Origin of the sequence: Micromonospora sp. NPDC050417 (assembly GCF_044458865.1) — a bacterium.
Lineage (GTDB): Bacteria > Actinomycetota > Actinomycetes > Mycobacteriales > Micromonosporaceae > Micromonospora_G.
Window position 1 is genome coordinate 57,378 of sequence record NZ_JBITIH010000009.1, and the last position, 56,041, is coordinate 113,418.

56 protein-coding genes and 1 pseudogene (1 of these 57 running past the window's edge) are annotated in these 56,041 nt (G+C 70.8%); 29 read left to right on the plus strand and 28 right to left on the minus strand.

The features are described from left to right. Positions 1 to 106 precede the first annotated feature (106 nt). Positions 107 to 1,000, minus strand: coding sequence for a biotin--[acetyl-CoA-carboxylase] ligase (locus ACIBF5_RS13785; protein ID WP_396811395.1), 894 nt, complete (start codon positions 998 to 1,000; stop codon positions 107 to 109). A 245-nt stretch (positions 1,001 to 1,245) separates the two neighbouring features. On the opposite strand from ACIBF5_RS13785, the gene ACIBF5_RS13790 reads away from it, so the two are divergent. After that, positions 1,246 to 2,835 (plus strand): acyl-CoA carboxylase subunit beta, encoded by a 1,590-nt coding sequence (locus ACIBF5_RS13790; protein ID WP_396811396.1) that lies wholly within the window; start codon positions 1,246 to 1,248, stop codon positions 2,833 to 2,835. A 29-nt stretch (positions 2,836 to 2,864) separates the two neighbouring features. Here ACIBF5_RS13790 and ACIBF5_RS13795 read toward each other — a convergent pair whose 3' ends face one another. From ACIBF5_RS13795 to ACIBF5_RS13810, 4 genes are all read right to left on the minus strand, one after another. Beyond that, entirely contained in the window at positions 2,865 to 4,181 is a 1,317-nt protein-coding gene (locus ACIBF5_RS13795) for a hypothetical protein (RefSeq protein WP_396811398.1), read from the minus strand. Next, positions 4,174 to 4,677, minus strand: a complete 504-nt coding sequence (locus tag ACIBF5_RS13800; protein WP_396811400.1) for a SigE family RNA polymerase sigma factor — start codon at positions 4,675 to 4,677, stop codon at positions 4,174 to 4,176. Before ACIBF5_RS13800 ends, ACIBF5_RS13795 begins: the two co-directional genes overlap by 8 nt. Positions 4,678 to 4,791: 114 nt before the next feature. Next, complete coding sequence (locus tag ACIBF5_RS13805; protein ID WP_396811402.1) at positions 4,792 to 5,766, minus strand: ketopantoate reductase family protein; 975 nt, start codon at positions 5,764 to 5,766, stop codon at positions 4,792 to 4,794. A 44-nt stretch (positions 5,767 to 5,810) separates the two neighbouring features. After that, complete coding sequence (locus ACIBF5_RS13810; RefSeq protein ID WP_396811404.1) at positions 5,811 to 6,551, minus strand: M50 family metallopeptidase; 741 nt, start codon at positions 6,549 to 6,551, stop codon at positions 5,811 to 5,813. A 192-nt stretch (positions 6,552 to 6,743) separates the two neighbouring features. On the opposite strand from ACIBF5_RS13810, the gene ACIBF5_RS13815 reads away from it, so the two are divergent. Further along, positions 6,744 to 7,391, plus strand: a complete 648-nt coding sequence (locus ACIBF5_RS13815; RefSeq protein WP_396811407.1) for a hypothetical protein — start codon at positions 6,744 to 6,746, stop codon at positions 7,389 to 7,391. A 130-nt stretch (positions 7,392 to 7,521) separates the two neighbouring features. Here ACIBF5_RS13815 and ACIBF5_RS13820 read toward each other — a convergent pair whose 3' ends face one another. Then, the gene (locus ACIBF5_RS13820; protein ID WP_396811409.1) at positions 7,522 to 7,749 is read right to left on the minus strand and encodes a hypothetical protein; all 228 of its coding nucleotides are present in this window, start codon (positions 7,747 to 7,749) and stop codon (positions 7,522 to 7,524) included. Positions 7,750 to 7,808: 59 nt separating this feature from the next. Then, the gene (locus tag ACIBF5_RS13825; RefSeq protein ID WP_396811411.1) at positions 7,809 to 9,995 is read right to left on the minus strand and encodes a protein kinase; all 2,187 of its coding nucleotides are present in this window, start codon (positions 9,993 to 9,995) and stop codon (positions 7,809 to 7,811) included. A gap of 194 nt (positions 9,996 to 10,189) precedes the next feature. Between ACIBF5_RS13825 and ACIBF5_RS13830 the strand changes: the two genes are divergently transcribed. The 7 genes and pseudogenes from ACIBF5_RS13830 (at position 10,190) to ACIBF5_RS13860 (ending at position 14,810) form a co-directional block, all read left to right on the plus strand. Next, positions 10,190 to 10,417 carry an acyl-CoA carboxylase subunit epsilon gene (locus ACIBF5_RS13830; RefSeq protein ID WP_396811682.1) on the plus strand — a complete coding sequence of 76 codons (228 nt, stop codon included), beginning with the start codon at positions 10,190 to 10,192 and terminating at the stop codon, positions 10,415 to 10,417. An 82-nt stretch (positions 10,418 to 10,499) separates the two neighbouring features. Then, complete coding sequence (locus tag ACIBF5_RS13835) at positions 10,500 to 10,949, plus strand: hypothetical protein (RefSeq protein WP_396811413.1); 450 nt, start codon at positions 10,500 to 10,502, stop codon at positions 10,947 to 10,949. Continuing rightward, positions 10,949 to 12,289 (plus strand): hypothetical protein, encoded by a 1,341-nt coding sequence (locus ACIBF5_RS13840; protein ID WP_396811414.1) that lies wholly within the window; start codon positions 10,949 to 10,951, stop codon positions 12,287 to 12,289. Before ACIBF5_RS13835 ends, ACIBF5_RS13840 begins: the two co-directional genes overlap by 1 nt. 53 nt (positions 12,290 to 12,342) lie before the next feature. Further along, positions 12,343 to 13,119 (plus strand): annotated as a pseudogene (locus tag ACIBF5_RS13845) (S8 family serine peptidase); the annotation flags it as partial. Next, positions 13,120 to 13,449, plus strand: coding sequence for a hypothetical protein (locus ACIBF5_RS13850; protein WP_396811704.1), 330 nt, complete (start codon positions 13,120 to 13,122; stop codon positions 13,447 to 13,449). 37 nt (positions 13,450 to 13,486) lie between these two features. Beyond that, positions 13,487 to 14,107 (plus strand): Maf family protein, encoded by a 621-nt coding sequence (locus ACIBF5_RS13855; RefSeq protein WP_396811416.1) that lies wholly within the window; start codon positions 13,487 to 13,489, stop codon positions 14,105 to 14,107. A 49-nt stretch (positions 14,108 to 14,156) separates the two neighbouring features. Further along, entirely contained in the window at positions 14,157 to 14,810 is a 654-nt protein-coding gene (locus ACIBF5_RS13860; protein WP_396811418.1) for an O-methyltransferase, read from the plus strand. A 95-nt stretch (positions 14,811 to 14,905) separates the two neighbouring features. On the opposite strand, the gene ACIBF5_RS13865 is transcribed toward ACIBF5_RS13860, so the two are convergent. From ACIBF5_RS13865 to ACIBF5_RS13875, 3 genes are all read right to left on the minus strand, one after another. Continuing rightward, positions 14,906 to 15,661 (minus strand): ABC transporter permease, encoded by a 756-nt coding sequence (locus tag ACIBF5_RS13865; protein ID WP_396811420.1) that lies wholly within the window; start codon positions 15,659 to 15,661, stop codon positions 14,906 to 14,908. A 26-nt stretch (positions 15,662 to 15,687) separates the two neighbouring features. After that, complete coding sequence (locus ACIBF5_RS13870) at positions 15,688 to 16,647, minus strand: ATP-binding cassette domain-containing protein (RefSeq protein ID WP_396811422.1); 960 nt, start codon at positions 16,645 to 16,647, stop codon at positions 15,688 to 15,690. Between the two features lie 129 nt (positions 16,648 to 16,776). Beyond that, a complete protein-coding gene (locus ACIBF5_RS13875; RefSeq protein WP_396811683.1) occupies positions 16,777 to 17,415 on the minus strand; it encodes a PadR family transcriptional regulator in 639 nt (212 codons plus the stop codon). Positions 17,416 to 17,680: 265 nt separating this feature from the next. Here ACIBF5_RS13875 and ACIBF5_RS13880 point away from each other — a divergent pair, with 265 nt between their 5' ends. Both ACIBF5_RS13880 and ACIBF5_RS13885 read left to right on the plus strand, forming a co-directional pair. After that, positions 17,681 to 19,447 carry an acetyl/propionyl/methylcrotonyl-CoA carboxylase subunit alpha gene (locus ACIBF5_RS13880; protein WP_396811424.1) on the plus strand — a complete coding sequence of 589 codons (1,767 nt, stop codon included), beginning with the start codon at positions 17,681 to 17,683 and terminating at the stop codon, positions 19,445 to 19,447. 128 nt (positions 19,448 to 19,575) lie between these two features. Next, positions 19,576 to 21,015, plus strand: coding sequence for a GuaB1 family IMP dehydrogenase-related protein (locus tag ACIBF5_RS13885; RefSeq protein ID WP_396811426.1), 1,440 nt, complete (start codon positions 19,576 to 19,578; stop codon positions 21,013 to 21,015). Between the two features lie 107 nt (positions 21,016 to 21,122). Here ACIBF5_RS13885 and ACIBF5_RS13890 read toward each other — a convergent pair whose 3' ends face one another. From ACIBF5_RS13890 to ACIBF5_RS13915, 6 genes are all read right to left on the minus strand, one after another. Continuing rightward, the gene (locus ACIBF5_RS13890; RefSeq protein ID WP_396811684.1) at positions 21,123 to 21,701 is read right to left on the minus strand and encodes a TetR/AcrR family transcriptional regulator; all 579 of its coding nucleotides are present in this window, start codon (positions 21,699 to 21,701) and stop codon (positions 21,123 to 21,125) included. 140 nt (positions 21,702 to 21,841) lie between these two features. Next, complete coding sequence (thrS, locus tag ACIBF5_RS13895; protein WP_396811427.1) at positions 21,842 to 23,065, minus strand: threonine--tRNA ligase; 1,224 nt, start codon at positions 23,063 to 23,065, stop codon at positions 21,842 to 21,844. A gap of 47 nt (positions 23,066 to 23,112) precedes the next feature. Further along, complete coding sequence (locus tag ACIBF5_RS13900; RefSeq protein ID WP_396811429.1) at positions 23,113 to 23,259, minus strand: hypothetical protein; 147 nt, start codon at positions 23,257 to 23,259, stop codon at positions 23,113 to 23,115. Positions 23,260 to 23,384: 125 nt separating this feature from the next. Next, entirely contained in the window at positions 23,385 to 24,248 is an 864-nt protein-coding gene (locus tag ACIBF5_RS13905) for a transglutaminase domain-containing protein (protein WP_396811431.1), read from the minus strand. 46 nt (positions 24,249 to 24,294) lie between these two features. Next, the gene (locus ACIBF5_RS13910) at positions 24,295 to 25,248 is read right to left on the minus strand and encodes an alpha-E domain-containing protein (protein WP_396811433.1); all 954 of its coding nucleotides are present in this window, start codon (positions 25,246 to 25,248) and stop codon (positions 24,295 to 24,297) included. Next, positions 25,242 to 26,885: a circularly permuted type 2 ATP-grasp protein gene (locus tag ACIBF5_RS13915; RefSeq protein ID WP_396811435.1), complete on the minus strand. Its 1,644-nt coding sequence runs from the start codon at positions 26,883 to 26,885 to the stop codon at positions 25,242 to 25,244. The genes ACIBF5_RS13910 and ACIBF5_RS13915 overlap by 7 nt, the downstream gene beginning before the upstream one ends. 215 nt (positions 26,886 to 27,100) lie before the next feature. Here ACIBF5_RS13915 and ACIBF5_RS13920 point away from each other — a divergent pair, with 215 nt between their 5' ends. After that, complete coding sequence (locus tag ACIBF5_RS13920; RefSeq protein WP_396811437.1) at positions 27,101 to 27,364, plus strand: hypothetical protein; 264 nt, start codon at positions 27,101 to 27,103, stop codon at positions 27,362 to 27,364. A 339-nt stretch (positions 27,365 to 27,703) separates the two neighbouring features. After that, positions 27,704 to 28,492, plus strand: coding sequence for a DedA family protein (locus ACIBF5_RS13925; RefSeq protein WP_396811438.1), 789 nt, complete (start codon positions 27,704 to 27,706; stop codon positions 28,490 to 28,492). Here the strand turns inward: ACIBF5_RS13925 and ACIBF5_RS13930 are convergent. Further along, the gene (locus ACIBF5_RS13930) at positions 28,449 to 29,852 is read right to left on the minus strand and encodes an NAD(P)H-quinone dehydrogenase (protein WP_396811440.1); all 1,404 of its coding nucleotides are present in this window, start codon (positions 29,850 to 29,852) and stop codon (positions 28,449 to 28,451) included. The genes ACIBF5_RS13925 and ACIBF5_RS13930 overlap by 44 nt on opposite strands. 106 nt (positions 29,853 to 29,958) lie before the next feature. Between ACIBF5_RS13930 and ACIBF5_RS13935 the strand changes: the two genes are divergently transcribed. Next, a complete protein-coding gene (locus ACIBF5_RS13935; protein ID WP_396811442.1) occupies positions 29,959 to 30,414 on the plus strand; it encodes a gamma-glutamylcyclotransferase in 456 nt (151 codons plus the stop codon). A 69-nt stretch (positions 30,415 to 30,483) separates the two neighbouring features. Here ACIBF5_RS13935 and ACIBF5_RS13940 read toward each other — a convergent pair whose 3' ends face one another. Next, positions 30,484 to 31,218, minus strand: a complete 735-nt coding sequence (locus ACIBF5_RS13940; RefSeq protein WP_396811444.1) for a hypothetical protein — start codon at positions 31,216 to 31,218, stop codon at positions 30,484 to 30,486. Between the two features lie 82 nt (positions 31,219 to 31,300). After that, entirely contained in the window at positions 31,301 to 32,257 is a 957-nt protein-coding gene (locus tag ACIBF5_RS13945) for a hypothetical protein (RefSeq protein WP_396811446.1), read from the minus strand. Positions 32,258 to 32,528: 271 nt separating this feature from the next. Here ACIBF5_RS13945 and ACIBF5_RS13950 point away from each other — a divergent pair, with 271 nt between their 5' ends. Continuing rightward, positions 32,529 to 33,566 carry a DUF4349 domain-containing protein gene (locus ACIBF5_RS13950; RefSeq protein WP_396811448.1) on the plus strand — a complete coding sequence of 346 codons (1,038 nt, stop codon included), beginning with the start codon at positions 32,529 to 32,531 and terminating at the stop codon, positions 33,564 to 33,566. A gap of 30 nt (positions 33,567 to 33,596) precedes the next feature. Here ACIBF5_RS13950 and ACIBF5_RS13955 read toward each other — a convergent pair whose 3' ends face one another. The 3 genes from ACIBF5_RS13955 to ACIBF5_RS13965 all read right to left on the minus strand — a co-directional run bounded on the left by ACIBF5_RS13955 (position 33,597) and on the right by ACIBF5_RS13965 (position 37,073). Next, positions 33,597 to 34,478 carry a hypothetical protein gene (locus tag ACIBF5_RS13955; protein WP_396811450.1) on the minus strand — a complete coding sequence of 294 codons (882 nt, stop codon included), beginning with the start codon at positions 34,476 to 34,478 and terminating at the stop codon, positions 33,597 to 33,599. A gap of 280 nt (positions 34,479 to 34,758) precedes the next feature. After that, entirely contained in the window at positions 34,759 to 35,607 is an 849-nt protein-coding gene (locus ACIBF5_RS13960) for a histone deacetylase (protein ID WP_396811452.1), read from the minus strand. A gap of 14 nt (positions 35,608 to 35,621) precedes the next feature. Further along, entirely contained in the window at positions 35,622 to 37,073 is a 1,452-nt protein-coding gene (locus ACIBF5_RS13965) for an amidohydrolase (RefSeq protein WP_396811453.1), read from the minus strand. A 381-nt stretch (positions 37,074 to 37,454) separates the two neighbouring features. On the opposite strand from ACIBF5_RS13965, the gene ACIBF5_RS13970 reads away from it, so the two are divergent. Genes ACIBF5_RS13970 through ACIBF5_RS13980 form a run of 3 tightly spaced genes read left to right on the plus strand, consistent with a single transcriptional unit; the run spans position 37,455 to position 43,011 of the window. Beyond that, positions 37,455 to 39,368: a protein kinase gene (locus ACIBF5_RS13970; protein WP_396811455.1), complete on the plus strand. Its 1,914-nt coding sequence runs from the start codon at positions 37,455 to 37,457 to the stop codon at positions 39,366 to 39,368. A gap of 55 nt (positions 39,369 to 39,423) precedes the next feature. After that, entirely contained in the window at positions 39,424 to 41,127 is a 1,704-nt protein-coding gene (locus ACIBF5_RS13975; RefSeq protein ID WP_396811457.1) for a phospho-sugar mutase, read from the plus strand. Between the two features lie 51 nt (positions 41,128 to 41,178). Further along, a complete protein-coding gene (locus ACIBF5_RS13980; RefSeq protein WP_396811459.1) occupies positions 41,179 to 43,011 on the plus strand; it encodes a stealth conserved region 3 domain-containing protein in 1,833 nt (610 codons plus the stop codon). 125 nt (positions 43,012 to 43,136) lie between these two features. Here ACIBF5_RS13980 and ACIBF5_RS13985 read toward each other — a convergent pair whose 3' ends face one another. After that, a complete protein-coding gene (locus ACIBF5_RS13985) occupies positions 43,137 to 43,814 on the minus strand; it encodes a GPP34 family phosphoprotein (RefSeq protein WP_396811461.1) in 678 nt (225 codons plus the stop codon). Between the two features lie 119 nt (positions 43,815 to 43,933). Here ACIBF5_RS13985 and ACIBF5_RS13990 point away from each other — a divergent pair, with 119 nt between their 5' ends. Beyond that, positions 43,934 to 44,419 carry an NUDIX hydrolase gene (locus tag ACIBF5_RS13990; protein WP_396811463.1) on the plus strand — a complete coding sequence of 162 codons (486 nt, stop codon included), beginning with the start codon at positions 43,934 to 43,936 and terminating at the stop codon, positions 44,417 to 44,419. 325 nt (positions 44,420 to 44,744) lie between these two features. Here the strand turns inward: ACIBF5_RS13990 and upp are convergent, their stop codons facing one another. Both upp and ACIBF5_RS14000 read right to left on the minus strand, forming a co-directional pair. Further along, entirely contained in the window at positions 44,745 to 45,377 is a 633-nt protein-coding gene (gene upp, locus ACIBF5_RS13995; RefSeq protein ID WP_121157186.1) for a uracil phosphoribosyltransferase, read from the minus strand. Beyond that, positions 45,358 to 46,731, minus strand: coding sequence for a glycosyltransferase (locus ACIBF5_RS14000; RefSeq protein WP_396811465.1), 1,374 nt, complete (start codon positions 46,729 to 46,731; stop codon positions 45,358 to 45,360). Before ACIBF5_RS14000 ends, upp begins: the two co-directional genes overlap by 20 nt. Positions 46,732 to 46,858: 127 nt before the next feature. Between ACIBF5_RS14000 and deoC the strand changes: the two genes are divergently transcribed. Genes deoC through ACIBF5_RS14015 form a run of 3 tightly spaced genes read left to right on the plus strand, consistent with a single transcriptional unit; the run spans position 46,859 to position 50,092 of the window. Then, complete coding sequence (gene deoC / locus ACIBF5_RS14005) at positions 46,859 to 47,818, plus strand: deoxyribose-phosphate aldolase (protein ID WP_396811467.1); 960 nt, start codon at positions 46,859 to 46,861, stop codon at positions 47,816 to 47,818. Positions 47,819 to 47,820: 2 nt separating this feature from the next. Next, entirely contained in the window at positions 47,821 to 49,257 is a 1,437-nt protein-coding gene (locus ACIBF5_RS14010; protein WP_396811469.1) for an aldehyde dehydrogenase family protein, read from the plus strand. Beyond that, positions 49,250 to 50,092, plus strand: coding sequence for an aldehyde dehydrogenase family protein (locus ACIBF5_RS14015; RefSeq protein ID WP_396811471.1), 843 nt, complete (start codon positions 49,250 to 49,252; stop codon positions 50,090 to 50,092). Before ACIBF5_RS14010 ends, ACIBF5_RS14015 begins: the two co-directional genes overlap by 8 nt. 162 nt (positions 50,093 to 50,254) lie before the next feature. On the opposite strand, the gene ACIBF5_RS14020 is transcribed toward ACIBF5_RS14015, so the two are convergent. Further along, complete coding sequence (locus ACIBF5_RS14020; protein WP_396811472.1) at positions 50,255 to 50,635, minus strand: hypothetical protein; 381 nt, start codon at positions 50,633 to 50,635, stop codon at positions 50,255 to 50,257. Between the two features lie 155 nt (positions 50,636 to 50,790). Between ACIBF5_RS14020 and ACIBF5_RS14025 the strand changes: the two genes are divergently transcribed. Beyond that, positions 50,791 to 51,639, plus strand: a complete 849-nt coding sequence (locus tag ACIBF5_RS14025) for a helix-turn-helix domain-containing protein (protein ID WP_396811474.1) — start codon at positions 50,791 to 50,793, stop codon at positions 51,637 to 51,639. Between the two features lie 9 nt (positions 51,640 to 51,648). Next, positions 51,649 to 51,849: a DUF397 domain-containing protein gene (locus ACIBF5_RS14030; RefSeq protein WP_396811476.1), complete on the plus strand. Its 201-nt coding sequence runs from the start codon at positions 51,649 to 51,651 to the stop codon at positions 51,847 to 51,849. Positions 51,850 to 51,862: 13 nt separating this feature from the next. On the opposite strand, the gene ACIBF5_RS14035 is transcribed toward ACIBF5_RS14030, so the two are convergent. After that, entirely contained in the window at positions 51,863 to 52,345 is a 483-nt protein-coding gene (locus ACIBF5_RS14035; protein ID WP_396811686.1) for an FBP domain-containing protein, read from the minus strand. Between the two features lie 59 nt (positions 52,346 to 52,404). Here ACIBF5_RS14035 and ACIBF5_RS14040 point away from each other — a divergent pair, with 59 nt between their 5' ends. From ACIBF5_RS14040 to ACIBF5_RS14050, 3 genes are read left to right on the plus strand one after another with little or no spacing between them, the layout of a single operon-like run. Continuing rightward, positions 52,405 to 52,980, plus strand: a complete 576-nt coding sequence (locus ACIBF5_RS14040; protein ID WP_396811478.1) for a TetR/AcrR family transcriptional regulator — start codon at positions 52,405 to 52,407, stop codon at positions 52,978 to 52,980. Between the two features lie 54 nt (positions 52,981 to 53,034). Then, positions 53,035 to 53,430: a BlaI/MecI/CopY family transcriptional regulator gene (locus ACIBF5_RS14045; protein ID WP_396811480.1), complete on the plus strand. Its 396-nt coding sequence runs from the start codon at positions 53,035 to 53,037 to the stop codon at positions 53,428 to 53,430. 4 nt (positions 53,431 to 53,434) lie between these two features. Further along, entirely contained in the window at positions 53,435 to 54,340 is a 906-nt protein-coding gene (locus ACIBF5_RS14050; protein ID WP_396811482.1) for a M56 family metallopeptidase, read from the plus strand. Between the two features lie 6 nt (positions 54,341 to 54,346). Here the strand turns inward: ACIBF5_RS14050 and ACIBF5_RS14055 are convergent, their stop codons facing one another. After that, entirely contained in the window at positions 54,347 to 55,252 is a 906-nt protein-coding gene (locus tag ACIBF5_RS14055; protein ID WP_396811484.1) for an alpha/beta fold hydrolase, read from the minus strand. Between the two features lie 109 nt (positions 55,253 to 55,361). On the opposite strand from ACIBF5_RS14055, the gene ACIBF5_RS14060 reads away from it, so the two are divergent. Both ACIBF5_RS14060 and cydD read left to right on the plus strand, forming a co-directional pair. Then, entirely contained in the window at positions 55,362 to 55,580 is a 219-nt protein-coding gene (locus ACIBF5_RS14060) for a hypothetical protein (protein WP_396811486.1), read from the plus strand. Continuing rightward, positions 55,577 to 56,041, plus strand: the 5' portion of a protein-coding gene (cydD, locus tag ACIBF5_RS14065; RefSeq protein WP_396811487.1) for a thiol reductant ABC exporter subunit CydD. Its footprint extends 1,212 nt past the window's final position; the window shows 465 of its 1,677 coding nt (coding positions 1-465); its start codon is at positions 55,577 to 55,579; its stop codon lies off the right edge, out of view. Before ACIBF5_RS14060 ends, cydD begins: the two co-directional genes overlap by 4 nt.

A 56,041-nucleotide genomic window follows, 5' to 3' on the forward strand; every position in this document is an offset into this window, starting at 1 on the left:
CGCGCTGACCGTAGCGGCTGATGGTTACCGAGCGGGTCACCTGATGGTCGACACTCCCCGGAAGTGACGATGTACCGGTTCGGCATTCCGTGCCGGATTTTCGCGGTCACTCTCCGCGTAGGTGCAGTACGTCGCCCGCAGCTACCCGATGCTCACCGTCGGCTGCCGAAACCACCAACCGGCCCTCCGGGTCCACCGTTACCGCCGAGCCGACCAGGTCGTCACCAGCGGGCAGCAGCACCCGTACCGACTGGCCGACCGTCGCGCTGTGCCGCAGATAGGCCGCCCGCAGGCCAGAGGTCTCGACGTCGCCACCGGCGGCACGCCAACGCCCGTACCAGTCGGCGAGTGCGCGCAGCAGGGCCCGCAGCAGCGGATCTCGGTCGACCACGGCCGCGCCGGCCAGCCGCAACGAGGTGGCGGCCAGCCCGGTCGGATTGGTCGGCAACTCGTCGGCGCGCAGGGTCACGTTCAGCCCGATCCCGAGCACGATCGCCGGCGGGCCACCGACAACCGCCGCCGGCACCGCCTCGGCCAGGATGCCGGCACCCTTCGCCGCGCCAAGCAACAGGTCGTTCGGCCACTTCAACCCCGCCGCCACCGAGTCCGGCAACTCCGCCACCCGGGTCACCGCCTCGACCAGAGCCACCCCGGCCAGCAGCGGCAGCCAGCCGTACGTCGCCGGAGGCGCACCGGCCCAGTCGCGCTCGACGACCGGCACCCCCGGCCGCAGCAGGACGCTGGTCGCGATACCGGCCCTGGCCGGCGACTGCCAGCTCCGGCCCCGGCGGCCCCGCCCGGCGGTCTGCCGCTCGGCGACCACCACCAACCCTTCCGGTTCACCCGCCGAAGCCGCCGCGACCACGTCGGCGTTGGTCGAGCCGGTCTCGGCGCGCACGTCCAACCGGGTCCAGAGCCCGCCCGGGACAACCAGCGAGCGCCGCAGCCCACGGACGTCGAGCGGGGGGCGGTCAAGATCGGTGTACGGCGAGCCCGGCATCAGGCCAGCCTACGGCGCCCGTCTCCGCCCGTCGGCGACAGCGGGCGATACCCCCGGACGGGCCGGTGAGGCCAAGCCCACGTCGGCGGGCGGCGACGGCGGGCGGGCACATCGTTACGATCCAGGACTGGGCACGCGCGCGGAGCGGATGCCGTACGCGCCCGACCCGTCGGAACACGGACACCGCGAGCGCGAGCAGGAGCGAGGCGGGCCCCCGCGGTCGCGAGGAAAGGCAGACTACTGACGTGAGCGCCAGCAGCGAGGTCGAGATCGACATCCACAGCACCGCCGGCAAGCTGGCGGACCTGCAGCGGCGGGTGGACGAGGCGGTGCACGCCGGCTCCGCCCGTGCGGTGGAGAAGCAGCACGCCCGGGGCAAGAAGACCGCCCGCGAGCGGATCGAGATGCTGCTCGACCCCGGTTCCTTCGTCGAACTGGACGAACTGGCCCGGCACCGCTCCACCAACTTCGGGCTGGAACGCACCCGCCCGTACGGGGACGGCGTGGTCACCGGCTACGGCACGGTCGACGGCCGGCAGGTCTGCGTCTTCGCCCAGGACTTCACCGTCTTCGGCGGCTCGCTCGGCGAGGTCTTCGGTCAGAAGATCGTCAAGTTGATGGACCTGGCGATGAAGACCGGCTGCCCGGTGGTGGGGATCAACGACTCCGGCGGCGCCCGGATCCAGGAGGGCGTGGTCAGCCTCGGCCTCTACGGCGAGATCTTCTTCCGTAACGTCCGCGCCTCCGGAGTGATCCCACAGATCTCACTGGTGATGGGCCCGTGCGCCGGCGGCGCGGTCTACTCCCCCGCCGTCACCGACTTCACCGTGATGGTCGACCAGACCTCGCACATGTTCATCACCGGACCGGACGTGATCAAGACGGTGACCGGCGAGGACGTGGGGATGGAGGAACTGGGCGGGGCCCGCACGCACAACACCCGCAGCGGCAACGCGCACTACCTCGCCACCGACGAGGACGACGCGATCGACTACGTCAAGGCGCTGCTGTCGTACCTGCCCGCGAACAACATGGACGAGCCGCCGACGTACGCCGCCGAGGCGGAACTGGAAATCACCGACGCGGACCGGGAACTCGACACCCTGATCCCGGACTCGGCGAACCAGCCGTACGACATCCACCAGGTGATCGAGCACGTCCTCGACGACGGCGAGTTCCTTGAGGTGCACCCGCTCTTCGCCCAGAACATCGTGGTCGGCTTCGGTCGGGTCGAGGGTCGCCCGGTCGGTGTGGTCGCGAACCAGCCCATGCACTTCGCCGGCACCCTGGACATCGCCGCCTCGGAAAAGGCGGCTCGCTTCGTCCGCACCTGCGACGCGTTCAACATCCCCGTACTGACCTTTGTGGACGTACCCGGGTTCCTCCCCGGGACCGGTCAGGAGTGGGACGGCATCATCCGACGCGGCGCGAAACTCATCTACGCGTACGCCGAGGCGACCGTACCGAAGGTCACGGTGATCACCCGCAAGGCGTACGGCGGCGCGTACGACGTGATGGGTTCCAAGCACCTCGGCGCGGACCTGAACTTCGCCTGGCCGACCGCCCAGATCGCGGTGATGGGCGCGCAGGGGGCGGTGAACATCCTCTACCGCGCCGAACTCGGCGCCGCCGAGGACCCGGCCGCGTTCCGCGCCGCGAAGGTCTCCGAGTACGAGGAGACCCTGGCGAACCCGTACGTGGCCGCCGAGCGCGGTTACGTCGACTCGGTGATCGCGCCGGCCGAGACCCGCAGCCAGATCGTCCGCGCGCTACGGATGCTCCGTACGAAGCGGGAGACGCTGCCGCCGAAGAAGCACGGCAACATCCCGCTGTAACCGCGTTCCGAACGGGTCGCGGCCGGCGCTCAGCAACGCGGGTTCGCGAACGGGCAGAGCCAGGCCGCGGCCCGGGTGGCGAGCTGGCGCATGCGGGCGTCGTCGTAGTCGTACGACTCCAGCACGGCGACCAGGTCGCCGACCCGTACCACGGCGTAGAGGGTGACCGTGCCGACGTCGCCGACGCCCGTTGCCGGCGTGCCGGCGGGCGCGGTCACCTCCTGGCGTACCAGCAGTGACTGGGATCCGGCGAACCCGTCACCGAGCACCCGCAACGTGTGCCGCCCTCCGGTCCTGGCACCGGGATCGACCATGGAGACGGTGGCCCCCGGCTCGGCCGGGGACGACGGCTGTGACGGGTCGGCCGACGAGGGCGATGCCGGGGACGACGGGGCGGCCAAGGCCGACGGCGTGACCGAGGACGGCGGGGCAGAGGGGTCGGCGTTCGGTCGCGGGCCGCCGGAGGGGTCTGCGTTCGGTCGCGGGCCGGCGGAGGCGGCGCGACCGGTCAGCACCGCTGGCGGAACCTCGTACGAGGCGCAGGCGGTCACGACCCGGCGCGCCTCGTCGACCACCGTCCGGGCGGCAGGGTCGTCGGCGTACCGGGTCACCTGCTGGCTGAGCATCCGCACCCGCCCGTCCGATCCGTCCCCGCCGACGCTGTTGCCCCTGCTGAACAGGTAGTCGCGGTACGTCGCGACGCGCAGCCGGGCGTACTCCGGGCAGTAGTCGGCGAGGTGGAACGGCCAGAGGTCGGCACCAACCGAACCGCTGGTGTCGTAGCTGATCCGGAAGTTGAGCCCCAGGTCCGCCGGCTGGAGCAGCGCGACCGCCGGGATCCAGCCCTCGCCGCCCGGCGACACCGGCTCGCGGGAGGGGTCCGGCAGGTTCCGCTCCACGACCGGGCCTGAACCCGGCGCAACGGGCGGTCCGGCGACCGTCACCGGTCCCGTACCGGATCCGGCTGAACCGCCGACCAGGCCCCAGATCGCCGCGAAAACCAGCACGACGGCCGCCGGCGCGGCCACCGCGACCCGCTGGCGCCGACGTCGGCCCAGCGACCGGATCCGCTCCGGCGCCGGCCAGGTCACGCCGCCGAGCTCGGCGGCGAGTTGCTCGGCGAGCATCCGGGACTGCTCGGTCAGCAGTTCCGGCGGAACCGGGTCGTCGTCGGGCGGTGCCGTCGGCTCCGGCATCAACGCCGCCAGGGACTCCGGCAGTTCGTCCCGGGGCGGCTCTGCCGCCAGGTCCACCACCGGGTCGCCCGGCTGACCGGCACTCGGGCCGACCGTCAGCTCCATCGCCAGTTCCGGGTCCGGCACCCGCTCCACCCGACGCTCAGGCATCAGCGGCCTCCCCCAGCTCCACGACGGCCAACAAACCCGCCAGGGCCACCCGTCCCCGGGACAGCCGGGCCTTGACGGTGCCGACCGGGGCGCCGGTCTCCCGGGCCACCTCGGCCACCGGTAGACCGACCAGGTAGTAGAGGGCAAGAGCGGTGCGCTGTTCCTCCGGCAGGCGGCGCAGCGCCGCCACCACGTCGACCGTCTCGGTGCCCGGTCCCGGCGTGATGTTCTCCACGGCGCCGTGGCGCAGGTACGCGCGGGCGCGGCTGCGCAGGCTACGCCACCGGCTGACCGCGATCCGGGCCGCGACCACCCGTACCCACGACTCCGGGTCCTCGTACCCGCTCACCGTGGACCAGCGCTGCCAGGCCCGGATGTACGCCTCCTGTACCGCGTCCTGTGCCTCCGACAGATCACCGGTGAGCAGGTACACGTAGCCGAGCAGCCGTTGCCGGCTTCCCCGGTAGAACTCGTCGAACCCGCCGACGTCGGGCACCAGTTACCTCCCCTGGGCGTCGGAGGCTATACGCGCGGGACCAGCCGGTCGGTTGCCTGACGAGGCCGACTTTCGCTCGGGTTGGTGTGAGCGGGCCTCACGGTGGTGGTTCGCTCAGCCGAGGAGCTGGTCCGGCGGGAAACCGCCCGCCGGGATCCGCTCGCGCACCGCGCGGCGTACCGCGCGCTGCACCGCCGCGTTCACCGGAGTCGGCACCCCGTGCAGGCGTCCCAACAGGACGATCTCCCCGTTGAGATAGTCGGTCTCGGTCGAACCCGCGCCCCGGGCCAGGCTCTGCCAGGTCGAGCTTCCCGCCCGGGTACGGCCGGCAACCGGGCGTGCCTGTACGTTGTCCGCCCGGTCGGCCGCCTCCTCTTCGCGGGAGGTGTGTGCGATACCGGCCGCCGCGAGTGCGGCGACCCCCTCGGCGCGCAGCAGGTCACCCAGCCCCGGGTCGGCGTCGCGGCCGAGGAGGGCGTCCACCCCGTTACCGAGGTTGGCCAGCAGCTTGCCGTACTTCCAGCGCATCACGTCGTCCCGGACCCGGGTGACGAACCCGCTCTTGGTGAGTTCGTCCGCGATCTGCCGTACGCCTTCGTCGGCCCCGCCCGGGTAGGCGCCGAGCTGCAACATGCCGGAATGCGGGTGCCCCTCGGCGGTGATCACGCCCGGTTCGAGGAAGGTGGCCGGCAACCACAGACAGACCCCGTAGACCCGGTCGAAGCGACGCAGCGCGGCGCGCTCGTTCGCCACCCCGTTCTGGGCGGTCAGCAGCGGTAGCCGTTCGGCCGCCGTACCGCCGCCGGTCACCGGCGCTCCCGCCCACTCGCCGAGCGCCGCCTGGGTGTCCTGGGACTTGACCGTGAGCACCAGCGCCGTGTCCGGCGTCAGCTCCAACTCGTCCGCACCGGCCACCGCCGGCAGGGGGACGTTCCACTCGTTCTCCGGGGTGGCGAGGGTCAGCCCTCGGGCACGGATCGCCTCCAACTGGGCGCCACGGGCCACCATGGTCACGTCATGGCCGGCCAGGGCCAGCCGCGCGCCGATGGTGCCGCCGACCGCCCCCGCACCGATGATCACATACCGCACGTCCCCATTGTGCCCCTGACCAGCCGGGGTGGTGACGGGCGGGCTCAGAACGGCAGGTCGAGGGCGGCCAGGTGGGCGCCGGCCAGCAGGCTCGTACCGACGCCCAACGCGAGCAGGTTGACCAGGCCGAACAGGCCGACCCAGAAGATCGCCGGCAGGAAGGTCACCCCGGCGAGCTGGTCAGCGTCCGAGGCGGGCATCCGTCCCCGACGGCGCAGCGTCTGCAACTCGCCCACCGGCCGGATCCCGCCGATCAACAGGAACCAGACCCCGGTGTACGCGAACACGGCCTGCACCTGTGGGCCGGCGAACCAGGAGACGCCGAAGACCACGGCGGTGGTGACCACGATCGAGACGACGCCGAAGGCGTTGCGGATCATGACGAGCATGGCGAGCAGCAGCACCACCGCGACCCAGAGCAGCAGGGTGATCCGGTTGCCGCCGAGCAGCCAGGCTCCGGCGAGTCCGATCAGGGACGGTGCGACGTAGCCGGCGAGCAGGGTGAAGACCATGCCGGGACCGGAGGGGCGTCCGGCCGACAGGGTCAGCCCGGAGGTGTCCGAGTGCAGCCTGATCCCGTGCAGCCGTCGGCCGGTCAACAGCGCGGCCAGCGCGTGACCGCCCTCGTGGGCGATCGTGATGGCGTTGCGTCCGATCCGCCAGGGCAGCCGGGTCAGCACCACGACGAGCGCGACCAGCCCGGTCAGCAGTACGAGTAGCGGTGGTGGATCCGGTTGGGCGTCGAACAGCCGGTTCCAGACGTCGGTAAAGCCGTCGATCGACACAGCCGGGGAGCCTAGCCCACCTGGGCCAGGACATTGTCGGGCGACGGAACGACCCAACCCTCGGTTGACATGCGTTCACTGAGCGCTACGGCACATGAAGAACATTCAAGCGAAACGATCTGATCCGTCCGGCCGTGACATCCGTACCCAACGATGCTGCAACCGGGCAGCCGACGATCAAGGGAGCGGTGCATGCACAGGAGAAGCGGGACCACCGGCCGGGCGCGGAAGCTGCTCATCGGGGCAGCCGCGACGGCCCTGCTCGGCACCGCCCTGGCGGTCGGTACGGGAATGGGCAACGCGGGCGAGAACTGCAACGGCCTGGACACCGCGTTGCGCAACAACCTGAACTTCATCGCCGACCAGCGGGCCAACCCGGACGCGCTCGCCGAGGCCCGGATCGCGAACCGGCAGGCCGTTGTCGACCTCATCCAGCAGCGCCGCGTCACCGCTGGCTGCACCGCGCAGGTACACGCGGACCGGCCGGCCGCACCCGCACCCGCGAACCCGCCCGCCGACCCACCCGCGAACCCGCCGGCCGCGCCCGCCGACCCCGGTGGCGGCGATGTTCCCGCCGGCGCCCCCGGCAACGGTGAGGTCGTCTGCAAGGGATCGACGGTGACCCTGTTCAACGAAGAGGCCGCACCCGCCGCGTCCAGCGGTACGTTCCCGATCGGCACCACCCTGCGGGTCACGAACCTGGACAACAACAAGAGCACCACGGTCAAGGTGACCAGCCCGTCCGGCAGCTGTGTACTGCTCAACAACGCGGCGTTCGAGCAGGTCCGCGAGCCGGGCAAGTTCGTGGTCCGGCGGGCGGTGATCGAACGGGTCGGCTGAGCCGTCCGGATCCGACCACGAACAGCGGCAGCCGGAGCGGTCATCCCCTGCTCGGGGATCACCGGTCCGGCTGCCGTTGCGCTCCGCGACACCGCCGTGGGGCTGGTACGGGAGCCCAGCGGGGGCGCTCTCAGGCCCTCCGCCGGGCAGTCATCGGGGACCGTGCCACTTCCCTGGCTGGCACCGTGGGACGCATCAGTCGCCAGACGCCAACCACCCCGACGGCCATGGTCACGACGCTCGCGAGCGCGATCAGCGTCACCACGCCGAAACTCGCCAGGATCAGTGCGATGTCACCCACCGCGATCAGCATCCAGAGGGCCACGCTCGGCTTTGTCGTGCGTTGTCGGAAACTCATGTCGTACCTCCTTCCGTCGTCGGGTCAGCAGTACCCAGTCGGGAAGGAGGTCATGCGGATCAGTTCGGGGCGGGCAGGAATCCGTCCGAGATGAGCTTCAGTTCGTCCAGGTTGTCCTGCCAGGCCCCGGCCGGTGTCGACCAGTAGATCGCGTACCCGTGCTTCGGTCCGGTGACGAAACCCCGGTTGACCACGTGCAACGGATTGCCGGAGTCCGAGGTGTACGTCCACTCCCAGTCGGCGGCTTCGAGGAAGTAGTCGATCTTCTCAATCCGGACCCGCTTGTAGTCCCGGTAGCGACCGGCACGGGTCCGCGCCTCCTCCTGCCGGGTCCAGTCCGCGACCGCGTCCTTCTGCGGGCTGGGCGTCTGGTCGATCATGAGCAGGCGGGCGTTGTTCGGCTCGATGAACCTGACCGCGGTCGAGGTACGTTCCACCTTCCAACCGGTCGGCACCGGCACCGTGAACCCGGTCGGGTCCTTGTGCCAACTCCACCCGGCAGGCAGCGGACCCTGCCCACGCGTCATCGCCGGCTCCGACGCCGGCACGTCGGACGGCTCCGACACCGGGCTCGACGGTGCACCGGCCGGTGGCGCGGCGGGTGCGGTGGTGGGCGCCGGAGCGCCCGTGCCGGTCGGCGACGCCTGGGCGGACGACTGACCGCCCGGCTGGTCGGAGGACTTCGTGTCCGGATCCCGCAGGGCCAGTGGCACCACCACCGCCAGCGCGAGCAGGAGCAGCACGACCAGGCCACCGAGCAGCCACGCCTGTCGTCCCGTGAAGAAGGAACCCTTGTTCTCTGCTCCGGCGACAACCGGGCGCCCGAACGTACGGCCACGGTTCGGCGAGGAGCCGATCCCGGTCGGTCCGGCGGCGACCGGGGCCGGCGAGGTCGGTGCCGGTGCCGGTGCCGGTGCCGGTGCCGGCGTACCGTCGTCGACCGAGGCGGCGCCGATCGCGTACGAGGTCGGGGCCGGGGAGATCGGCGCACTGAGCTTCGTCGTCTTCTCCACCGACGCGGTCGGTGTCTCGGTCCGGTCCGCCTCCGTCGACTCAGCACCCGTCGACTCGGCACCCGTCGACTCGGCAGCCGCGGCGGGGGGCTGACCAGCGTCCTCGACCGTGGCACCGGGCCCATCCTGCGTATCGGGCGCGCCCGGGGCAGTGGGCTCACCGGTGGTCCCCGGCGTCTCCGTGGCGGCCCGGTCCGGCGCGCTCCCGGCGGCGCCGACCGCACCGGCGCCGGCTGCCGCCGTACCGATGAAGTCGGCGAACATGGAGGAAGAGGCCGAGTCCGCCGCAGTGGCCGGCTGGTCCGGTGCCGGCCGCGGCGCCGGCAGCGGCACCACCCTGGTCCGCGCCTCACGCGGCCCGAAGGGACTCGGACGGCGTACGCCGTCGAGCAGCGAAATGGCGCTACGCGCCCGCTTGTCCGTGGCCCGCCGCAACAACCGCTCCGCCACGTCGGCGGTGATGCGCTGCGCAGGATCCTTACGCAGCAACCCGTTGAGCACCGCCTTCAGCGGGCCGGCCCGCTTCGCCGGTGGCGGCGGTTCCGTCGCCAGCGCGGCCAGCGTCGCGATCGCCGAAGAACGGGCGTACGGCGACTGCCCCTCCACGGCGGCGTACAGCGTCGCGCCCAGCGACCAGAGATCCGCCTCCGGACCGGCCGTGCCGTCGCGCGCCCGTTCCGGCGCGATGTACGCCGGTGAGCCGAGCACCAACCCGGTACGCGTCACGTTCGGGTCGCCCGGCACGGTCGCGAGACCGAAGTCGGTCAGCACCACCCGACCGTCCTCGCCGAGCAGCACGTTGCCCGGCTTGATGTCCCGGTGCATCACACCGGCCTTGTGAGCGGCCTTCAACGCGCCGAGCACGCCCAGGCCGATCTCGGCGGCCCGACCCGGTGACACCGGACCATCGGAGGCGAGCGTGTCCTGCAACGAGCGGGACCGGACGTATTCCATCACGATCCACGGGTCGGCGTCGGTACGCAGCACATCGAAGATGCGGACCACGTTGATGTTGTTCAGCCGGGCGATGGCACGGGCCTCGCGCAACGACCGCTCCCGCATCTCGCGGCGCTCATCCATGGTCAGCCCCGGTGGCGGAACCAACTCCTTGATGGCTACATCACGGTGCAGCACCTCGTCGCGGGCGAGCCATACGCGCCCCATGCCTCCCTGACCGAGCGGCTCCACGAGCCGGTAACGGTCAGCTATCAATTGGGGGGGCGCCTCGGACATCCCGTGGACGGTACCCGGAGTGGAGCAAAGTCACACCAGCGGCACGCTCATGTGAGACGTACGCGGCCATGTGAGACGTACCTCGGTCGTCCGGTGCAACCTAACGGCACCGTCGATCCGTACACCCGCGCGTACGCCGTCGACGCGGCCCAGGTTGGCCGTCGTACCCTCGTCGTATGTCTGACCCTCGTCCCCTGCCCGACCAGGAGCCGGCGTTCCGGGTGGTGCGGGGCACCCCCACCGCCGAGGAACTCGCCGCGCTGGTGGGCGCCATCATGCTGCGGCGCCGCCCGGCCGCGCCGGGCCGTCCCGACACCGGCTCGACCTGGGTACGTCGGTCCCGCCCCGGCGCGGTCTCCGCCTCCGGACTGCCGGCCCGCACCGGCGTCGACGCGTGGCGCTGGTCCGGACTCCCCCGCTGACCGCACGGACGGGGCTGCTGAGAGCGGCCCGCTCCGACTAGCCTCGTACGGGCATGGCGTCGTGGCACCTGGGGAGGGACACATGGCGATTCCCGAGGAGGACCTTCCGCCAGCCTGGCTGCGTGACTACGGCGACATCGAAGCTGACATCAGCAAAATGGAGGAGTTCGCCGCCAACCTCGACGCCGAGGTCCGGCAGCACTACGCCCCGCACCTGGACTACCTGCGCGAGGACGTCACCGCCCCCGTACCGGACCCCGCGGCCGAATTCGTCGAGCTGCTCACGTTCCTGGAGACGCACCGGGCGATCCAGCAGGACAGCACGAACGTCGTCTTCCACTACCGGGACGCGACCGGTGGCTTCGCCCAGGCCGCCAAGGAGGTCAGCGAGAACTACGGCAAGGCCGACGCATTCGCCCTGGCGCGGGTGAAGGAGGTCGAATCCGCGCTGGACAAGACCTCGGCCGCCCAACTCCCCGAGCCTGGCACCGCCGCCCCGGCACCGGTCACGGACAACTCGGGAGTCTCCTGATGCTCATCGCCGACACCGGTGGCGACTACTCCGGCAGCACCAACTGGTTCAACTACGACGTCAAGCAGATGTGGAAGACGTTGGAGAACCAGGAGACCGACGGCCACTGGCAACGGGTGGCCGGCTGGCGGCGTACGCACGAACTGGCGGGCACGCACCTGTCGCGCCTGCGGGCGTACCGGGAAGGTCTGATCCAGGCCTGGCCGCCGGAGAAGAGCGCGGCGTCGAGGGCGTACGTCGAGCGACTGGACTACCTGATCGACAGCGTCGAGCAGTCGTTCGAGTCTGCCGTCGCCAACCGTGACGCCCTTTCCGGTGCGACCGGTGCGATCAGCGACGCCCGACGGCAACTCAGGAGCATCCACGACGAATACGTCCGCAAACTCGCCGCAAAAGAGGCGTACGAGCGGAAACTGCCGAGCGCGTCCGCAACGCCCTTGCCGACACCGACTCCATCGCCCTCGCCTGGTCCAGCCCCTACGCCGCCGGTCTCCCAGGCCGAACTGGACCGGCTCAACAACCGTGCCCGTTCGATCATGTACGGCCTCAGCAGCGAACTCGTCCAGGCCCAAGCCCAGCTAAGGCAGCCTCCGCCGTACCGGGGAGGAAAGCCTCCCGTACGGGATGCGGATAGCACCGACGTCTACGGCGGCGGGTCACCGCCGACGATCCCACCCGTGGTGCCGGTGCCAATCACCGCCGGATCGGGTCCTTCGATGCCCAGTGGTGCGGGTTCTGTCCAGCACATCGTGCCGGCGCCGACCGCGCCGTCCGTCGGCCCGATCCTCGGTAGCGCCGCGCCTGTCGCTCCCACCGTGCCAACCCCCTCCCTCACACCGCCCGCGATCACCCCTACCCCGTCCCCCGCTCCCGGTATAGGGACGGGTTTCCCGCCCGCGTTGTCCCCCACGCCGGGCGGATTCGGCACCCCCTACCCTGGGGCGCTCGGAACCACTCCGATAGCCGGCGGTCCCACCAAGCCAGCCGTCGGCGCAGTGGCGAACACTCCACGGGCGATGGCGCCAGGCGGGATGATCGGCGGCGTGCCAGCCGTGGGGCAACCCGGAGTCGGCGTTCCACCGGCCCGACAGATCAACCCGGTCGGCGGGATGATCGGTGGAGGCGTGGCAGGCGGCACGACCCCGATGGGCGGCGCGGGTCAACGTTCCGTTGTGCCACCCGGCAGCCGTCCTGGCCAGCATCGTGGCGAAGAAGGCAGCGTTCAGCACTGGGATCCCGACAACCCGTGGGAGACCAACGAAGGCATAGCTCCTGTCATACGGGCACCCAAAGATGCTGGCCAAATCGATCCCGGTCCCGCCATCGGGTTCGCTCGGTGACCCCTCGCGCGATTCGCGGGGCTACAGCCGTGCTCTGCGCGGCAGCCATCGCGGTGTTACCCGCAGGTCCCGCCCGGGCCGACCGCATTCGCGATGACCAGTGGCATCTTCGGTACCTGAAAGTCGCCGAGGCTCACAGGTTGAGCCAGGGTGCCGGCGTCACGGTCGCGGTCATCGACACCGGCGTCGACCCCCACGCGGATCTTCGCAACAACCTGCTACCGGGCACCGAGACCTTCCCTGGCGGCACAGGCGATGGACAGGACGATGCGGTTGGCCATGGAACCGGAATGGCTGGGTTGATAGCCGCCCATGGTCAAGGTGGCGCTAACGGAGCGCTTGGAATTGCCCCGAAGGCCAAAATTCTTCCGATCCGATATTCGAGTGGGCCAGGTGAACCTGACGATGACAGCCTTGCCATAGGCATCGAGTGGGCAATCCGACAGAAAGCCCGCATTATAAGCATATCAATTGGCGGCGGCACCTCTCCCCGTCAAAGCGCCGCAGTGAGATCCGCAATCGCTGCTGACATGGTAATCGTCGCCGCAGCGGGCAACAACCCGCCCGATTATGGGATTGGCTTCCCCGCGGCCCTCGATGGTGTGGTGGCGGTCGGGGCAACCGATCGTTCCGGCGACCGGGCCACAATTTCTGTCACCGGCAAGAAAATGGGGATCCTTGCCCCGGGCGTCGACATCTTCAGCACCAGCGTGGGTGGGAAGTACCGAAAGGGGACCGGGACCTCCGAATCCACTGCGATTGTGGCTGGGGCTGCTGCGCTGATTCGGAGTCGGTACCCGGATCTGTCGGCAGAGGAAGTGGTGCACCGGTTGACCGCGACCGCGGTGGACAAAGGGGCACCGGGGCACGACGACGAGTACGGAGACGGCGTACTCGATCTGATGGCGGCGCTGACGGCAGACGTACCCGCGCTGGCGGCCAGTGCGACGCCGAGTGCGACCGCGTCCGCGAGCCCGAGTCCGACGGCGAGCGCGGACGAGGCGTTGCCCGGCGACGCTCCCGAAGGCATGAGCACGAACACCCTGCTCGTCACCTTCGCTGTCTTCCTGGTCCTGGCGGCCGTCGTCGCGTTGCTGGTCGTACGGTCGCATCGCCGTGCCGCCAGCCGGGGCGGGGCACCGCCGGCCGACCCTACCTGAGCTGGCTGCGGGGTCGGGCAGGGTAGCGTACGACGTCGTGCGTACGACGAATCCCCTGCGCTTTGTACTCGCCTCCGCCAGTCCGGCCCGGCGCAAAAGCCTGCTGGCCGCCGGTATCCAGCCGGAGGTGCTGGTCAGCGGTGTCGACGAGTCGACCGCGAACGCCGAACGGGCCGAAACACTCTGCCTCGACCTGGCGCGGCTGAAGGCGGAGGCGGTCACCGAGCGGATCCGGGCGACCAGCGGGCCGGGGACGCTGGTGCTCGGCTGCGACTCGGTACTGGCGTTCGACGGGGAGATCCTGGGCAAGCCGGTCGACGCCAACGACGCTACCCGGCGGTGGAAGCAGATGCGCGGTCGCTCGGGGGTGCTGCACAGCGGTCACTGCCTGATCGACGTCGCCGCGGACCGTCGGGCCGAGGCGGTTGCCTCGACCACGGTGCACTTCGCTGACATCAGCGACGAGGAGATCGCCGCGTACGTGGCGACCGGGGAGCCGTTGCAGGTGGCGGGCGCCTTCACGATCGACGGTCTCGGAGGTCCCTTCGTCGAGCGGGTGGAGGGCGATCCGGGCACGGTGGTCGGGCTCTCCCTGCCGCTGTTCCGCAACCTCCTCGCCGAGTTGGATGTGCGGATCACCGACCTGTGGCAGGGCTGACCAGGTCCGGTTGAACCGCTGCCGGTCCAGACTGGTCTAGCGTCAGGGCATGACCACCAAGTCGGTGCCGCTGACCGAGGAACTGCACTCGTACCTTGTCGCGCATGGTTCCCCGCCGGACGACATCGCCCGTGAGTTGATCGACGAGACGGTCGACGCGTTGCCCAACGACGCCCAGATGCAGGTGGCGCCGGAGCAGGCGGCACTGCTCACCTTCCTCACCCAGCTCGTGAACGCGCGACAGGCGGTGGAGGTCGGCACCTTCACCGGCATGTCGTCGCTGGCGATCGCCCGCGGTCTGCCCGCCGACGGCCGGCTGACCTGCTTCGACATCTCCTCGGAGTTCACGTCGGTGGCGCGACGCTACTGGGCTCGGGCGGGGGTCGACGACCGGATCGAGCTGCGCATCGGGCCGGCGGCCGAGGGGCTGCGGTCATTGCCGACCGAGCCGTACCTGGACCTGGCGTTCATCGACGCGGACAAGGTCAGCTACCCGATCTACTGGGACGAGTTGGTGCCCCGGATGCGACCGGGCGGGCTGATCGTGGTGGACAACGTCCTGCGTGGTGGCCGGGTGCTCGCCCCACAGAACGAGGCCGACCGGGCGATCGTGGCGTTCAACGCGGACGTACGGGCCGACGTCCGGGTGGACGTGGTGATGCTGCCGATCGCCGATGGTCTGACCCTGGCGCGGCGCCGCTGACTCTCCCTGCCCACCGGCGACCGCACCGGTCGAGCGGCGTTAACAAGGGGCCCTTCCTATACAGAAAGCGATAACAAGGGCCCCTTCCTTAACGCTTATCGCACGCTGCGGGCGAATTCGCGGGCGGCCCAGGTGACGGCGGCCGCGGTCAGTACGGCGACGATGCTCAGGCCCTGCCACACCCGGTCGTTGCCGAGGTCGCCCGCGAAGAGCGCACGGGTGCCCTCGACGGCCCAGGAGAACGGGTTCCAGTCGGCCACGCCCTGGAGCCAGCCGGGGGCGAAGGTGAGCGGCAGCAGGATGCCGGAGAGCAGCAGCACCGGTTGGGCGATGGTGTTCATCAGGGGGGCGAGGGCGTCCTCGCTCTTGACCATGAGCGCGATCCCGTACGAGACGGCTGAGGTCATCAGTGCGATGAGGGCGAGCATCAGGTACGCCAGCAGCAGGTCGCCGATGAAGACGGTGAGCCCGAACAGCAGCGCGAGCAGGGTGATGATGATGGCTTGGACGATCAGCGACACGACGTCGCGCAGTGAGCGGCCGAGCAGCAGCGCGAGCCGGCTGATCGGGGTGACCCGGGAGCGTTCGATGACCCCGGCGCGGAGTTCGGCGATGAGTCCGAAGCCCTGGAACAGGCCGCCGAAGATGGCGAGCAGCACGAGCAGGCCGGGTACGAAGATGCGGTAGGCGTCGGCCTGCGTGGGCGCGTTGAGTGCGGGCTTGAGCAGGGGGGCGAAGAGCAGCAGGTACATCACCGGCTGGAAGACGCCGACGAAGACCCAGATGGGTTGCCGTACGAGGAGCAGCATCTGCCGCTCGAAGATCAGCCAGGTGTCCCGGGCGAATTTCATCACAGTCTCCTGTAGCGGGGGCGGGCTCAGGACTCGCGCAGCGAGCGGCCGGTCTTGGTGAGGAACACGTCGTCGAGGCTGGGCCGGTGCAGTTCGATGGCGCGCAGCGGAATGCCGGCGGTGTCGAGCGCGCGCAGGATCTGCGGGATGGCGGTGGCGCCGTCGTCGACGTGGAGCCGCAGCCCGCCCTCGTCGAGGGTTTCGAGCTTGAGTACGAAGGACTGGGTGTCCAGCACCTCGGCGGCCTTCGGGGTGACGCCCGGGTCGATGCCGACCTGCACGACCTCGCCGGAGATTTCGCGCTTGAGTTCGGCTGGCGTGCCCTCGGCGACGATCTCGCCGTGGTCCATGATGGCGATCCGGTCGCAGAGCGCGTCGGCCTCGTCGAGGTAGTGCGTGGTAATGAAGACGGTCATGCCGTCGGCGCGGAGCCGTCGGATCTCGTCCCACATGTGGGCGCGGCTCTGCGGGTCGAGACCGGTCGTCGGCTCGTCCAGGAAGACGATCTTTGGCTCGTGGATGATGCCGAGTGCGATGTCGACCCGGCGTCGTTGGCCGCCGGAGTAGGTCTTGCACTTGCGGTCGGCGTACTCGGTGAGTTCGAACGCGGCCAGGGCGTCGACCGCGCGCCGCTGGGCCTCGGCCCTGCTGATGCCGTACATCCGGGCTTGGAGGACGAGTTCCTCGCGGGCGGTCGACTCGTCCCAGGTGCTGCCGCCCTGGGCGACGTAGCCGATTCGGCGGCGCACCTCGCCGGGGTTGGCGCGCAGGTCGGCGCCGGCCACGATCGCTTCGCCCCCGTCCGGTTCGATGAGCGTGGCGAGCATGCGCAGGGTGGTGGTCTTGCCGGCACCGTTCGGGCCGAGGAAGCCGAAGATCTCCCCCTCGCGCACCATCAGGTCGACGCCGCGCACGGCGTCGACCGTCTTGGTCTGTCGACCCTGCCGAGAGCGGAACGACTTCCGCAGCCCTCTGGTCTCGATCATTTTCTGCTCCTGGTTGGTCGGGTCGGCGCGACCGCCGACCGCACTCCCCCGGGGACCAACGCCGCAGGCGCCCACCCCAACACGAGGCCGAGGCTAACGCGATATAACTTTTCTAGTCAAGGTTGATTATTACTCGTTCTCGGGGACCTCCCGGTCACCGCCGTCCACCCCGGCCAGCCTCTCGGTCTGCGCCCGCATCGCCTCCCAGCCTGGCGCCTCGGTCAGCTCATCAGGGAGATACGACACACCGGACTCGATCCGCTCCGCGATCCGTTCACACCAGCCGGCCTCGGCCTCCGCGCGGGCGATCCAGAGTTCGAACATCCAGCCCACGTGCACCGGCTTGGACTTACGCACCCAGTCCGAGTCGAGCGACGCCCGCATCGACTCGTGGGCCGCCCGCAGCAACTGCGCCCGGTTGCGCAGCGCCGCCGTGGCCTCTTCCCGGGGCAGCGCCGGCAGGAACGAGAAGGCCGCCGCGAACGGGTCGACCGGCGTACGCAGGCGCCACCACATGTCCCGCAGCAGCGTCTCGAACTCGTCCTCCCCCTTCTCGGTGACCGCGTACGTCGTCCGAGCGGGACGCGCGCCGACCTGCTCGGTCGCCACCTCGCGCAGCAGCCCCTCCTCGGTCAGCTTGCGTAGCGCGTGGTAGATCGAACCTGGCTGGACATTGGCCCACTCGTCCGCACTCCAGCTCAGCAGCTCACGTCGCACGTCGTAACCGTGCACAGGCTGCATCCAGCGGACCAGACCAAGGATCATCATTCGGGTGCTTGACACCCGACAAGCGTAATAAACAAATTTGACTAAGCCGGAACGACCGCGCTTCGAAGGGCCGGGAACCGGGTGCCGCAGGACACAGGACGGCCCGGAGAACTTGATCAAAGTGCCCGATAAACTCCCCGCAGTGCCCACCAGCAGGGGTGGGCGCGAGAACGACGGACCATGGACAACGAGGACAGGGGCCGGCCGGTGACGCGCGGCCCGTCGGACATCGTCGTGGAACGCGGATAGCCAGGAGAGGACGAGCGTGCGCAAGGTACTCATCGCCAACCGGGGCGAGATCGCCGTCCGGGTCGTCCGCGCCTGCCAGGACGCCGGTCTGGGCAGTGTCGCGGTGTACGCCGACTCCGACCGGGACGCCCTGCACGCCACCCTCGCGGACGAGGCGTACGCCCTCGGCGGCGACACGGCCGGCGAGACGTACCTCCGGATCGACAAGCTGCTGGACGTGGCGCAGCGCTCCGGCGCCGACGCCGTACACCCGGGTTACGGGTTCCTCTCGGAGAACGCGGACTTCGCCGCCGCCGTCATCGACGCCGGCCTGACCTGGATCGGGCCGACTCCGCAGGCGATCCGCGACCTCGGTGACAAGGTCACCGCCCGGCACATCGCCCAGCGGGCCGGCGCTCCCCTGGTGCCCGGCACCCCGGACCCGGTCGGCGGCCCGGACGAGGTGATCGCCTTTGCCGTCGACCACGGCCTGCCGGTAGCGATCAAGGCGGCGTTCGGCGGCGGCGGACGTGGGCTCAAGGTGGCCCGGACCATGGAGGAGATCCCGGCGCTCTTCGAGTCGGCGACCCGGGAGGCGATCGCCGCCTTCGGCCGTGGCGAGTGCTTCGTCGAGCGCTACCTGGACCGCCCCCGGCACGTGGAGGCCCAGATCCTCGCCGACCAGCACGGCAACGTGGTGGTGGTCGGCACCCGTGACTGCTCCTTGCAGCGTCGGCACCAGAAGCTGGTCGAGGAGGCGCCGGCGCCGTTCCTCACCGACGCCCAGCGCGACGAGATCCACTCCAGCGCCAAGGCGATCTGCCGGGAGGCCGGCTACCACGGCGCCGGCACGGTGGAATACCTCGTCGGCGTCGACGGCACCATCTCCTTCCTGGAGGTCAACACCCGGCTCCAGGTGGAACACCCGGTGACCGAGGAGACCGCCGGCATCGACCTGGTCCGCGAACAGTTCCGGATCGCGTCCGGCGAGAAGCTGCGACTGTCCCAGGATCCGACGCCGCGCGGGCACTCGATCGAGTTCCGGATCAACGGCGAGGACCCCGGCCGGAACTTCCTCCCCGCACCCGGCACGGTGACCGCGCTGCGGCTCCCGACCGGTCCCGGCGTACGCGTCGACACCGGCATCTCGGGCGGTGACGTGATCGGCGGCAACTTCGACTCGTTGCTGGCCAAGGTGATCATCACTGGCGAGACCCGGACCGAGGCGCTGGAACGGGCCCGCCGGGCGCTGGACGAGATGACCGTCGAGGGGATGGCGACCGCGCTGCCGTTCCACCGGCTGGTCGTCCGCGACCCGGCCTTCACGGCCGAGCCGTTCGCCGTACACACCCGGTGGATCGAGACCGAGTTCGACAACACCGTACCGGCGTTCACCGCCACCGCCCCGGCCGCCGAGGCCGCCGGGCCTCGCGAGACCGTCGTGGTCGAGGTGGGTGGCAAGCGGCTAGAGGTCAGCCTTCCCGCCGGCTTCGGCGGCGGTACGGGCGCCAGCCCGGTCCCCGGCCCGGCCGCCCGTCGGGGCGCCGGCCGTGGTGCCGCGGCCCGGGGCGGTGCCGGTGCCGGTGCCAGTGGTGACGCGTTGACGTCGCCGATGCAGGGCACCATCGTCAAGATCGCGGTGGCCGACGGTGACACCGTCGCCGAGGGCGACCTGGTGGTGGTCCTGGAGGCGATGAAGATGGAGCAGCCGCTGTACGCCCACAAAGCCGGCGTGATCAAGGGCCTCACCGCCGAGCCCGGCGCGGTCATCAGCGCCGGTGCCGCCGTCTGCACCATCGCCTGACGTCCTCCCGCACCTCCTCGTCCCGCTGATCACCTCCGCAGCAAAGGAAGATCCCGACGGGACCCGCCGACCCTGGCGGGTCCCGCTGACCAGGAGTGGCGGGTCGTCATCGCGGGCATGATGATCGGGTGCGGTATCTCTCCGGCGCGGCGCCCGCGCACGACCTGACGTACAACGACGTCTTCATGGCCCCGGTCAGGTCGGACCTGGCATCCCGGCTCGACGTCGACCTGGCGACCACCGACGGCACCGGCACCACGATCCCGATCGTGGTGTCGAACATGACCGCGGTGGCCGGTAGGCGGATGGCCGAGACGGTCGCTCGGCGCGGCGCGATCACCGTGCTACCGCAGGACATCCCGATCGACGTGGTGACCGAGGTGGTCGGCTGGGTGAAGCAGCGGCACCTGGTGCACGACACCCCGATCACCCTCGGCCCGACCGACACCGTCGGCGACGCGATCCACCTGCTGCCCAAACGCTCACACGGCGGGCTGGTGGTGGTCGACGACGAGTTCCGGCCGCTCGGCGTGGTCACCGAGGCCGACACCGAGGGCGTGGACCGGTTCGCGCAGGTACGCCACGTGATGTCCACCGAACTGCACACGGTGCCGGCCGAGGCCGATCCGCGTACCGGCTTCGAACTGTTGTCCCGGGGACGACGCCGACTGGCACCGGTGGTCGACGTCGAGGGACGACTCGTCGGGGTGCTCACCCGACAGGGCGCACTGCGGGCCACCCTGTACCGCCCCGCACTGGACCCGAAGGGTCGCCTGCGGGTCGCCGCCGCGATCGGGATCAACGGCGACGTCGCCGGCAAGGCTGCGGCACTGCTCGACGCGGGCGTGGACACCCTGGTGGTCGACACCGCACACGGCCACCAGGAGCGGATGCTCTCGGCGTTGCGGGCGGTCCGGGCACTCGGCCCGCCGGTCCCGGTCGTCGCCGGGAACGTGGTCACCGCCGACGGCGTACGTGACCTGGTCGAGGCTGGCGCGGACATCATCAAGGTCGGCGTCGGCCCCGGCGCGATGTGCACCACCAGGATGATGACCGGGGTGGGCCGCCCCCAGTTCTCGGCCGTACTCGACTGTGCCCGCGCCGCCGCCGAACTCGGCCGGCACGTCTGGGCCGACGGCGGCGTACGTCACCCGCGCGACGTCGCCCTGGCACTCGCCGCGGGTGCGTCCAACGTCATGATCGGCACCTGGTTCGCCGGCACCTACGAATCCCCCGGTGACCTGTACGCCGACCCGGGTGGCCGACGGTACAAGGAAAGCTTCGGCATGGCGTCGGCGCGGGCGGTCAGCGCCCGTACCGCCGAGGACAGCCCTTTCGACCGGGCCCGGAAGGCCGTCTTCGAGGAGGGCATCTCCAGCGCGCGAATGTTCCTCGACCCGTCCCGCCCCGGCGTCGAGGACCTGATCGACGAGATCATCGCCGGGGTACGGAGCGCCTGCACGTACACCGGCGCGGCGAACCTGGCGGAGTTCGCCGCGAAGGCACTGATCGGCGTGCAGAGCACCGCCGGCTACACCGAGGGAATGCCACTCCCCACCAACTGGTGAGGGGTAAGGAAGGGCCCCCTGTTATCGCTTTCGGTAGAGGAAGGGCCCCTTGTTAACGCCCGGACGCGGCGGTGACCGTCGGCGCGACGCGTACCCGGGGCGGTTGTTCAGCTCGTGTGGAACAGTCGGCCGATGATCACCCGGCTGGCCGAGGCCGGATCCTCACCGACGTCGGGGGGCAACGCGCCGCTGAGCCAGAGCGTGGCGAAGCCGTGCACGATCGACCAGGCGGCGAGTCCGGCGCGGCGGGCGTCCTGCCCCTCCCCGGGCGGCTCGGCGAGGGTGGCCACACCTGCCTGGAGCTCGTCGTTGGCACGGTTCTTCGCGGCGAGCAGCAGCGGGTCGTCCCGGCGGTACAGCTCAGGGCGGAACATCACCTCGAAGTGTGCCCGGTGCTGGAAGGCGAACCGGACATAACCCACGCCGATCTCGAGCAGGCTGCCGGTCTCCTTCCGTACCCGGGCCAGATCGTCGGCGAGCAGGTGGAAGCCCTGGGTGGCGAGCACGGTGAGCAACCCGGCCTTGTCACCGAAGTGGTGGGTCGGCGCGGCGTGCGAAACCCCGGCGCGGCGGGCCAGATCGCGCAGGCTCAACGCGGTGGGCCCGGACTCGCCGATGGCGTCGACCGCCGCCGCCAGCAACGCGCGTTGCAGGTCCCCATGGTGGTACGGCCGCCCCGCCGCAATCTCCTCGTTCACGCCACCACCCTATCTTGTTGCTGACAAGATTGCCGCACCCAGCACACCACCCGGCACCCCGCACTGCCCCGCCGCGCCGTTAGGAGGGGCCCCTTCTACAACGGAAAACGATAAGAAGGGGCCCTTCCTTACACAGCGGGCAGGAGTTCGGCGGAGTGGGCTGCGACCGATTCGGTGAGCAGGGCCAACGCGCTGGCGGCGGGCATCGGGGCGAGGGACCTCCCGTCCCGCAGGCGCAACGACACCTGCCCTTCGGCCGCCTCCCGGGCACCGATCACCGCCGCGTACGGCACCCGGCGGCGGGCCGCCGCGCGTACCCGGGCTCCCAGTGAACCGTCCGGGGCGAGTTCGGCGCGGAGCCCTGCCTCGACGGCGGTCCGGGCGAACGCCACCGCGACGTCGTGCTGCTCCGGACCGACCGGCAGCACCTCCAGTTGCACGGGGGCGTACCAGAGTGGGAAAGCCCCCTCGTGCACCTCGATCAGGTACGCGAAGAGCCGTTCCATGCTGCCGACCAGGCTCCGGTGGACGATCACGGGGCGCCGGGCCTGCCCCTTGGAGTCCATGTACGAGAGGTCGAACCTGGCCGCCTTGTCGAAGTCGAGTTGGATGGTGGAGATGGTGGATTCCCGGCCGGCCGGGTCCTGGATCTGAATGTCGATTTTCGGCCCGTAGAACGCCGCCTCGCCGGCCGCCTCGACGTACGGTTGCCCGGCCGCGTCGAGCGCCTCCCGGAGCAGGTTCTCGGCCCGGTTCCATTCCTGTTCGTCGCCGACGTACTTCTCCCCCGGTCCGCGCAGGGAGAGGCGGAATCCGGCTGGCCGTACGCCGAGCGCGGCGTGCGCGGTCCGGATCAGCGCGAGTATGTCGGCGACCTCCGCGCCGACCTGTTCCAGTGCGCAGAAGTTGTGCGCGTCGTTGAGCCAGATCGCGCGGACCCGGCTGAGTCCGCCGAGCACTCCGGAGCGCTCCGACCGGTACATTCCGCCGAGTTCGCCGATGCGCAGCGGCAGTTCCCGGTAGGACCGGCCCCGCGCCCCGAAGACCAGGCAGTGGTGGGGGCAGAGCGCAGGCCGGAGTACGAACTCGTCGTCTTCGGAGATGCGCATCGGCGGGTACATGTCCTCGGCGAAGTAGGGAAGATGTCCTGATCGTTCGAACAGCTCCCGCTTGCCCAGCGGTGGGGAGTAGACGTGCTGGTAGCCGGCGCGCCGCTCCAGTTCCCGGACGTACTCCTCGATTGCGTGCCGGGCGGCGGCGCCGGCCGGCAGCCAGATCGGCAGGCCCGCGCCGGAGAGGGGGTCGGCGTGGAACAGCTCCAGTTCGCGGCCCAACCTGCGGTGGTCGACCATGTCACGCTCCTTGCTCGGGTACGGCCCTGAGCCCGGCCCGCGTCGTGTCAGGCGCGGGTCCGGTCGGGGCGGCCGATCCGGGGTGACACGAAGCAGCCCCGGAGCGGTTCGCCCCGGGGCCGTTGGTTGACGGTGAGAATTCGCGTCAGCGCGGCACGCCGGGGTATCCCGGCGTCGTCGTCACTACCGCGCATCGCTGCATGCCACGCACGCTACACCGCCTGCTCCGCCTCCCGCATCCGCGAATCCCCTCGCAGGGGGCGTTAGGAAGGGCCCCTTCCTCTACCGAATCCGATAACAAGGGGCCCTTCCTTACACCTCAGCGGAGGCGGGTGATGGTGACGTCCACCCCCTGGCCGGTGTTCTCGGGGCCGGAGTAGACACCTTTGAGCGGGGGTACGTCGCCGTACTCGCGTCCTCGGCCGACCACCACGTGCCGCTCACCGACCGGGATGCCGTTCGTGGGGTCGAACCCGGTCCAGCGACCCACCCACCACTCCACCCAGGCGTGGCTCTGGCCGGTGACGGCATCGCCGATGCTGGCCGAGGGCGACGGGTGCAGGTAGCCGGAGACGTACCGGGCGGGTATGCCGGCGGCGCGGAGCAGCCCCACCAGGAGGTGGCTGATGTCCTGGCAGACACCTTTGCGCTGGCGCCAGGCCTGCACCGCGTCGGTCTGTACGCCGGTGGCGCCGGCCGTGTACGCCACCTCCTCGCGAATCTGCTCGCAGAGCGCGAGCGCGGTCGCGTGCGGGGTGGAGTGGCCGGCGCGGGCGATCTCGGCCAGTGCGGTCAACTCCTCGTCCAGCGCCGTGCGCGGGGTCGGCAGCAGCAGTTCGTGCCACCGGTCGACGTGTTCCGGTCGGGTGAGGTCGGCCCAGGTCGCCCCGCCGCCGGGTGGGAGCAGGTCGCTGGCGGGCAGGGTCTCCACGGTCGACACGGCGGTGACCTGAAGCGCCTCGTGCGCGCTGTGTACGTCGAAGGCGGTGACCGAGGTGCCCCAGTAGTCCTCGTAGCGGTAGGTACGGGCGGAGGGCCACACCTCCACCCGGGCGTCCAGCACCGCCTGGCGGGTTTCGTTCCGGGGCGACATCCGGGCCTCGTTGTACGAGGACGCGACCTTGCCGGCGTAGCTGAAACCGGTCCGATGGATGATCTTCAACCGCCAGCTGTCCGCACTCACGCCAGCACCCCGATCGTCGCGCTCACGCCAGCGCGAGTCGTCGCGTTCATGCCACTGCCTCCGGCACCCAGGCGACCGCCGAAGTCTGCCGGAAGTAGCGTCCGGAGACCGCCTCGTTCACCTGGGAACAGGTGCGCTCCAGGCTGGCCAGCACCGCAGGGAAGTCGGTCAGGAGTTCGTCGGCACCCCGGAACTCAAGGTTGGTTCGAGCCCGGCCGACGATCCGCTGTGCCTCGGTGTTGACCCCGACGCGGCCGGGCTGCCCCGGTCCGCCGGCCGGTTCCAGCTCGGCGAGGCATGCCTCGGCGGCGGAGAGCGCGGCAAAGACCGACCGGGGGAAGAGCCGGTCGAGCAGGAGGAACTCGGCGGCGTAGCGGTCGTCGAGCGAGCCCCGATAGGTGCGCAGGAAGGTCTCCCAGGCACCGCACGAGCGCAGCAGGGTCAGCCAGGACGGGATGCTGCCGCCGGCCCGTACGTGGGTGGAGAGCAGCCGGGCGGTCATGTCGACCCGCTCCACGCTGCGGCCGAGGACCAGGAAGAGCCAGCCCTCGTCCCGACTCATGGTGGCGTCGGCTAGTCCGGCGAGGACGGCGCAGCGCTCGCGTACCCAGCGGAAGAAGGCGTGCACGCCCTGCTGCTCGACCCGCCGACGAGCGTCCGGCAGACCGTGCCAGGTGGCGTTGAGCCCCTCCCACATGTCGGCGGAGATGGTCTCCCGGGCTCCGCGGGCGTTTTCCCGGGCGGCGGCGAGCGCTCCCACCACCGAACTGTGGCTCCCCTCGTCGAGGCCGAGCAGGCCGACCACCCGGGCCGCGGAGACGGGCTGCTCCGGTGGCGGTACGCCCATCACCGCGAGCAGTGAGCGGCAGGCGGTCTCCTCGTCGGACCAGGGGTCGGCGAGCATCCGGTGCAGGTGTACGTCGAGGATGCGGGCGGTGTCCTCGGCCCGCTCGACGTACCGGCCGATCCAGTAGAGCGACTCCGCGATCCGGCTCAGCATGACGGCCCCCGGTCGAGCCCCCGGTCAAGCCGCCCGTCGAGCCGGCTGGACTGCTGTTGCTGTTGCTGCTGGACGGCGACCGGTCCGGAGTCGGGTCCGGGATCGGGGCTGCGCGGCGGAGGGGCGGCGGTCCCGGGCGGGGAGTTCACCAGCGCGGGTGCCTCGGGCGGCGCCGGTGGGTCGGTGACGGTGATCGCGGCGGCCGGCGCGTCGGCGAGTACCCAGGTGTCCTTCGAGCCGCCGCCCTGACTGGAGTTGACCACCAGGGCGCCTTCCGGCAGCGCGACCCGGGTCAGCCCGCCGGGCAGCACCGAGACCCGTTCGCCGTCGTTGACCGCGAACGGCCGCAGGTCGACGTGCCGGGCCCGGAGCCGGTTGCCGACCAGGGTCGGCACCATGGAGAGGGCCACTTCACGCTGGGCGATCCAGCCGCGTGGGTCGTGCCGGATCCGCTCCGCCAGTTGGGCCAGTTCCTCGTCACCGGCCTGGGAGCCGATGACGATGCCCACGCCGCCGGAGCCGTCGACCGGTTTCAGCACCAGGTGGTCGAGCCGTTCCAGGACGTGGTCGAGGACGTCGGGGTCCTCCAGCCGGTAGGTCTCCACGTTCGGCAGGATCGGCTCCTCGTCCAGGTAGTAGCGGATCAGTTCCGGGACGTACGTGTAGAGCAGCTTGTCGTCGGCGACGCCGTTGCCGACCGCGTTGGCGATGGTGACCCGGCCGGCTCGTGCGGCGTTGAGCAGCCCGGCCACACCGATCACCGAGTCGGCCCGGAAGTGCACCGGGTCGAGGAACTCGTCGTCGATCCGCCGGTAGATCACGTCGACCCGTTGTTCGCCCGCGGTGGTCCGCATGGCCACCTCGTTGCCCACGCAGACCAGGTCCCGACCCTCGACCAGTTCGACGCCCATTTCCCGGGCGAGCAGGGCGTGCTCGAAGTAGGCGGAGTTGTGCACCCCGGGGGTGAGTACCACCACCGTCGGTTCGCTGACCCCGACCGGGGCCGCGGCGCACAGGGCTCGCAGCAACTGCCCCGGGTACGACTCGACCGGCAGGATCCTGGTGGCGGCGAAGACCTCGGGCAGTACGTGCGCCATCGCCCGGCGGTTCTCCATCACGTAGCTCACCCCGGAGGGGACCCGTACGTTGTCCTCCAGCACCCGGAAGGTGCCCTGCTCGTCGCGGACCAGGTCGACCCCGGCGACGTGGATGCGTACCCCGTTGTGTGGGCTGACCCCGGCCGCCTCGCGGTGGAAATGCGCGCTGGTGACGACGATCCGGCGCGGTACCACCCCGTCGGCGAGCACCTGGCCGGCGCCGTAGATGTCGGCGAGGAACGCCTCCAGGGTGCGAACCCGCTGCGCCACTCCGGCCTCGACCACCCGCCACTGGTCGGCGGCGATGATCCGCGGCACGATGTCGAGCGGGAACGGCCGTTCGATGCCCTTGAGCGCGAACGTGATCCCCTGGTCGAGGAAGGCGCGGGCCAGCACCTCGGCCCGGATTCCCAGTTCGACACTGGACAGTGGTTGCAGGGTGGCGTGCAACGCCTCGTACGTCTCCCGCGGCATGCCCGGCTCGCCGAACATCTCGTCCCACCCGGGGCCGAGGCGGTAGTCCTCGAACAAGTCCGCCATGTCCTGACGCTACGCCGATCTCGTTGCGCCCACGTAACGGTGAAACTCGATCTCGCGCCCTTACCCGGTGACCGGTACGCGATTCATCCAGCCTCACCCAGCATTGATTGTCATCTTTACGACATAGGGGCATCCGTCCAGGTTCAGGGAGGTTGAGCAGGGTGTCGACCCTAATCAGCCGACCGATCCCTCACCATCTCCCCGGGAGGCACCCCATGACCCCGACCACCACCCAGACCCGGCACCCCTGGCGAGCCACCGCCCGGACCATCCTCGCCGCGCTCGTCGGTGCGCTGTCCCTGATCCCCACCGTGGCGGCGACCACCGGACTCGAGACCGTGCCGGCGGTCGCCCAACTCGTCGTCGTCGCCGGTGTGATCACCCGGATACTGGCCGTCCCCGGCGTGGACGACTGGCTGCGTCACTTCCTGCCGTGGCTCTCCTCGGCACCGGGCAACGACGTGCAGCCGGGCGCCTGAACAGCACGGCAGCACCTGCCCAGCCCCATGGTGGGGCCGCCGACGCGGGACCCGTCGGCGGCCCGTCGGCTAGCCGAAACCGTCAGGAACGGGGGGACCTGAGGTGGCGGGTCGCGTGCCCCAACGGTACGCCGATCGCCCCGCCCAGCAGGTCCCCTCGACCACGACCAACGACAACCCCACCGACTGGCGCGACACCACCGGTATCGCCCGGTCATCGCCGTTCGTTAGCCGTAGCGTGGCCGGTGTCACCCCTGGTCGGGCCTGTGTCGGTGGACGGACACCGGCAGTTCAGGCTCGACCCAGACCATGTCGGCCGAACGCGTCGAGGTGAACCGCGTGCCCGAGCTACTCACCAACGTCGCATCACCCGCGTCGGCGTACCTGGCGCTCTTCGTCCTCCTGGTCGTGGACGCCTTCGTGCCGGTGGTGCCGACCCAGGTCATCATGATCACCGGTGGCGCGCTGACCATCTACGGCAACCTGAACCTGCCACTCACCATCGCCGTCGGCGCACTCGGCGTGTTCTGCGGGGACACCGCCTGCTACCTGCTCGGCCGGGTCGGGGCGGGACGACTGCTCAGCGGTTGGCGCCTGCTGCGCGACCGGTACGGGCCGGCGACAAGCGACACCCGGACAGGCGCCGGACCCGACCGGAGTCGACCCGCCGGGCTCCCCGCGGAGCCGGACGAGGGCGCCCCGGACAGCACCGGCGGCTCCCGCTCCCGCCAGGCCGCCGGTCGGTTCACGCGGGCACTGCGGCAACCCGGACCGCTGGTCATCCTGCTCTGCCGTTTCGTCCCCGGGGGACGGATGATCGCCTGCTTCAACGCGGGTCGGGTTCGCTACCCGTACCGGCGCTTTCTCGCGTACGACGCGCTGGCGGCGGTCGGCTGGGCCGCGTACGGCGCACTGGTCGGCCACCTCGGCGGCGCCGCGCTGACCGACTCCGTGTGGCGACTCGCCACGGTGGCGGTACTGGCCGCCGCCGGCTTCGCCGCCGCCGGGTGGGCGTTGACCCTGACCAACGGACGGGCCGCCGGGAAGCTGCCAGCGCCGGAACCGGCGCTGGCAGCTTCCGGGATCACTGCAACTCGTGCAGCATCAACTGACGGGCCGCCTCGGTGACCGAGCCGGAGAGCGACGGGTAGATCGTGATCGTGTGGGCCAACTGGTCCACGGTCAGGTTGTTCTCCACCGCCAGGGTGATCGGCAGGATCAGCTCGCTGGCCTTCGGCGAGACCACCACGCCGCCGATCACCTGACCGCTGGCCGGCCGGCAGAAGAGCTTGACGAAGCCGTCGGAGAGGTCGTCCATCTTCGCCCGGGCGTTGCCGTTGAGGGGCAGCATCACCTGCCGGGCCGGCGTACGCCCGGAATCCACCTCGTCTTGCGACACCCCGACGGTGGCCAGTTCGGGGTCGGTGAAGACGTTCGCCGCGACGGTCCGCAACCGGAGTGGCTGGACCGCCTCGCCGAGCGCGTGCCACATCGCGATTCGGCCCTGCATCGCGGCGACGCTGGCCAACGGGAGCACGCCGGTGCAGTCCCCGGCGGCGTAGATGCCCGGCACGTTGGTCCGGGAGACCCGGTCGGTGGTGACGTAGCCGCCCGGGGAGACCGCCACGCCGTACTCGGTCAGGCCCAGGCTGGCGGTGTTGGGGATCGAGCCGACCGCCATCAGGGCGTGCGAGCCGGTCAACGTACGACCGTCGGAGAGTTCCACCTCGACACCGTCGGCGGTACGGCGTACCCCGTTGGCCCGGGAGTTGTTGAGGATGGTCATGCCACGGGCGCGGAACACCTGCTCGATCGCGGCAGCCGCGTCGGCGTCCTCGTGCGGCATCACCCGGTCGCGGCTGGAGACCAGGGTCACCCGTACCCCCATGGCCAGGTAGGCGCTGGCGAACTCGGCGCCGGTCACCCCGGACCCGATCACGATCAGGTCCTCTGGCAGTTCCGGCAGGTCGTACACCTGGCGCCAGGTCAGGATCCGCTCCCCGTCCGGTACGGCGCTGGGCAGCACCCGGGGCGTGGCACCGGTGGCGATCAGGACGACGGAGGCGTCGAGTGGATACTCGGAGTCACCATCGGTCGGGGTGACCAGCACCCGGTGAGTGTGACCGAGGGTGTCCTCGCCGAGCCGGGCGTGGCCGGCGACGAAGGTGACACCCGCTTTGATGAGTTTGGCGTGGATGTCCGCTGACTGGGCCAGGGCAAGCCGCTTCACCCGGGCGTACACCGCCTCGGCATCGACCGTGACCGCCTCCAGGCCGTCGGAGTGGACCCCGAACTCCTCCGTGTCCCGGTAGCCGGTGACCACATCAGAGCTGGCGATGAAGGTCTTGGACGGGACACAGTCCGAAAGTACGCAGGCACCACCGGCCCCGTCCGCCTCGATGACGGTGACGTCGGCGTCCAACTGGGCCGCGACCAGGGCGGCCTCGTAACCAGCCGGCCCCCCGCCAATGATCACGATACGACTCACAGAACTTGCCCTTCGTTGGTGCTCACAGTGACTTTCTTCTCCCCAACCCGTCCGACACGCACGGTCGTATTCTCCACCACCCGTCCTCCGGGCTATCGTCATCGCCGTGCGTCATTACGCCGCGTACGGCTCAAACCTCGATCCCGCTCGGATGCGTGCCTACTGTCCGCATTCGCCCATGATCGGCACCGGCTGGCTGGAAGGCTGGCGCCTCACCTTCGCCGGGGAGGGGGTGATCGGCTGGGAGGGCTCGGTGACCACTGTCGTGGAGTCTCCGGGTGATCGCGTCTTCGTGGCGATCTACGACGTACATCCCTGGGACGCCGCCCAACTCGACGAGGTCGAGGGGGTCAACGCGGAGACCTACCGCAAGCTGCACGTGCGAGTGGTCACGCTGGACGGCGACATCACCGCCTGGGTCTACGTCTTCGCCGGGTACGAGGGCGGTCTGCCGACCGCCTGGTACCTCTCCGAGATCGCGAACGCGGCGGAGAAGGCCGGCGCCCCGGACGACTACGTCGCCGAACTGCGTGCCCGCCCCACCGGCACCGCCACCGCCTGACCTGAGTAAGGAAGGGCCCCTTGTTATCGCCTGGGCGATAACAAGGGGCCCTTCCTACCCACGGGAGCCTCAGGTGAGGCCGGTACGGAGGCTGGTCAGCAGGTCGACCAGTTCGTCGCGTTCGGAACCGGAGATGACCCGGAATCCGCTCGCGCCGATCCGGTGGGTCATCGCCTCGGCCCAGAGACAGTGCCGCATCAGCGGTGCCACCTCCGGATACGGCGGCTGCCACCCGTTCGCCAACGCGCCAGCCTCGCCGTCCGGCCCGGCCAGGATCATCTGCAGCGGCGTCAGCCCGGCGGACCGTACGGCGATCAGGGCGGCGGCGCTCTGGTGTTCCCGGAGCAGGTGCAGCAGCACCGCCATCCGGGCCGCCGGGTCCGGAACCGGAACCGGCACCGCCCGCCACGCCGCGAAGAGCGGCATGCCGGTCGCGTCCGCACTGGTCACGACCTGCTGCGCCAGGTCGAACAACCGGTCCAGCTTCGGGAAGCTGTGCAGATGCTCGATGCCCCAGCGGCAGCACTCGGTGAGGATGCTCGCCGACACCTCGGTCGGTCGGGCCACCCGCCGGGCCGCCTCCCACCCCTCGGCGACCGCGTCGGGCGCGAGGAACCCGAGCGTCGCGGCCACCGTCTCGGCCGCCACGTCGCCCAACGCCCCGCCCCGGCCGGCCACCTGGAACGCCCAGCCCGACAGGCCGAGCAGCCGCGCTCGGCGCAGCGTCCGTGGCGATTCGTGGAACGCCCTCGCCAGTGCCGACAGGCTTGGTCGGGCCGTCGCGGCAGCCTGTTCAGGGGTCAACTGATCGCCCTTCCCACGATCCCGGCGCCGGAACCGGCGGCACCCCGATCGAGCCCGCTCGTTCTCCCGGCCTTCGGGCACACTACTCGGCATCGAGGGCTTCGACCGCCGCCTGCACGTCCCCGGTACGACGTCGGGCGGCGGCGAGATCCCGCTCGGCCGACTTGCGTGCCAGTTTGCGGCGGCTGACCTCCTGCTCAGCCGCGGCCCGGCGACGCTCCGCCTCGGCGAGCGCCGCCTCCGCCTCGGACAGGGCGGAGCCTGCGGCCCGCTCCGCGGCTGTGGCCCGCTCCAACTCCGACTCGGCCCGGCGCTGCCGCGTACGGGCACCGGTCAGCTCTCGGGCCAGCGTTCGACGCAACTGCGACCGCTCGGCCACCGCCCGCCGGGCCGCCTCCTTCTCGGCTGCGGCCTCCCGCCCCGTTGCCTTTCCGGTGGCTGCCTGCTCGGCCGGCGAGCCGGCCGCCCGCTGCCCGGAAGCCCTGTCTGCGGTTCGGGTGCCGGTCGGCTCCGGCAGCGACACCTCGGGTCCGCCGCTGACCAGCCGCAGTTGTGGCCGGGGCACCTCACCGAAGCCGGCGTAGCTGGCCGCCCGGACCAGGCGGCCGGACCGTACCTGCTCGGCCACCTCGACGTCGGCGAGCGCGGCCTGGAGCGTCGCCTCGACCTCGGCGAGGGGCAGCTTGCCCGCGCCCAGTCTCGGGGCGGCCTCGGAAGCGAGCGCACGGGCCTCGGCGACCAGCGCGGCGACCGTACCGCGCCGCTGGGCGGAGAGTTCCCGCAGCCGGGGCCCGCGCAGGTCGCGCTGGGCGGTACGTAACTCGGCCGCGAGTTCGACCAAGCCGGCGACGAGTTCTGGTCGGCGGATCGCGAGCAGGTTCACCAACCAGGCGGCCACGGTGGGTTTGCGCAGCTTGGCGAGTTGTCGCGCGGTGGTCTCGTCGCCGGTCGCCCGAGCGGCGGCGACCGCCTCGGTCCGGGCGGCGACGAACCCCTCCGGCGGAGCGCTGTAGAGGCGCTCGACAAGATCAGCCGGCATGTCCGGCGCCCTCGCCCCCGCTCCGAACCAGCCTCCAGACTCGGTTGCGGTTCCGGTCCCGAGTCCGGGTCACCGCGTGCCCGACCGGCTGCCCGCGTCCTTTTCGGAGGGTATGCCACGGGTGGTCGGTCCTCGTCCGCCGCATCGTGACTCCTCGACAACCGAATCGTGATGTTCCCCAGCGCAGTCTGCCGGAACCGGGACACCGGCGCCTCGCGTCTGAGGGAACACCCGGAACGGGGAAACGGAATTCGGAGGAGTCATGCGCGGTATGGCGCGAGGACGATGGGTGGGGTTCCTGGGCGCGGCTGGCATGGTCGCCGTGCTGACGGTGGCCGGCTGCAGCGCCACGGCCAGCGACAACTCGACGAGTGGCGCTGGGGAGGCGGTCGCCCCGGCAGCGGCCCCGGCCGAAAAGGCCGATGCGGCGGCGGCCGGCGACTTCGCGGGGCAGAGCCAGGCCGACACGAAGCCGGGCGAACTGTCCGCAGCCGGCGCCCAGACGCCGGCGAACCTGCGGGTGGACCAGCGTTCCATCATCTACACCGGATCGATGACGGTACGGGTCAAGGAGATCGAGCGGGCCGCCACGGAGGCGGTCGCGATCGCGACCGGGGCCGGCGGCTTCGTCGGCGGGGACCAGCGGAGCAGTAGCACCGGCGATGCCGAGGCCTCCCTGCAACTGCGGGTGCCGGCGGACCGGTTCGCCTCGGTGGTCGACGCGCTGGCGAAACTCGGCCGGCAGGAGCAGCGTGAGATCAAAACCCAGGACGTCACCGAGGAAACCCTGGATCTGGCTGCCCGGATCCAGACCCAGCAGGCGCGGGTGGAGAGCGGACGACGGCTGCTGGCCCAGGCCAAGACCCTCTCGGACCTGGTGATGCTGGAGGGTGAACTGGCCAAGCGGGAGGCCGACCTGGTCGCGCTGGAAGCGCGACAGCGCCGGCTCGGCGACCTGACCGCACTCTCCACCATCACGGTACGACTGATCGGGCCGGAGGCCGTGGTGGTCGAGGACGAGCAGGAGAAGGAGGGCTTCCTCGCCGGGCTCCGGGGCGGCTGGCACGCACTTCTCGCCACGCTGGGCGTCGTGTTGATCGTGCTCGGTGCGCTGCTGCCCTGGGCCGTCGCGCTCGGCGTGCCGGCGCTCCTGGTGTTCTGGCTGACCCGGCGGCACCGACGGCGTGCCGGTGGTCCACCCGCTTCTCCGGTGACGGTCGCCTCGGGGCAGTCCGCACCACCGGCACCGACTCCCCCGGCACCGAGGACGGCGGAAGAGTCGGCCGAGGCCCGGAGGGAACGCCCCTGAGGCCGTTTCCGCCATGAGGCGGCGATGCCGTCAAGCGTGATTCGACGGAACGGCCGGGCCACCGCCAAATTTCACCTCACCGTGCCCGCCGTCAGCAAGACGCCATGGCCCGTCGAGCACCCACGAACGGATCTGTTCCTCGGTGAGGAGGATGTCCTTGCGTAGGTCGTACACCAGATGACGGGGCGAGGTGGGAGGGTCGCCGCGACGCGATCCCCGGAAGGGCATGACCGGCAACAACAACGGGTAATCGATGTCGCCATTTCCTTCCGTCAGGCCGATCTTCCGTTCGAGGAAGTCGCGAATCCTGAAACGTACGTCTTCGACGTCCTCCAGCCGGGCGAGACCCGGGTCGGCGGATTCCCCGCCCTCGTCGATGACCCCGTCGAGCGACGGCCTGCGCCAGATCAGTTGGAACGCGGGTCGTTTCGCCGCGACACCCCGGTCCCACGGGCGCGGGCTCATCGAGAGGACGTCGTACGTGTGGTGGTGGTAGACCGTGCCACGGCTGTCCATCGACTGGAGGATCTCGTCCACCGCGGCGAGCCAGGGCAGCAGCGCCTCGTGTCGCAGGTCCCGGCCGCGCCGCCGCAGGTAGGTCTGGTAGATCTCCGCGCTTCCGACGTAGGGGTCGACCGGCAACTGGGCCTCGACGGTGGCCCGGTTGGCGTCGAGCAGCAGTCGGGACAGGTGGAAGCCGGCGACCGCGACCCCCTCGGCGGCACCGGAGCGTACGCCTTCGACCAGTCTCCGGTAGATCGCGCCGGTGCCGAGGTCCACGTTCTGGTGGACCAACTGCGAGAGCGTCTCGAAGTTCTCCGGATCGGTTTCCTCGATCAGGTCAGTGGGGAGTTCGGTGCCGCCGTGCGGCAGGATGTGCAGTTCTCGAACAGGACCCCGGGTGCTGGTCACGATCGTTCCGGCCCCGAACCGCTGCTTGCGGTGATGCGGTCCCGAAGACGACGGGGATCCGTCCAGATAGGCGTGGCCGCAATCGACGCACAGGTGTTCCCGCTGATGTTGCAGGAAGGGCGACGTCGTACCCGTGCTTTCCAGCTCGGCCGTCATCACACTTTGGCGCACGACCGTTCCTCCTCTACTGACAGCGCACTGTGGAAGCTGCGCGAGTTGCACAAGTTGGGTACGGCCGCGCCCCAGGACACCCGCGTGCCGTCAGCTAATGCTCCGAAAACTATCCAATACCGGCTCCCACGGTTGTCGGGGTCGATTCCAAGGCGAATTCGCCGGAACGGGTGACATTCCGCTCGCCGGCGGCCTCTGGTCGACCGGGGAGTTCGTCGATCACCGCGACGAGTTCGCCGGGCGACCAGTGGCCGGCGGCGCCGGGTCGGCTGCTGAGGTAGTCGGCGATCCGCCGCGGGGACCAGCCGTAGGTTTCCGACAGGCCGGCCGCGAGGTGCCGCAGGTAGGTGGCGGACGGGCTGCGGAGCTCGACCTCGGAACTCCGCCAGGGCGCGGTGAAGGTGAAGCTGGGGCAGCCCTCCAGGTCGCCCAGGTAGAGCAGGGCCTGGTAGTGGCCCGGCCCCAACACCACCCGCCCGTGGGTCAGCACCTCGGTCAGGTCCAGGTCGGACCCGGGCTCGAAGCACATCTCCTGGGCCAGGATGTCGGAGAACTGTGAGCGGCTGAGCAGGTGCGCACGGGCCGGTGTCTCGCCCGGACCGTCCCGGTCGTAGAAGGCCATGCCACCGGTCCAGGCCAGCGCCTCCAGAGCGAAGTAGACCCGGCCGGGCAGGGTGACGGGCAGGCTCCGTTCGGGTTGGCGCTTGTCCCGGCAGCCGGGGTAGGTCAACGCGCCGGACGGCGGCTGGCCACCGGCGAGGTAGTAGTTGAGGCGCCTGAGGCTCATGTTCGAGCCGTAGCAGACGTACCAGACGTGCCCGGTCCGCTGTGCCGTCTCGGCCGCGTGTTCCAGGGCCGCCGCCTGCACCGCGTGTTCCCGCACCGTCGCCGCGTCCGCCGTGCCGTCGGCGGGCTCAACGCGCTCCCTGGACCCGCTCACCCACCTGGCAGTGATCATCGATCTGTTCCTGGTCACGCGGTGCCTTCGCCCCCTACGGCGTCGAGGGCCGCCAGGGCGGTGTGCGTCATGACGCGGACGCCGTACCCGATCGACCGCTCGTCGACGTCGAAGCCGGGATGGTGGAGATCCCGACGGACGGTGGAGTCGGGGTCGCCGGTGCCGAGGCGGAACATCGCCCCGGGGACCTGCTCCAGGTAGAACGAGAAGTCCTCACTGCCCATGCTGATCTCGGCCGACACCACCCCGTCGTGGCCGAGCGCACGGGTCGCACCGGTGGTGATCGTCGCGGTGGCCCGCTCGTCGTTCACCACCGCGGGGAAACCCCGGTGGTACCGGACCTCGACCTTCGCGCCGGTGCCGGCGAGTACGTCCCGGACCAGTTCGGGGATCACCTCCCGGGCCTCCCGCCAGGCGTCCACGCTCAGCGCCCGTACGGTTCCCCGGACGAAACCGTCGCCGGGAATCGTGTTGTTCGCCGTACCGGCGTGCACCGATCCCCAGACGAGGGAGAGGGGGGCGCGGGGGTCCATCCGACGGGTCAGCAGCGCGGGCACGTCGACGATCACCCGGCCCAGGGCGTGCACCAGGTCCGTGGTCAGGTGTGGCCGGGCCGTGTGGCCACCGGCCCCGCTCAGCGCGACCTCCACCGTGTCGACCGCCGCGGTCAGCGGGCCGGTGCGTACGCCGACCGTGCCGGCGGGCAGGTACGGCGCGCAGTGCAGTGCGTAGATCCCGGCCACGTCGGTGAGACCACCGGCGGCGATGATTTCCGGCGCTCCGGACGGGACGGTCTCCTCGGCCGGTTGGAAGAGCAGTCGGACCCGGCCGTCGAGCCCGCCCTCGGCGGCGAGTCGGGCGAGCAACAACCCGGTGCCGAGCAGGACGGTGGTGTGCACGTCGTGTCCGCAGGCGTGGCAGGCACCGTCCACGGTCGAGCGGTACGGCACGTCCTTGGCGTCGGTCAGTGGCAGGGCGTCGAGATCGGCCCGGAGGGCGATCACCGGACCGCTGGGGCGTCCGATGTCGCAGATGACCCCGTTCCCCTGCGGGAGCAGCCGGGGTTCGAGGCCGGCGGCGGCGAGTTCGCGCACGATCAGCGCGGCCGTGGCGATCTCGTGCCCGGAGAGTTCGGGATGCGCGTGGATCCAGCGGCGGGTGGCCACCAGATCGGGCAGCCGGAGCGCCAGCATCCGGTCGAGTTCGTACGGAAGGGGTACGGCCCCGGGCGGCGGCTCGGGCGGGGACGACACCAGCGGGCTGCCGGAGGGCAGCGTCAACGCACTCGTCACGTCGAATTCTCGATCGCTGTGGATGGGATGGGACTGGGACAGCGTAGACCTCCGACGGTGACGCTGCGCAACATCAATTTGGTAGTGGTCGGACCGCGCAGCGTCATGTATGTCCTGGTAGGAGCGTTCGAGTGGCCGCCACTCGACCCAGGGGTCGCCATCAAACGCCAGCATGCGCCCCCTTACCTCCTACAACGCGTGACGGTTGCGGCAGTCACGTGTTCGGCCCGGACGGCGCGAAACACGCCCGGATTGCCGGATTTTCGGTACCGGCCGCCGGCTCATGGTCGGCCTGTCGCCGCGTCGTAGGACGGCGCGGGACTCACAGTGACATACCCCGTTCACCCTCTTACGCACACCGTGTCCGTCAAAGCACGCTTCGCCACGTCATTCGATACACTCCGTCCGGAATTAGGCACATGGAGTGAGTGAGTCGGTACGGATGGAAGAGTTCCTCAGAACGCTGGCCGGGGCGGCTTTCGCTACCGGTACGCCAACCCGCAAGATAGGGGGGATGTGTCCCATGCCCCTCGATTTTCCCCGGCGGCCTTTCCTGTGACTCAGATTCCGACGTGGAGTGGCGGACCAGTCAGTCCCACCAGCGGACGCGCAGCTCCCGGCGCCACCATCGGCGGTCGTTACTCGCTGCGCGCAGCGGTCGGCCATGGCGGCATGGGCACCGTGTGGCGTGCCGCCGACACCCTGCTCCGCCGTGACGTGGCGGTCAAAGAGGTCGTGCTGCCACCGGGGCTCGCCCCCAGTGACCGCGACGCGATGTACGAACGCACCCTGCGCGAGGCCCGTGCGGCCGCCGCCCTGCAACACCCGGCCGTGGTACAGGTCTACGACGTGGTCACCGAGGGCGGCCGGCCCTGGATCGTGATGGAGCTGCTCGACGCGCGCAGCCTCGCCGACATGGTGATCGAGGACGGACCGCTCGCCCCCCGGGCGGTCGCCAAGATCGGCATCGCGCTGCTCGGCGCACTTGAGGTGGCGCACGCGATCGGCGTACTGCACCGGGACGTCAAACCGGCGAACGTGTTGATCGCCTCCGACGGCCGCTGCGTACTGACCGACTTCGGGGTGGCGCGAATGCCCACCGACGTCCAGCTCACCACACCCGGCATGGTGCTCGGCTCGCCGCACTTCATCTCCCCGGAACGCGCGATGGGCCACGACTTCGGCCCACCCAGCGACCTCTTCTCGCTCGGCGTCACGCTCTACACGGCAGTCGAGGGACGGCCGCCGTTCGACCGGGGTGACCCGATCGAGACCATGCACGCCGTGGTCGAGGACCCGCCGGCACCACCGTCCCGGTCCGGCCCCCTCACCGAGGTGCTGATGGGCCTGCTGGAGAAGGACCCGGCCCGCCGCTTCGACGTGGACACCTCGCGCAACATGCTGCGCGAACTGCTCGCCGGCCCGCTGGCCAGCAACACCGCCGGACACCTGGTGACAGACCCGTACTCGGTGGTGCCGGCCCAGCGCGCGACCTGGCAGCCGCCGGCACCGCCGGCCAAGCCGCAGCCGACCGGCCAGATCGGCGGCTCGGCGATGCTCGCCCCCGGCGAGTCGCTCACCGACCGGCTGGCCCAGCTACGCAAGTCCGGCGGCGCCTCAGGCGGTCCGGGCACACGCGGCGACGCGATGGACGAGACCAGGCCCGGTGCGGCGCTCCGCACGCCGACCGGCGCGATGCCGGCCGCCCAGCGCTGGGACGAGAGCAACGGGCCGACGACCTACGGCACCCCCGGCGGCGCTGCCGGCACCTACGGCCGCTCCGGTGGAAGCGGCAACAACGGTGCCGTCGGCAACGCCGTGGCCGGGGCCCGCCGGGCCGGCGACGCGGCGCTCAGCACGATCAAGAGTTGGCCTCGCAAGCTGCAACTCGCCGCCGCGGGTGGCGTGGTCGCCGTACTCGTGATCGGCATCATCGCCCTCTCCAGCGGCGACCCGGAGAAGACGGCACCGCTGCCGCAGGCCGGAGTAAGCCCCAGCGCACCGGCCGGGCCGGCGTTCCCGATCCAGGCGCACGCCGAACGCGGCATCTCGGTCAACGTGCCCGAAGGTTGGAAGAAGAACGCCCCGAAGGGCGCCCTCTACATCGACTTCACCGACCCGGCCGACTCCGGCCGCCGGATCCGGATCCTGATCGAGAAGACGTCGGCCACCCCGCTCAAGTTCCTCGAATCCGCCGGCGGCATCCTGGCCAAGCCGGACAACAAGTCCTGCGTCAAGCCGTACGCCGAAATCAGCCTCCAGGAGGTCGAACTCAGCGGCAAGCCGGCCGCCGAACTCGAATACACCTGCGGCGACGGCGACACCAAGCGACACGGGATCTGGCGGGCCGTCGTCCAGGACGGCAAGGCGTACGAGTTCTACCTGACCACCCCGGATGCCAAGTTCGAGGAAAGCAAGCCGATCTTCGACGAGCTGGTCCGGAGCTTCACCCTCACCCCGGCCGGCTGACCGCGCAACGGGGGACCCGGACTCACAGGGTCCCCCGCCGTGCTATCAAGTCCGGATGACGGCGAACCCGAACGACCCCGACAACCTGCGCGTCCTCGGCGAAGCCTGGCTGGCCGACGACCCCGACCCGGCCACCCGGGACGAGCTACGGGGGCTGCTCGGCCGGCTGCCCGACAGCGCGGCCGAACTGGCCGACCGGTTCGCCGGCCCGCTCACCTTCGGCACCGCCGGGCTCCGTGGACCGCTGCGCGCCGGCCCGAACGGGATGAACCTCGCCGTGGTCACCCAGGCCGCCGCCGGGCTGGTCACCTGGCTCACCGCCCGCGCCGCCGCCGGACCGCTGATCATCGGGTACGACGCCCGGCACGGCTCCCGTACCTTCGCCGAACGGACAGCGCAGATCGCCACCGGGGCCGGGCGCCAGGCACTGCTCCTCCCCCGCCCGCTCCCCACCCCGGTCCTCGCGTACGCCGTCCGCGCACTCGGAGCAGCCGCCGGGGTGATGGTCACCGCCAGCCACAACCCGCCCCAGGACAACGGCTACAAGGTCTATCTCGGGGCGGAACTGGGCGGGCCCCGGGGTGCCGGGGCACAGATCGTGCCGCCCGCCGACACCGAGATCGAGGCCGCGATCCGGGCGATCGGGTCCGCCCGCGCCGTACCGCTCGGCCCGGCTGGCGAGGTGCTCGGCGACGACCTGGTCGCCGCGTACGTGGCCGCCGCGGCGGCGGTGCTCGACCCGGACGGCCCCCGGCAACTGAAGGTGGCGTACACGCCCCTGCACGGGGTAGGTGCCGCCGTCCTGACCGCCGCCTTCGCCCGCGCCGGCTTCGGCGTCCCCGGGATCGTGGCCGAGCAGGCCGAACCCGACCCCGACTTCCCCACCGTCGCGTTCCCCAACCCGGAGGAACCGGGCGCCGTCGACCGGCTGGTCGCGCTCGCCGACATCATCGGCGCCGACCTGGCCATCGCCAACGACCCGGACGCCGACCGCTGCGCCGTCGCGGTCCCCGGCCCGGACCGCCAGTGGCGCATGCTGCGCGGCGACGAACTGGGCGTCCTCCTCGCCGACCAGCTCATCCGGCGCGGCGTGACCGGCCTCTACGCCACCACGATCGTCTCCTCGTCGCTGCTGCGCGCCATCTGCGCCGCCCGGGGCGTGTCGTACGACGAGACGCTGACCGGGTTCAAGTGGATCGTCCGGGCCGAGTCCGGCGACACCCCACTGGTCTTCGGCTACGAGGAGGCGCTCGGCTACTGCGTCGCCCCGGACCTCGTACGCGACAAGGACGGCATCACCGCCGCACTGACCGTCGCCGAACTCGCCGCCGACCTCAAGGCCGAGGGCAGTACGCTCCTGCACCGGCTCGACGAACTCGCCGCCGAGTTCGGTGTCCACCTCACCGACCAGCTCTCGGTCCGGGTCGACGACCTGCGCGACATCCAGGACCTGATGGGCCGGTTGCGTGCCCACACTCCCACCGAACTACTCGGCGCCCCGGTGACCTCGGCCGAGGACCTGCTCCCCGTCTCGGACGTGCTGATCCTGCGCACCGACACAGCCCGGGTGGTGATCCGGCCATCCGGCACCGAGCCGAAGCTCAAGGCGTACCTTGAGGTGATCGAACCGATCGGCGGCCCGGACCGGTCCGGGCCGCCGGCCGACGTCACCGCCGCCGTCGCCTCAGCCCGTCAGCGGGCCACCTCGGCGCTGACCACGCTCCGGTCCGAGATCGCGACGGCACTCGGCCTGGGCTGACCCGGCGGCCCGCCCCACCACCTTTGGCCGTCGCTGATCGTTACAGCAGATGTGCTCGCACGTCGAGGTTACGCACTCATCCCGACCGTCCTCCGACGCCGACTCCACCAGCGGGTCCCCTTCGACCAGCAGGTACGGCTCGGCCGCTGGTTGAACCAGCCGGCCGGCACCTTCGGGGTGGCCCTGCGCCAGTGGTACGACGACCGCTCGGGGCGGGAGCCCGCCCGGCGTTGGGTCCGGCTGGACGGCCGACGGGTTTGCGCTTCCGTCGACCCGGCCGCCACCCCGCTCGGTGCCCACCAGGGCAACCTGGACCGGGTGCTGGCCGCCCTCGGCGACGCCTCGGTCGAACACTTCGCCATCCCGCACCACCATGGCCTGCGCAGCCGGGTCGGGGTGCCGGCGAACCAGCGCGCCGAGGCCCTCCGGGCGATCGCCGGAATTGACGACGTCCTGATCGGACGCCCCGGCCGCCAGGCGGTCCGGCCCCGTGCCGGTGGACGGGGTCCACGGCGGGTACGCCGTGCCGACGTGGTGCTGGTCTACCGTCCGGTATGGATCAGTGAGGACCTCGCCTACGGTGCCGCGTACGCCTGCGAACTGGAGTTCTGGCACGGTGGCGACGGTCGACTCACCGCGCCCCGGCCAAACGCCCTGGCCCGCAGCGTGCCCAGCTACCGGCCGAACGTACGGGTGCCCGGCGCCTCGCTGAACCCGTTCGTGCCGACCGGCTACCACGCCCGTTACCCGGTCCGGGCCGACTTCGCCGGGGTCTCCGCCGACGCGGTGACGTTCCCGGTCGACGCGGTCTACGCCTGGCACGACCGGGACGACCCACACTGGCGGTCCCGCTTCCAGAGCGCGCACGACCGGCACGGTCCGCACGGGGCGCCGGCTGTCGACGGGGCCCGGCACGTCGACCACGACGAGCTGCGCTACTCCCTGCGCTCCCTGCACATGTACGCACCCTGGCTGCGCCACATCTACCTGGTCACCGACGGGCAGGTGCCCCGCTGGCTGGACCTGCCCCAACCGGGGTTGACCGTGATCGGTCATCGGGACCTGTTCGGCGACGACGCGACCCTGCCGACCTTCAACCCGCACGCGATCGAATCGGTGCTGCACCTGATCCCCGGCCTCGCCGAACACTTCCTCTACCTCGACGACAACGTCCTACTCGGACGGCCGGTGCTACCGCGTACGTTCTTCCACCCGAACGGGCTGACCAAGTTCTTCCCGTCCCGACGGAACCAGATCGACCTCGGTGACCCGGCCTACACCGACGCTCCGGTCACCGCCGCCGCGAAGAACAACCGCCGGCTCATCGCCCGCCGGTTCGGCCGCGTGATCAGCCAGCAGATGAAGCACGCCCCGTACGCGCTGCGCCGGTCGGTGCTCGCCGAGATCTGCGCCGTCGCCTCCGAAGAGGTCGCCGGGACCCGACGCCACCCGTTCCGGCACCCGGCCGACCTCTCCATCGCCTCCGGCCTGCACCACCACTGGTCGTACCTGCGGGGAACAGCCGTTCCCGGGCCGATCCGGCACCTACACACCGACCTGGCCGACCCGCAGGCCGCCGTACTCCTCAACCACCTGCTGAACTGGCGGGACTACGACACCCTCCACCTACGCGACAGCATCCCGGCCGGAGCCGACCGGGAGCGGGCGGACAGCACGCTGCGCAGCTTCCTGTCCCGGTACCTGCCGGTCCGCTCACCGTGGGAGGTGACCGCAGAGGTCGAGGCAACCCGCGCCCACCAGTCCGCCACCGAACTCGCCCACCTGCTCCAACCGGGCGTCAGCACAGGCGGTGCCGTGCCCCTCGCCCGCCCCGGACAGACCGATCCGGCCACCCGCCCCACCGGTCTGCTCCAACCCCGCTGACCCCCCGCCCGGCAGCGGCTCCAGCCTCGCTGGAGCCTGGCCGGTTCCAGCCCCGCTGGATCCTCGCCCGGCAGCGGCTCCAGCCCCGCACCCCGGCGGATAGGTCAGCACCAGGGCCGGAGCGGTCAGCGCCGGGCGCCCAGCGCCGCGTCGATGGCGTCGGCCAGGGCCTCGATCACCAGGGCCACCGACGGACGGACCGTCGACTCCTCCAGGCTCACCTCACCGGTGAAGCCGGCACCACCGGCAATCTCCGCCAGCCGCCGGTGCGCGTCCGCGAGGGCCGCACCAGACAAGCCCAGACTCGGTTCCATCCGGGTCGCCGCGACCAGGGCGGCGAGTGCCGCCGTACGCTCGTCCGGCGCCTGCTCGCCGGTGAGCGCCACCGCCAACCGGCCCCGGATCTCCGCCTCCACCGTCGCGTCGACCGCCGGGTACCGGTGCACGTGGATGTGCCCGAGCGCGGTCTCGTCGACGTCCCGGACCACGCCCCGACCCACCAGGTCGGCCAGGATCCGGTCCCGCAGCCCGTGCCGGAGCCGCTGCACCCAGGAGGCCGGCGGAAGCGGGCCGTCACCGGCCATCCGCCCCAACACCTCGTCCGTGATCGGGTTCCCGGTCGGTGTCGGGTCGCTCACCACGATCGAGTCGTTGTCGTACGCGACCCGACCGGCCAGCGCCAGTTCCACCAGTACCCCGGCGGCCATCCCCAGGTCGAGCCCGATCCGCGACCCGGTGGCCTTCCCCGACTCGTCGTCGTACGCGAGCAACAGCAACTCTTCGGCCAGCGCCACACCTGTCATGGCCCGAAACGGTAGTCGGTTTCCGCACCATCGTGCAGGTGCCCTCGCCCCGCCACGCGAAACCCCACCCGCCGACGGGCTCGGCCACGACCGACAGTGCCCGCCGTAAGGTGGCCCGGGTGCAGGCCATTCTCGCCACCCTGGGCTACGTACTCTCCGCCGACCGTCGCCGGGTGCTGATGATCCGCCGGGACACCCGCCCCGACGACCTGCACTACGGCTACTACAACGGGCTCGGCGGCAAACTCGAACCCGGTGAGGACGTGGTCGCCGGCATGCGGCGGGAGATCCGTGAGGAAGCCGGCCTCGAATGCCGGACCGTGGAACTCGCCGGCACCATCTCCTGGCCCGGCTTCGGCCGCAACGGCGAAAACTGGTTCGGCTTCCTGTTCCGGATCCCGGACTGGTCCGGCGTCCCGTACGAGCGCTGCCCGGAGGGCACCCTGATCTGGACCGACCTGTCCGACATCCTCAGCGGCGCCGTGCCCATGTGGCCCAGCGACCACAATTTCCTACCCCTGGTCTTCGCCGACCACCCGAGGGTCTTCCACGGCTCCCAACCCTTCCACCACGGCACCCCCGGCCCCTGGACCACCTCCGCGTAAGGAAGGGCCCCTTATTATCGTTTTCTGTATAGGAAGGGCCCCTTCCTAACACCGAACGCGAAGCGGAGCGAGCCGCGCCGGCGAAGCCGGCGCCAACCACCCGCGCGAGTCGACCGAGCGCCGCCGCGGCGTCTGGAGCCGAGGACGACGCGGCGAAGCCGTCGTCGCCCGCAGGCGAAGACGCCGCACTGGGCGGCGCGAAGTGGAGCGAGCCAGCCGAGCGGAGCGAGGCCCAGGTAGCGGAGCGAGCCAGCCGAGCGGAGCGAGGCCCAGGTAGCGGAGCGAGCCAGCCGAGCGGAGCGAGGCCCGGGTAGCGGAGCGAGGCTCAGAAACGGGGCATGCCGCCGAACTGGCGGTCGCCGGCGTCGCCGAGGCCGGGAACGATGAACTTGCGCTCGTCGAGCTGTTCGTCGATGGCAGCGGTGACCAGGCGCAGCGGCAGGCCGGTCTGCTCCAGCCGGGCGATGCCGTCGGGGGCGGCGAGCACGCAGATGACGGTGATGTCGGTGCAGCCCCGTTCGGCGAGGAGCCGGCAGCAGTGCTCCAACGATCCGCCGGTGGCGAGCATCGGGTCGAGTACCAGCACCGGGCGTCCGGTCAGGTCCCGGGGCAGCGACTCCATGTAGGCGCGCGGTTCGAAGGTGTGCTCGTCGCGGGCGAGCCCGACGAAGCCCATCGACGACTCGGGGAGCAGGGCGAGGGCGGAGTCGGCCATGCCGAGGCCGGCGCGGAGCACGGGTACGAGCAGCGGCGGGTTGGCGAGCCGGGTGCCGTCGGTCTGGGCGACGGGGGTCTGGATCGGGTACCGCTCGATCGGGAAGGAGCGCGCGGCCTCGTACACCAGGGTGGTGGTGAGTTCGTGTAGGGCGGCGCGGAACGACGCCGCGTCGGTACGGGCATCGCGCATCGCGGTGAGCCGCGTCTGGGCGACAGGATGGTCAACGACGAGTACGTCCACGATCGCTCAACCTACCGAATGCGTGGACCGGCTGGGCGGGGCCGGGTCGACCTGCCCATTCGGCTTGTCTTCTGGTGGTTTGCGCGTGTCGTCGGGCGGCGTGTGCATAGACGTCGCAGATCGCGTCGGCGTACCGCTCGGGGGTGTGTCCGGCGGCCCGGTCGGCGGCGAGTTGGCCGAGTCGCCGGGCGGCGGCGGGGTCGGTGAGGAGGCGGAGCAGGGCGGCGGCGAAGCCGGTGGTGGTGGGGGCGGCGCAGTCGGCGGCTCCGGCGAGCGGCCCATGCTGGTGCAGGACCGGGTCGACCAGGACCGCGGGTACGCCGGCGAGTGCGGCTTCCTGGAGGACGAGTGCCTGGGTGTCGGTGCCGGAGGGGAAGGCGAGCACCTCGGCGGCCCCGTACGCGGCAGCCACCACTGCCGGCGGTTGCTGCCCGACGACGGTGATCCGGTCGGCGACCGCCGGGCCGACGAGACGCAGGAGTTCGGCGAGCCAGCGGGGCTCGTAGATCGCGCCGACCAGCACCAACCGGGCGCGAGGGCAGCCGGCGAGCAGTTCGGCGAAGGAGTTGATCAGAAGGTCGACGCCCTTTTCCCGGTTGACCCGGCCGACGAAGAGGATCACCTTGTCGGCCGGGTCGATGCCGTTGTCGGCGCGGAAGGCGGCGACCTCGGTCGGGGAGGTACGGCAGGGGGCGACTCCGGTGGGCACGAGGAAGACCCGGTCGTCGGGGACGGGCAGGCTGATCCGGTCGAGTACGGCCCGGGTCGGCACCACGACCGCGTCGGCGTCGCCGAGCAGGAGCAGGTTGGTGGCGTCGAGGGCGGCTCTGCGGTGGCTGGCGGCCGGTGCCCGGCGCGATGGTGCGGCGGCACCCGGGGCCGGCTCGGGCCGGACCGGTGGGCGGGGTACGCCGAGCCGGTGGGCGTAGAGCCGGACGGCTCCGCGTAGTGCCCTGGTCGGTACCTTGTACGCGTCGACGTACGCGTGCAGGTCGGTGTGGTACGTCTGGACCAGCGGCAGTCCGAGCCGCCGGGCGGTGAGTACGCCGAGCAGCCCGACGGGGCCGGGGGTGTGCACGTGCACGACCTCGGGTGCGCTGGCGGCGATCTCGGCGATGGTGCCGGCGGCGGCGCCACCGTGCAGCAGCCACGGGGAGAGCCGGAGGTCGGCGACCCCGCAGGGCAGCGCCCGTAACCGCATCAGGTCGGGCTCGCCGGCCTGGCCGGGGTGGCGGGGCACGACGGTGAGGCCGGGGTGCCCCCGGTCGGCCAGCGCCCGCACGAGGGTGCGGATGGAGCTGACCACCCCGTCGCGACGGGGCAGGTAAGTATCGGTGAAGTGCACTGCTCGCACGCCGAGGACGGTGGGGGTTCGGTGCCAACAACGGATGTCGCTGGTTCGACAGGGCGGTGAAGTCTGGCGGTCCGGTCCCAACAGTGGGCAAGATCACAGCGACGCGCGGGTGCGTAGACTTGCCGCCATGACGGCGACAACGACGTCGGCGTGGTCCGACCTCTCCGAGCTGGGGCGGTCCGAGGCCGCGCTGCGTACCTTCCTGCACGGACTGCCCGGCGTCGACCAGGTCGGCGCGGAACAACGGGCAGCGATGCTCGGCACCCGCTCGATCAAGACCACGTCCAAGGCGTGGGCGATCGATCTGGCGATCCGCATGGTCGATCTGACCACGCTCGAAGGGGCCGACACCCCGGGCAAGGTACGCGCGCTGAGCGCGAAGGCACGGCGGCCCGACCCGGCCGACCCGTCCTGCCCCGCGGTCGCCGCCGTCTGTGTCTATCCGGCGATGGTCCCGGTGGCCGCCGAGGCGTTGGCCGGCTCCGGTGTGCACCTGGCGAGCGTGGCGACCGCGTTCCCGTCGGGGCAGGCCCCGCTTTCGGTGAAGCTCGCCGACACCGAGGCGGCGGTCGCGGCCGGCGCCGACGAGATCGACATGGTGATCAACCGGGGGGCGTTCCTCTCCGGCCGCTACCGCGAGGTCTACGACGAGATCGTGGCGGTGAAGGCGGCCTGCGGCGACGCCCACCTGAAGGTGATCCTGGAGACCGGCGAGCTGGCCACGTACGACAACGTACGGCGGGCCTCGTGGCTGGCGATGCTGGCCGGCGGGGACTTCATCAAGACCTCCACCGGCAAGGTCCCGGTCGCCGCCACGCTGCCGGTGACGTTGGTGATGCTGGAGGCGGTCCGCGACTTCCGGGACGCGACGGGTCGCCAGGTCGGGGTCAAGCCGGCCGGTGGAATCCGTACCACCAAGGACGCGATCAAGTATCTGGTCATGGTCAACGAGACCGCCGGCGAGGACTGGTTGGATCCGGACTGGTTCCGGTTCGGCGCCTCGACGCTCCTCAACGACCTGCTGATGCAGCGCACCAAGCTGACGACCGGCACCTACTCCGGTCCCGACTACTTCACCCTGGACTGATCATGGCTGTCTTCGAGTACGCGCCCGCGCCGGAGTCCCGGGCCGTGGTGGACCTGCGGCCGTCGTACGGCCTCTTCATCGACGGCACGTTCGTCGACCCGACCGATGGTGGCAGCTTCAAGTCGATCAACCCGGCCACCGAGGAGGTGCTCGCCGAGGTTGCCGAGGCCGGCCCCGGCGACGTGGACCGGGCGGTACGCGCGGCACGCAAGGCGTACAAGAAGGTCTGGGGTCCGATGTCGGGCCGGGACCGGGCGAAGTACCTGTACCGGATCGCCCGGATCATCCAGGAGCGTTCCCGTGAGCTGGCGGTGCTGGAGTCGCTGGACAACGGCAAGCCGATCCGGGAGTCCCGCGACACCGACATTCCGCTGGTCGCGGCGCACTTCTTCTACTACGCCGGCTGGGCGGACAAGCTGACCCACGCCGGCTTCGGCCCGGACCCGCGCCCGGTCGGCGTGGCCGGCCAGGTCATCCCGTGGAACTTCCCGCTGCTGATGCTGGCCTGGAAGATCGCCCCGGCGCTCGCCGCCGGCAACACGGTGGTGCTGAAGCCGGCGGAGACGACCCCGCTGACCGCGCTCCTCTTCGCCGAGATCTGCCAGCAGGCCGACCTGCCGCCGGGCGTGGTCAACATCGTCACCGGCGCCGGGGAGACCGGCCGGGCCCTGGTCGAGCACGAGGGTGTGGACAAGGTCGCGTTCACCGGTTCGACCGAGGTGGGGCGGTCGATCGCCCGCACGGTCGCCGGCAGCCACAAGAAGCTCACCCTGGAGTTGGGTGGCAAGGCCGCCAACATCGTCTTCGACGACGCCCCGATCGACCAGGCGGTCGAGGGGATCGTCAACGGCATCTTCTTCAACCAGGGGCACGTCTGCTGCGCCGGGTCGCGGCTGCTGGTCCAGGAGTCGGTCTACGAGCCGGTGCTGGAGTCGCTGAAGCGGCGGATGGCCCGGCTGCGGGTCGGTGACCCGCTGGACAAGAACACCGACATCGGCGCGATCAACTCGGCCGCGCAGCTCGACCGGATCCGGGAACTCTCCGAGGTCGGCAGCGCCGAAGGGGCCGAGCGCTGGTCGCCGCCGTGCGAGCTGCCGGACCGTGGGTTCTGGTTCGCCCCGACCATCTTCACCGGGGTCACCCAGGCGCATCGGATCGCCCGCGAGGAGATTTTCGGGCCGGTTCTGTCGGTGCTCACCTTCCGCACGCCGGCCGAAGCCGTCGAGAAGGCGAACAACACGCCGTACGGGCTGTCGGCAGGGATCTGGAGCGACAAGGGTTCCCGGATCCTGTGGATGGCCGACCGGCTGCGCGCCGGTGTGGTCTGGGCGAACACGTTCAACAAGTTCGATCCGACCTCGCCGTTCGGTGGGTTCAAGGAGTCGGGCTACGGTCGCGAGGGCGGCCGGCACGGGCTGGAGGCGTACCTCGATGTCTGAGACGGTGAACCGCCCTCGGCTGGCGGTACGGAAGACGTACAAGCTCTTCGTCGGCGGGAAGTTCCCGCGCAGTGAGTCGGGGCGGACGTATCTGGTGCAGGACTCGAACGTGTCACTCGCCTCCCGCAAGGACGTACGCGACGCGGTGGTGGCCGCCCGCGCTGCCGTGAAGGGTTGGGCGGGGGCGACCGCGTACAACCGGGGTCAGATCCTCTACCGGGTGGCCGAGATGCTGGAGGGGCGGCGGGACCAGTTCGTCGCCCTCGGGTGCAGCGTGTCCGAGGTCGACGAGGCGATCGACCGCTGGGTCTGGTACGCCGGCTGGTCCGACAAAATCACCCAGGTGTACGGCAGCGCCAACCCGGTCGCCGGCCCGTACTTCAATCTCTCCAGCCCGGAGCAGACCGGCGTGGTCGGCATCGTGGCACCGGCCGACTCGGCACTGCTCGGGCTGGTCAGCGTGATCGCCCCGGCGATCGTCACCGGCAACACGGTGGTGGTGCTCGCCGCCGAGCAGGCACCCCTGGCCGCGATCACCCTGGCCGAGGTGCTCGCCACCTCCGACCTGCCCGGCGGGGTGGTCAACCTGCTCACCGGTCGGGCCGCCGAGACCGCGCCCTGGCTCGCCTCGCACGCCGACGTGAACGCGCTCGACCTGGCCGGGGTGACCGACCCGGAGTTGGCCCGATCGTTGGAGGAGGCCGCGGCCGGCACGCTCAAGCGGGTGCTTCGCCCGTCTGCTGCCGGTCCGGTCGACTGGACCGCCGATCCGGGCCTGGGGCGGATGAAATCGTTCCTGGAGATGAAGACCGTCTGGCACCCGAAGGGCGTCTGACGCTCGTCTGGCTTGGCGTGGCCTGGCCGCTCGGCCCCGCTGAAAGCGATAACTCGGTTTCGGTCTACACGTTCTATCGTGTGCCCACAAGAAAGAACGTGTACGAACAAACCGCGTTACCGCTCATTTTTCGCGACGCGCGCAGAACCGGCTGGTCGCGGATCAGTCGGTCAGCTCGCGGAGTCGGGCGGTCCAGTAGGTCAGGTCGGAGTGGTGCTCGACCAGGCTGACCGGCTCACCACAGGCCGCTTCGATCAGGTCGACCGCCTCGTCCAGGTCGCCGGGGTTGTGGTCCCAGTCCCCGTCCCGGTACATCCGCAGTCCGACGTCGGTGCGGTCGTAGCTGAGCACCTCGGCCGCGTCCGGCGGCACCAGAACGATCGTGTAGCGACCGACCTCCACCTCGGCCTCGCTCGGCTCTGGCTGCTCCGGCCGACCCCGGCGGAAGCGCTCCAGCACCGATTCGATCGGACCGGGCGAGTTCGCCGGGTCGTACGGCCGCGCCCACGGCGGGGTGTATTTCGCTGAGGTTGTCCCGTTCACAACGACCTCCCGGTGCGTTGGTTATTGATCAAGGCATCGAGCAACGTTGCTGACAACTCTTGCGCTCGACGGGCATCACTGTCAATACTCAACGCGACGACAACAGTCGATCACCGTTACGGCCGGTCAACCGAAATCGGAAGCGAGGGTGCGCGATGGCGAAGTCGAATCAGCCCACAGTGGTCGGTCGCGGGCTCGGTGGCGAGTTGCGCGGGCTGCGGGAGGCGAAGAAGCTCGGCCTGCGCCGGGTCGCGGCCCGGCTCGACTGGCAGGCGTCGAAACTGTCCCGGATGGAGACCGGCATCCAGGGCATCCGGGCCGAGGATGTCGCTTCCCTGTTGGTGATCTACGGCGTGACCGGTGACGAACGCAGGCGCCTGCTCGGCATGGCCGAACGCTCCGCCGAGTCGGGCTGGTGGGAGGTGATCGGTGGGCTCTCCGACGAATCCCGTACGTTGATCCGCCTCGAAGCCGAGGCCACCAGCGTCGTCAACTGGCAGCCGCTGCTGATTCCCGGCCTACTCCAGACCGCCGACTACACCCAGGTGCTGATGCGCGACGGCGGCGTCGAGGAGCCGGACGCCCAGTCCCGGGTGGCAGCGCGGCTCGGCCGGCAGGCGGTCCTCACCCGCCCGCAACCCCCGGAGCTGCTGGCGATCGTTGACGAGATGGTGTTGCGCCGGGTGCTCGGCAGCCCTCGGCTGATGGCCCGCCAGCTCCGGCACCTGATCGAGGCCACGGAACGCCCCAACATCACGCTGCGGGTGGTGCCGTTCGCGGTCGGCGGGCATCCCGGACTCGACGGCGGGTTCGCGCTCTTCGACTTCCCCCGCAACAAGTCCGTGGTCTATCTCGACCAGAAGATCTCCGGGCTCTTCCTGGAGGAGGCGCCGCAGGTGGCGTTCTTTCGGCGGGAGGCGGAGCGGCTCGGCGCGGTAGCCTTGAGCCCCACCGAGTCGGTCGACTTCGTTGCGCGGGTCGCAACGGAGCACGAGCGAGAGTGAGTCTCCCGGATGATCGCCCCTGACCTCTCCGCCGCCACCTGGCGCAAGTCCAGCCGCAGCGGCACCAACGCGGACTGCGTCGAGATCGCCGAGTTGCCCGAGGCCGTTGCCGTACGCGACTCCAAGGACCCGTACGGGCCGACGCTCGCCTTCGACCGCACGGCCTGGGCCAGCTTTGTCACCCGTACGCCAAAGGTTTTCTCGGTCTGAGAACCGCCCACGGTCAGCCGGCGACCTGCCCCACGAAGGCGTCGAGGCTGGCCATGGTCCGCGCGATCTTCTCCTCCAGGGTGATCGACTCGTGCAGGCGACGGCCGGCGTCCTTCTTCCCACGCAGGTAGAGCGAGCAGGCCAGGTCGGTGCAGATGTAGAGGCCGACGGAGTTGCCCTGCCGCCCGCTCGGTCCGGCCTTGCGCGCGGTCATCAGCGAGACGCCGTCACCGGTGTGGGTGGTCAGGCACAACGAACACATGCTGCGCCGCACCTGCCTGGTCTGCGGTGCCGCCCGCAGCGCCACCCCGACGAGCCCGCCGCCGGACTCGGCAACCAGGTAGGCCCGCTCGCCACCGGAGGGGTCCCGCCACCCGAAAAAATCAAGGTCTCCCCAGGGTCGCGTGTCCAGATCCTTCGGCACACCCAGCCGCTTCGCCTCGCCCTTGGTGCAGTTGACGAAGGACGCGCGGATGGCAGGCTCGGTCACGGGCATCATAGGAGTTATCCTAGAAGCCCTAGGCAAATCATTAAAACTTCTAGGTACGGAGTGTGGTGCACGTGGCACGTGCCGGGGTGACCACCGAACGCCTGACCCTGGCGGCGGCGGAGTTGGCCGACGAGGCCGGCTTCGAGAACGTGACCGTCTCGGCACTCGCCCGCCGCTTCGGCGTCAAGGACGCCAGCCTCTACTCCCACATCAAGAACGCGCAGGACCTGCGAGTCAAGGTCGCACTGCTGGCCCTGGAAGAACTCGCCGACCGGGTCGCCGACTCACTCGCCGGCCGCGCCGGCAAGGACGCCCTGGTCGCCTTCGCCAACGCCTACCGGGACTACGCGAAACAACACCCCGGCAGGTACGCCGCCATGCAACAGGACCTCGACCCGGAAACCGCAGCCGCGAGCGCGGGCGTCCGACACGCGGAGATGACCCGGGCGATCCTGCGCGGCTACCAACTCTCCGAACCCGACCAGACCGACGCCGTACGCATGATGCACAGCACCTTCCACGGGTACGTGAGCCTCGAACGGACCGGCGGCTTCCGCCACCACCCGCGTACGGCCGACGCCTCCTGGTCCAGAACCCTCGACGCCCTCGACACCCTCCTCAAAAACTGGCCATCCGGGTGAGCCCACCCAAGGCGGGACCTGGGCTGTTACGACGGCGAGTAGTAGGCTTGCCTCGTGACACGACTGGGTGACCTCGAACGTGCGGTGATGGACGTCCTCTGGGACCGGGCCGCTGCCCCACGCGCGGGCGCGGAGAGTGCCGCCGGGGTCACCGTACGGGAGGTCGCCGAGGCGCTCAGCGACCGCGAGTTGGCGTACACGACCGTGATGACCGTGCTCGACCGGCTCGCCGGCAAGGGCATGGTCGAGCGGGAGCGGGAGGGCCGGGCCTGGAGTTACCGGCCGGCGGCCACCCGGGAGGCGCACATCGCCCGGCTGATGTTGGACGCGCTCGACCTGGCCGGCAGCCGGGACGCCGCCCTGGTGCGGTTCGCCCGGTCGGTCAGCGGAAACGAGGCCGAGGTGCTGCGGGCGGCCCTGACGGACGAGGCCGCGGAGCGGCAGGGCTAGGGCCATGACGTACGCCGCTCACCTCGTCGGTACGGCCGTGGCGTGCCATCTCCTCGCCATGGTGCTGCTCCGCTCCACCTGGACCTGGCGCAGCCCCCGGGTGGCGATCATCTCCTGGCAGGCGATCGGACTCGCCCTCGGACTGTGCGCAATCGGGCTGCCGATGTCGATCGGGCTGGCGCCGTACCGCGAGGGGCTTGCCGACTCGCTGCTGCACCTGGGTCGCGACCTGCTCCACGGCACCCTTCCGGCCGGGCTCGGGGTGACCCAGCTCGCCCTGGTCGGGATCGGTTTCGGGGTCGCCGCCGCACTGCTCGGCTCGACCGTACGCGGCCTGGTGAGCGCCGTACGCGCGCAGACCCGGCACCGGCAGTTGCTGGACCTGGTCGGTCGGGACGATCCGGCCGCCCCGGGTGCGTTGGTGCTCGACCACCCGAGCGCGGCGGCATACTGCCTGCCCGGGATGCGACCGACGGTGGTGGTCAGCGCCGGCACCCTGGACCTGCTGGACCGGTCCGAACTCGCGGCGGTGCTGACGCACGAGCGGGCGCACGCCGACGAGCGGCACGACCTGGTGCTGCTGCCGTTCACCGCGCTCTGCCGGGCCCTACCCCTGGTGGGTTGGCTGCGCCGGGCGTCGGAGACGGTGGCGCTGCTGGTGGAGATGCGGGCCGACGACAAGGCCCGGCGGCTCCACGCGGAGGGGCCGTTGGCGAACGCCCTGCTCCGGTTCGCGACCGCCGGATCGCGGGTCGCCCCGGCCGGTGCCCTCGGCCTTGCCGACGCACACCTGGACGCGCGGGTGCAGCGCCTGCTGGTGGTCGGACCTCGTCCGTGGCTGCATGGCCTGGCCAGCCTGACCGTCGCGACGACCCTGGTCGCCCTACCGGTGACGCTCTTCTTCGCCTGAGCTCAGTCAGCTCAACGGCACCGGGTGGCCGATGACGATCTCGGCGAGCCGCTGCGGGTGTTCCAGGAAGGCGAAGTGTCCGGTCTCCGGCAGGATGATCGGTTCCACGCCCAGGGCCTGCGCCGTACGCGCCCGCTCGTCGGGCCGGGACCAGTCCTGTTCGCCGTAGACCAGGGTCACCGGCGCGGTGATGCTCCCGTACAGGTCTCGGGCGGCGCCCCACGAGCGCCAGTTCAGGTAGACGTTCCGTTCGACGTAGTGGAAGCCGGGGCGTTTGAGGGTGGCCTCGAACTCGTCGAGCAGCGGTTCGGGGACCTTCTTTCCCTCCGCCAGGCCGCCCTGCATGATGTGGCTGGTGACGGACTTGTTCTCGGCGGCGCCGAGCGCCGGTCCGACCACCGGCAGCGCCACGCCGCCGAGGATGACGTCGGCCAGTCGGTTGCCGCGCCGTATGCCGTCGGCGAACCGTGTCTCGTAGTCGTACGGGTTCGAGGCGACGACCCGGGTGACCGCCTGCGGCATCTCGCTGGCGACGGTGAGCGCCAGTACGGCGCCGATCGAGTCACCGACCACGGTGACGTCGCGCAAACCGAGCTTCGTGATCGTGTCGATGACGCCACGTCGCAGGTACGGCTCGTCGTACTCGACGGTGGTGGGCTTCGACGAGCGGCCGTGGCCGGGGAGGTCCAGGACGTACACCGTGTAGTTGCGCGCCAGCATCGGAATGACGTCGACGAAGTATTCGAGCTGGGTCCGGATCGTGTGCAGCAGCACCAGTGGCGGTCCGGAGCCGGCCCGGAGATACCGCACGGTCCGCTCGGAATCGAGCTGTAGGTCGGCGGCTTCGCCGAGTCCGTCGAGGTCCATGGCGTGGCTTGCCCGTACGGACGACAACGAAACGCCGCTCGCCATCTACTACCAAATGTCGTAAACTAAATTACTACTACCCGTAGTAGCTATGGGTAGCGTAGCTATTTGTGGGCTCGTTATGACATGTGAGCCGACGCGTTGGGGGACGGCCATGGACGCACTGCTGATCGTCCGCCTTCAGTTCGCCACCACCACCTCCATCCACCCGGCGGCCAGCCTGACTGTGATCGACGCCGCAGCCAGCACACCCACCCTGCGGCTGTTGAGCTGGCTGCTGATTCCGCTGCTGCCAGCCCTATTAGGCTTTCAGGCGATGAACTGGTGGGCGTTCCGCGGACGGATCGACAACCGGGCGCCGGTGTACTGGTGAGCCGACGCCGCCCGTTCGATCCACGGCTGCTGCGCCGGGTCCCCTCGACCCGGCGCCACGTCACTGTGCTCGGCGGCCTCGGCGTCCTCGCCGCCGGGCTCGTCATCGCCCAGGCGACCACCCTCGCCGACCTGCTCGCCACCGCCGCCGGCGGTCACCTCGACCGGGCCGCGCTGGTCGGATTCGTCGCCGCCGTCGCCGGCCGGGCAACCGTACTCTGGGCGCAGGGCGCGGTCTCGGCCCGGATGGCGGCCACGGTCAAGGCAGCGCTCCGCACCGACCTGCTCGACGCGGTCGGGCAACGCGGATCCGGCTGGCTCGCCGGCCAGCAGGCCGGACGGATCGCCACCCTTGCCGGGCGCGGGCTGGACGCCCTCGACGCGTACTTCACCGGCTACCTGCCGCAGCTCGTGCTGAGCGTGACCGTGCCGCTCGCCGTACTCGCCCGGCTCACCCTCGCG

Bases quoted from the DNA above. Each gene is read 5' to 3' on its own strand.
- thrS (WP_396811427.1), bottom strand. From the start codon at position 23,065: ATGGTCGACCACCGCAGGTTGGGCCGCGAACTGGAGCTGTTCCACGCC.
- ACIBF5_RS14025 (WP_396811474.1), top strand. From the start codon at position 50,791: ATGGCGAAGTCGAATCAGCCCACAGTGGTCGGTCGCGGGCTCGGTGGC.
- ACIBF5_RS13900 (WP_396811429.1), bottom strand. From the start codon at position 23,259: ATGCGCGGTAGTGACGACGACGCCGGGATACCCCGGCGTGCCGCGCTG.
- ACIBF5_RS13910 (WP_396811433.1), bottom strand. From the start codon at position 25,248: ATGCTGAGCCGGATCGCGGAGTCGCTCTACTGGATCGGCCGGTACGTC.
- ACIBF5_RS13965 (WP_396811453.1), bottom strand. From the start codon at position 37,073: ATGCTGGCGTTTGATGGCGACCCCTGGGTCGAGTGGCGGCCACTCGAA.
- ACIBF5_RS13870 (WP_396811422.1), bottom strand. From the start codon at position 16,647: ATGATCGAGACCAGAGGGCTGCGGAAGTCGTTCCGCTCTCGGCAGGGT.
- deoC (WP_396811467.1), top strand. From the start codon at position 46,859: ATGACGGCGACAACGACGTCGGCGTGGTCCGACCTCTCCGAGCTGGGG.
- ACIBF5_RS13865 (WP_396811420.1), bottom strand. From the start codon at position 15,661: ATGAAATTCGCCCGGGACACCTGGCTGATCTTCGAGCGGCAGATGCTG.
- ACIBF5_RS13985 (WP_396811461.1), bottom strand. From the start codon at position 43,814: ATGACAGGTGTGGCGCTGGCCGAAGAGTTGCTGTTGCTCGCGTACGAC.
- ACIBF5_RS13950 (WP_396811448.1), top strand. From the start codon at position 32,529: ATGGCGCGAGGACGATGGGTGGGGTTCCTGGGCGCGGCTGGCATGGTC.
- ACIBF5_RS13875 (WP_396811683.1), bottom strand. From the start codon at position 17,415: ATGATGATCCTTGGTCTGGTCCGCTGGATGCAGCCTGTGCACGGTTAC.
- ACIBF5_RS13920 (WP_396811437.1), top strand. From the start codon at position 27,101: ATGACCCCGACCACCACCCAGACCCGGCACCCCTGGCGAGCCACCGCC.
- ACIBF5_RS14010 (WP_396811469.1), top strand. From the start codon at position 47,821: ATGGCTGTCTTCGAGTACGCGCCCGCGCCGGAGTCCCGGGCCGTGGTG.
- ACIBF5_RS13960 (WP_396811452.1), bottom strand. From the start codon at position 35,607: ATGATCACTGCCAGGTGGGTGAGCGGGTCCAGGGAGCGCGTTGAGCCC.
- ACIBF5_RS13815 (WP_396811407.1), top strand. From the start codon at position 6,744: ATGCACAGGAGAAGCGGGACCACCGGCCGGGCGCGGAAGCTGCTCATC.
- ACIBF5_RS13975 (WP_396811457.1), top strand. From the start codon at position 39,424: ATGACGGCGAACCCGAACGACCCCGACAACCTGCGCGTCCTCGGCGAA.
- ACIBF5_RS13785 (WP_396811395.1), bottom strand. From the start codon at position 1,000: ATGCCGGGCTCGCCGTACACCGATCTTGACCGCCCCCCGCTCGACGTC.
- ACIBF5_RS14035 (WP_396811686.1), bottom strand. From the start codon at position 52,345: ATGCCCGTGACCGAGCCTGCCATCCGCGCGTCCTTCGTCAACTGCACC.
- ACIBF5_RS13835 (WP_396811413.1), top strand. From the start codon at position 10,500: ATGGCGATTCCCGAGGAGGACCTTCCGCCAGCCTGGCTGCGTGACTAC.
- ACIBF5_RS14060 (WP_396811486.1), top strand. From the start codon at position 55,362: ATGGACGCACTGCTGATCGTCCGCCTTCAGTTCGCCACCACCACCTCC.
- ACIBF5_RS14015 (WP_396811471.1), top strand. From the start codon at position 49,250: ATGTCTGAGACGGTGAACCGCCCTCGGCTGGCGGTACGGAAGACGTAC.
- ACIBF5_RS13945 (WP_396811446.1), bottom strand. From the start codon at position 32,257: ATGCCGGCTGATCTTGTCGAGCGCCTCTACAGCGCTCCGCCGGAGGGG.
- ACIBF5_RS14055 (WP_396811484.1), bottom strand. From the start codon at position 55,252: ATGGCGAGCGGCGTTTCGTTGTCGTCCGTACGGGCAAGCCACGCCATG.
- ACIBF5_RS13820 (WP_396811409.1), bottom strand. From the start codon at position 7,749: ATGAGTTTCCGACAACGCACGACAAAGCCGAGCGTGGCCCTCTGGATG.
- ACIBF5_RS13860 (WP_396811418.1), top strand. From the start codon at position 14,157: ATGACCACCAAGTCGGTGCCGCTGACCGAGGAACTGCACTCGTACCTT.
- ACIBF5_RS13795 (WP_396811398.1), bottom strand. From the start codon at position 4,181: ATGCCTGAGCGTCGGGTGGAGCGGGTGCCGGACCCGGAACTGGCGATG.
- ACIBF5_RS14030 (WP_396811476.1), top strand. From the start codon at position 51,649: ATGATCGCCCCTGACCTCTCCGCCGCCACCTGGCGCAAGTCCAGCCGC.
- ACIBF5_RS14050 (WP_396811482.1), top strand. From the start codon at position 53,435: ATGACGTACGCCGCTCACCTCGTCGGTACGGCCGTGGCGTGCCATCTC.
- ACIBF5_RS13825 (WP_396811411.1), bottom strand. From the start codon at position 9,995: ATGTCCGAGGCGCCCCCCCAATTGATAGCTGACCGTTACCGGCTCGTG.
- ACIBF5_RS13840 (WP_396811414.1), top strand. From the start codon at position 10,949: ATGCTCATCGCCGACACCGGTGGCGACTACTCCGGCAGCACCAACTGG.
- ACIBF5_RS13915 (WP_396811435.1), bottom strand. From the start codon at position 26,885: ATGGCGGACTTGTTCGAGGACTACCGCCTCGGCCCCGGGTGGGACGAG.